Below are 57,671 nucleotides of genomic sequence, written 5' to 3' on the forward strand. Positions count from 1 at the left end.
TGAGCGCGACGAATATGGCTATCGACACGTCTATGACCTCGTGATCGGACCGGTATCGCCATCCGATGAAGCCGAGGCGCGGCTGTTGTTGGATCAGTTCGTCAAAAAACTGGCGCCGGCTCTGATGCTAGGCTTCGAACGTCACAAGGCGGCATTGTCGGAGCTCTTGGACAGCTATTTTACAAGCGATCAGCGCACGCTCGAAGACACCTGTGAAGAGTTGCAGGAGGTGCTTCATGATCGCCTGGCCGGCATCAAGACCGGGCCCGTAATGCGCGCGGCATTGAATGATTATCATCGCGACGCACCACGCGACCGGGACAAGGCGCGCAACGCACTTTGGGCAGCCGCGCAGTCGGACGACGGGGCGAGGGAGCTTCTCGAAGCCACCCGCCAGAAGATCGACGAGATGGGCTATGCTCCCCATCGCGTGGTTTTCGAACTGTACCAGAATGCTGTCGATGCCCAAGCGCAATGGCACGGTATCGGACGCTTCCGGGTAGAAGCGATCTACAATGACGATCAAGTGATCACTTGCTTGCGAGTGATCCATTGGGGGCGCCCCATCAATCAACCAGGGACTGATCCACGCAAGGCAGAGGATGAAGGGCACCGACGGGACCTTTCGAATATGCTCGCCATCAATCACTCTGCCAAAGATGGAGATCGGGTAACCGGTCGCTTCGGCCTTGGATTCAAGACCGTGCATATGCTCACCGACGAAGTTCGCCTCGCCAGCGGAGGCATAGCTATCCGGATCTTGGGAGGCATGATCCCTTCAGATTGGGCAGGGGGAAGCAGGACGGTCACCCCATTCCATGACAGGGGGCGCAAAGCGACTCTCATCGAACTTCCGGTTGCTCCGGGCCGATCAGAAGATGCGCTAGACGCATGGGAAGCGTTTCGGGATGCGGCTCCGTTTTTGGCGGCGCTCGGTCAGGAAGCATCCATCGAGGTGGTGGCTCCAGACGGTGAGACCGTGTTCCGACATGAGGAGCATCCTCTTGTCGATGGCGTCAGCTGGCTGACAATCGATGCTACTCGCCACGTATTGCGCTTCGATTTAGGGAGCGATTTCCGGCTCTTTCTGCCCTTCGGACGTAATGGGCCCTACTCGTTTCCGCATGATGTGCCGCAGTTTTGGCACCTTGTCCCGCTCGTTGGGGAACGTCGCCGGGGGGCCTGGCTTCTGGAAGGCCGCTTTCCGGTTGACCCGGGGCGTACCCAATTGTCTGGCACGGCCGATGAGAAGGATAGCCGATTTGCCCGGCTTGGCATTGCTCTTGGGCCACGGCTCATCGCTTTTTACGACCATTGTCTTGCTGACTGGTCAAGTTTCGCACGAGCGACAGGTCTCGATCCGGAAGGACGGGAGGATTTTTGGCGGAAGCTAGTGCAGCTTTTTGCACAAGATCTGGCAAGCCAGGGGTCCGAACAGTCACTACACAAGTCAGGCCAAGGGCTTGCGAGGCTATGGGCGGAGCGCCCCGTGGTGCCGCTGGCTTTCGGCGGTGCAACGCGCGCGGCTGATGTCAAATGGCGCTTGTCGGGAGCCCTTGCCGATCGCGATGCTCAAGCTGCGATCTCGAATTTGCTCGCCGAAGTGGAATTCAAGAATGCAGTTGTCACCGAGGAAACAGGACAGCTTCTGAAATCTGTTGGGCTGCCTTCGGGTCAGCGACTGGATGTCGTGACCTTGGCCGAAAACCTTGCTGGAGCCGAGGGCATAGATCCTGGGCTGGCGGGACGCATTTCCTGTCTTTGCGAGGAAGCAGTTTCGCAGGCGATGACCGGTGAGGAACAATCAGAATTCCGCAAGTTACTGCGTGAGCGGCTCTGGCTCGCCGAAGATGGAAGTTGGCAGCAGATCCGTCTTCTAGCGTTTCCGCTGGGCGACAACGATGAACAAGGCAGGGCTGCATTCGCTCCTCCTTCGGGCCGCCTTTCATCAGAGTACGTAGGCGCCGCCTTTGAGCTCGCCGCCTTCGCCCGTGAACAGGCAGGTCAGCTACCCGTCGCCAAATGGGCTGAGACTGCCGGTGACAGCGCCGCACGCCAGCAAGCCTTCATTCGTTATCTGGTCGGTGCGGATGATCGGACCGTCGCACTATTAGCGAGCGCGGCAAAGTGGCTACCCAATGTCGACGAACTCGCCAACTCCCCTCTGCTGGCCGGGCTGAGGCAAGACGAGAAGAACCGGTTGCTCGCCAAACTAGGGTATTCATTCGGCCTCCCTTCAACACCGGTCGATCCAATCAGTCCCTGGCAACCTGACGCTGCGGAGGCGCTCTCAAGGATCGCGCAGTGGTGGCGCGACAATCATGGGGATTTGCGGGCTGCCTATGATCGAACCGTGTATCCTGAAGATTTTTCGTCAGCAGCCCTCGCTGATGGAGATAAGCCCGCCTGGTTTACCATGCTTTCCCTCGCAACCTTCCAGACACTGGGGAGGATTAAGCCGGCTCAATCCCGGCAGTTTGTTACCAAGGCAATCCAAGATGGCTGGTGGCACGAACTCGCGACAATCGACCCTTGTGACGAGGAGCTGAGGCCTTTTGTCGAGCGCCTCCGAGCCTGGAGCGATCCAGATGCCGATGAAAACTACCTGATGTGGCGCAGATGCCTTCCTGATCTATGCATGATCGCGCGGCATCTCGAAAGCTACCAGAGACTGTTCCGCAAATTGCCTGCGGTGATCGCCCAAGAGGGTGACGTGAGCCTGCGCGGACATTTGCGACCGGCATTCTCTCACGTCGCCGCTCGTATGGGCATTGAAGCAGCCCCTCTAGCAAGATCGCTTGGCATTGGCGCCAACTGGCTTGTGCGCGAATTGGGCCGCAAAGGTATCTATTCTCAGGCGCAATTCGAGCAGATCATGCCTTATGGCTGGAGTGCGGCGGAACGCGTCCGCCGTCTCGCTTACACGCTCGGCATGGGCCAGTTTGAGCGTGGCATCGACGAGGGACGCGCCCTGTATGGAGCGGTAGAGCGTCGCATTGGTGATGCTGCTCATTTCGATGGCGATGGTGATTTGCCATTGCATGTGATCACACTTGCCAAGCACCGCGATGACCTCGTGTCGATCCTTCACGATGCAGACGTCGACGAATGGCCAGGCAACAATTGGGACGATGCAGAAGATGACGATGCCTGAAGCACTAGGCGCTGACGCAAGAGTCACTCACCCACGCCACGGCGTGGGCCAAGTTATTGCCGATGCAGGAGAATTCGTTGTTGCGCGTTTCGGCGCGACGATCCAGCAGGTTCTTCGCACAGAACTCACGCTTGCTCGGTCGCTAGATCAAGCGCTGTCGACCGGGACTTTTGACGACAGTGCCGAGACTTTGATGCGTGCCAGCGCCATGGCAATCCGGTCCGTTAACGATCAGTGGGGGGTGTTTTCTCGATCACGCGTCCAGCTGCTCCCGCATCAACTCTGGGTTTGTCACAAGGTTAATCGAACTTTCCCGTTCCGCTGGTTGGTAGCCGATGACGTGGGGTTGGGCAAAACGATCGAAGCCGGTCTGGTGCTCATGCCTCTGGTTGCTCGGGCGCAAATTCGCCGCCTGCTGGTATTGGCACCAGCAAAGCTAGTGCCCCAATGGCAGAAACGCCTGCGGCAGATGTTTGATATCCGCCTGCAGGTCTACGATCGCTCCGTAGATACACCTGCTGTGGATTTCTGGGATACGGCAAACATGGTGGTCGCGTCGGTCCACACGCTGCGCCGGGAAGTCGCCGACGGACGGGCTGAAGGCAGCCGGTTTCTTGCGGCCGATCCTTGGGACGCGGTCGTGGTCGATGAGGCGCATCATTTGCACGCGGATGAACGCACGGGAGAGACCCTTTCCTTTCAGCTCCTTCGCGCGCTGGAGGAACGGCACAGAATCCGTTCTCTTCTTCTGTTCACGGGCACGCCACATCGGGGCAAGGACTTCGGCTTTCTGTCATTGCTGAGCCTCCTCGATCCGGATCAGTTCGGACCTGAGCACGACATCGACGAGCAACTGGCCAAGCTGCCGGATGTGATGATCCGCAATAACAAGGCGACCGTCACCGATCTCAAAGGCAACCGCCTTTTCACGCCGGTCACAGTGCAAACAAGGGAGTACGCCTTTAGCGCTGCGGAAAGCGCATTCTATGAAACGCTGAGTGCCTTCATCATTGATGGGCGAGCATATGCATCGACCCTCGATGGTCGGGCACAGTCGGCAAGAATGCTCTTGCTAATTGCGCTGCAGAAGCTTGCGGCGAGTTCTATTGCTGCGATCCGAAGCGCCTTGACCAAACGCCGCGCCAAGCTCGCAGATGTTGCTGAACAGGCACGTACGCCTTCTGTGTCCATAACGGAGGGTGATGACGACGAGACATTGGACGATCGCGCGCGGGCTGACGAAGAGGCGTGGGGCAAGATGCTCGCCGAACTGATGGAGGGCGAGATCGCTCGCCTGGATGAGCTGCTTGCGTTGGCTGCACCCATTCAGCAAGAGCGGAAGATCGAGCGACTAGTTGATCTCATCGCGAGCGATTTGCCCACCGGCGAGCCAGTGCTGCTCTTCACCGAATACAAAGCAACCCAGGCTCTCGTCGTTGATGCCCTGCATGCTCGATTTGGTCACGGTTGCTGCGGATTCATCAACGGTGATGAACGCTTGGACGAAGTCACCAAGGCGGACGGTTCGCGGGGCCCGAAAAGTTGGTCGCGCGATGCGGCAGCGGAAGCTTTCAACCAAGGCACGATCCGCTTTCTGGTTTCAACCGAGGCAGCGGGCGAAGGGATCGATCTTCAGGATCGCTGCGCGACGCTTATCCATGTCGACATGCCATGGAATCCCATGCGGCTTCATCAGCGTGTCGGCCGCCTGTCGCGCTACGGTCAGACAAGGCCGGTTCAAGTATTCATTCTGAGGAACCCAGACACGGTGGAGGCGCGCATTTGGGACCTCCTGAACGCCAAGCTCGAGCGAATCCAGCGCACTTTGGACGAGGCAATGGATGAGCGAGAAGACATCAGCCAGCTCGTCATTGGCATGACTGGTCCAAGCGCTTTTGAGAAGATTTTTGCTGCAGGCCAGACCCAGCCGCGAGAAAGCCTCGATCGGTGGTTCGACCGGGAATCTGCTACGATTGGCGGAGAAGACCTAGTCGATAAGGTCAAGACCATGCTTGGCAATGTCACTCGCTTCGACTTTGCCCAAGTTGGAAGAAATCTTCCGCAGGTTGATCTCCCGGATCTCGAACGATTCTTCTCGATGGTGATGGAATCGAAGGGGCGGCGCGTTTTCCGGAGGGACGATGGTCTAGACGTTCTGACGCCGGAGAAATGGGCCGACGAAGACTACGCCATGCAGGATCGGTACAAGGGGCTGCTGTTCGATCGCAATGCTCGCTTAGGCAATGGCGAAGGCCCAGTCCGTCTTGTCGGTGTGGGGCACACGCTTTTCGATCGAGCGCTCAAGGAAGGGGAAAACCTCCAATCGGCCCTGGCGACCTGCACGCGATTGCCCGCTCCCTTGCTTATCGCCTCAGTTGAGGATCAGGTTACTGGCCAGGACCACTCGGTTACCCGAATTATCCTAGGTGCTTGGCGCGATAACGCAGCTCAGATCCATGTTCTCCGAGACTGGGAAGTCCTTCAGTTATTGAACACGTTAGGTCGCTCGGACAATCCGAATCCGCCTGAAATCGACATCCCACAGATGCGGGCGTTAGAGGCTGATCTCCTTGATGCAATGTCGCAAAGTTTGCCGACTGTCGCGGACATGATGACCCGTCCAGGCATCCGAAGCGAGTTGATGCTCTTGCCGGATGAAGACGCTGATACCTGACGGCCTACACCGAATTGGAGGAGAGGCTGCGCACTCTCCGCTGCGGGGCCTGTTATGCTGGTTACCGCCCTCGTTTCTGCTATGTTCCAAGGAGCGGCGAGAGGAATGTGTTCATGAGCAACTTTGACATCGATACTGGCAACCGACCTGTACCCCAGAATTGGGAAGGTCTGTCGGAGCTTGATCAGGCGCTCCGCGAGAACCGCCTGATCGAGTATCGTATCAAGAAGTCCTGGGCCGACCCTTGGGGGCGTAAGCTGACGATCATCGGGGTCTTCGTCATTGTTGCCGTTTTCGCATTTTTAGCTGGTGCGTCATTCGGACTGTGGTGATCTTTGCAGATCACCACTCTTTTACGTCATCCGCTGCCTCTGCACTGGCGCCTTGGGCTCCCCTTGTAACGGCGTCGAGGCGTCCGGTAGATTCGCTGATCCTTTGGCGACCAGCAGCCTGAGCCCTCTGAACCTCTTCGTGGAGATCGCCGGCGCCCACCTGGGGCACTGAACCGGACGCCCCTCCGCCAGTCTGTGCCCGCCCGCGCACCGACCCTGCGCCAGAGAATGCCGGACGGGATACGGACTGTCCGGGGGTCAGGACGAGGCGATCGTCGATGCCGTCGCGAAGCTGCTCGGCATAACTTTCAATGAACTTGGCCTGCAATGCCTGGCCGTCAGGGCTGAGCTGGAAGGTCACGTCATCGAACCGGGCATTTCCATAGAAGTCACGATTGCTTTCGATCTCGGCCAATCCCCATTCGCGGTAGGCTTGGGACAGATTGAGACTGCCTGCAGCGCTGTTTCCCTCGAAGAAGGATGCCTGGCTCTCGAGACGATTGGCAAGCTCCTCGGCCCGGCGGGCTTCGATTGTGAAGCTCTGCGCTTCCGTCAGAGAAGCATTCATCCCGCTCGCGGTGCTTGAGATCGACGAGCTTGATGAGGTGCTGACCGAGCGGACGAACCCATCGCGGGTGCTCGACCAATTGCGGCTGTCGGACATCTGGGACAGGCTCCCAAAGATCCGGGAACGGTCTTCGGATGCGATGCCGAGGTCGCTGTCGGTCCACGTGCGTGTCCCACCGCCCTTCGCTCCTACGCTCCCAGAGAGCACGCCATTTGAAATTCCGGCTTTTGCCCCGGCCTCGCCGCCGAGGAACCAGGCCGTTGAAATGTCATCGGCCGCTCTGCGGGAAAGCCCGAATTGCCGCTGCAGACTGGTCGATGCCTGTTCGACCTCGCTGAATGCCGTCTGGATGCTGTCGGAGTTCGAGGTGCCGGTCGCGCTCTCGAAGGATTCGCCTCGGCTGAACTGGTCCCTGAGTTCACGGAACTTCGTGACGGCGCTGGTCGTCGATTCCGTCGCGACATTGGCAAAAGTCTCGCTGTTGGCGCGGGCCTGCGATGCCATCGTCGAAAGCCGCGCTGTGAATTCCTGGCCCAGCGTCGGCGTGAAAGGATAGCTGGAGGTCGGGATCTGATCGTAGCTGCCATCCGGGAAGCTGGTGGTCATCGAGCCGGTGTCGCTGAAAGTCCGCATCTGCGGTGCGCCATAGGTGAAGCTCGGAGCAATCGTGCCTTGGGCGAACTGACGGGTGAGGACGCTCGAGTTTTCGAAGCTGGTGTTGCCGAGCGAGACATTGCCGGTGCTCGCCTCTCGGGCCGCTTCTTCCGCCGCATTCTGGCTCGGGTTGAGGTAGCTCGTCGCGTGGTGCGAGATCGCCATGGCGCCCTTGGCCACACCCCCTGCCAGGAACGGGACCGAGGCGATGAGGTAGCCTGCCAGCAGGCCAATATCGCTGTTCACGTCAACCATGCCGGTAAAGCTTGCAAGGCTGAGGCCGTTGCTGCCCGTGACCGCGCTCATGTCAGCCGCGCCCTTGTACATCAGCATCATGTGGAGGATCACGAACAGCGGTCCCCAGGCCGCGAGATAGAAGAAGCCCGTCACATAGCCCTTGAGTGCGACCGGCCCCGTCTTGGGAAGCAGGAACAGTGGGAACAGCACCGGGAATAGGGCGTAGAACAGCACGGTCAGAACGACGTTCAGGAGCGGGACCCACTTCATCGCGTTGCTTGCGATCGAACCATAGGTCCGCTCGGTTTGGATGTCGGCGCGGGTCTGGGCATAGACGTCGACATTGCCAGCGCCGCTGCTGCCGGACATCGAGTGCATGGCCTGGCTCATCGCATTGATCGTCAACGTCTGCTTGAAGATCTCGGTCGCATTCGCTGAGACCCCGGTCAGATACTGATAGGCCACCGGCAGATCGGCGAAGAGCTTGGCCTTGGCGAGCGCGGCTGTCTGGTTGGGGTAGAGCTGGCGGCCGAACACCGAGCCCATCGCATCGACCAGCCCGGCCCACTGGGCATTCAAGGTGTCATAGGCATCGCGGCAGGTGACAATGTTCGAACTCACCTGGCCAGTGGTCGCATCGCGGGTCAGGAATCGTTGGGCGCGTGCCTGGCTGCCCGGCGCGATCGTCGCCCAGATGTCACCGGTCTCCGCCAGCTCCTTCATCGAGTAGCGGCCGAGAAGGACGTCGTAGAACACGCATTGCCGGAAATGCTCGTCGAGATTGGCGGCGAACTCCGGATCGGAAATCCGCAGGGATCTGGTCGCATCGTAGAGCCGTGCGCCGTAGATCATGCCGTTCTTCGAATAGTTGAGATCGCCCGGCAGGCCGAACACCACCTCGGCCGATCCCGTCAGATAGTCGCCGACCTGGCTGGTAAAGCTCGCCATCAAGGCTAGGCCCAGTGGCACATTGCTGACATTGGCAGGCGCAAGGCTGGGGTTGAGCCGGTCGGTCACATGGACATCGAGCCGCGGCACCATCAGGCAGGAGTAGATGAGCGTGGCGCCGAGAAACCAGTTGATCCAGGCGCGCCAGTCCTGATTGAACGCCAGGGTCAGGGCGGACAGGCCAAGGCCCATCACCATGACTACCTGGAGTAGGCTTTTATAGCCGCCGTTGCCGGTCCAGGCAGCGACTGCCTGGAACACGTTGACCAGATAGTCGCCGCCGCCGACCGTGAAAATCTCGACCATATCTATTGTTCCGCCTGGATGTGGTTGGCCCGGTCAGTGGGTGAGGGCGCGGCTCTGGACGCCGCGCGACCAGTCCAACGATGCGGCCATTCCGGGTGACATCGAGGCAGCCAGCACGTTCTCGATGAACGCCGTCTTCTCGATGATCTGCAGCACCGCATTGACCTTGAGATGCGTGTTGGCCTGCCGGTCAGCGAGTGCCTGACGCACGACATTGACCTGGTTCTGCCACATCGCGATCTTCGCTTCGTCGGCCCCGATGAAGCTCGACATCGATCGGCCGGCCTCGCTGACGATGCGGTCGAGCACGGCAAACAGCAGGTCGACACTGGCGATCTCGGCCAGGGTCTCGCGGTCGTCGGTCGGCATGCCGCGGCCATAGGCCGCCTGGACGGTCAGGATCTTGTAGAGCGGGATGGAGGCGACCTGCAGCAGTTCCTTCTGCTCTTCGCTGATGGCTGTATCGTCGCGGATGGCTTGAACCATCCCGCCAATGAGCGCCGCCACGCGCGGCCGCAGCGCTTTCGATGCCGGCAGGCTCAGCGATTTGAAGCCTGGGTCGAGGCACTTCTCGGTCTCATCGCAGTCGAAGATCAAGACGTTGCCGTTCGTGGTACCGTCCAGCAGAGAGGTTACGAGCGTCGACGAGGCTTCGCCGACGATCGGCACGAACTTGCCCGGTTCATTGTCCTTGGGCGGCACGTAGATGATCGTGCCCAGCAGCGTCATCGCATATTCGGCGAGCTCCTCGTCGAACTGGCCGCTGGGCGAGAAGAACGCCGACTTCTTGAGGATCGTCCAGGTGTAGTTTCGGGGTACGCCAGGATTGACGTCATCGTACTTGCCCGAACCCTGTGCGGTCGTGCTCGAACGCTGCCCCTTGGTGCCGCAGCCGTGCTTGGCTGCGGCATAATCGGTGAAGATGCCTTCGGAGTTGCCGATGGCTTCGCAGATCGCCTTGTCGGCAAGGTCGCCCTTGGGCCAGATCCCGCCCACCAACCCTTGCGCCATCTCGCAGGAGTTGATGTTGAGGTTGTTCATGAGCTGAGCCTTCTGGCTGAACTCCTGCATGATCTTCGAGCATTCCGGACAGACCGTGTCGATCGCCAGGCTGAAGGCGAAGCCGACGGCATTGTTCGCGACGGCCTTCAGCATCGCGACGATCTCACTCGCGTTGATGAAGCTGAACGAGCCGGCGAAGATGTCGATGCCGCCGCACCCAGCACGGGCGCGCGGCAGCTGGAGGTTCGCGATGTTGGTGGTCTTCTGCGGGAAGCGCGTCCAGACATTGCCGAGGCTGTAATAGCCGGCTGACTGCCCCTGGAACGCGGTCGGCCCGTTGACGTTGGCTGCGCCTCCGACGTCGTTCAGAAACGAGTCCATCGAACTGCCAACGTCCGCCGATGCGCCGGATAGCGGGAGGGTGAGGGGAAGGGTGGCTGCAAGGATCGCAGCGACGACTCTTTTCATCCTAGTAGTCACGTCCAGCTTCCTTCGATGTGAGGAGGTAAATCCGGTCCTGAAGCTCGTCGGCGCTCATGACGCCGTAGCCGATCGGAATGGGGCGACCGGTCAGGGCGTCCCAAAGCACGACCGCTGGCGTGATCTTGGGCTCCAGGCCCATGCGGGTGCGCTGGTTGGTCTCGACCGTGTAGTTCGGAAAATGGCGCGATGGGCCGCCATCGGTCGAAATCGCCCGCACGGCGATGTGCCAGGTCGAGGCAACGCTCTGCACGATCGGCGACATGACCTCGCAGGCGCCGCAGCTCTGGGCGAAGAAGTAGAAGAGCCCGTAGCGCTCGGAGAGCTGGGCCATTGCCGCGTTCCGTTCCGCGCTGCGCGAATCCTGCCACTGGCGCTTGCCGAGCGTCGAGACCGGGCGCTGGAGCGTGTAGTCGAGCTCGGGATCCTGCCAGATGGCCCGTTGCCAGACGTCGCTGAAGAGCGACGCCCGGTCGAGCTGGGCCCGCTGGAACCGGATGTAGGCCGTCACATTCCCGGGCGTGGGCTCGAGGATCGCCTTGGCCTTGAGCTCCCGCAAGGTCGCCGTGATCGCGTCAAGCTGGCTCGTGGCGCTGGCCGCCGGCGCGGGTGCCTGCTGTTCCGGCGGTTTGGGCCGGTTGCAGTAGAACCAGTACCCAAGCCGGCGCTCCTCGCAGTAGAAGCTGTCCTGCCGCTCGCTCGTCTCGGCGCGTGGTGGCGCATCGGTCTGGGTGGTGGCCGTCTGCGCGTTTGCGGGCGGAAGGAATGAAGCGGCATTGGCAATCGCGCAGGCGGCAAGCAGCCGCCACGCGGCCTTACTGGCGTGCGCGGGCATAGTAGTCCTCGATCTTCTGTTGGATGTCCTGGGTGGCCTGCAGTTCGTCAGGCAGACGGGCGGCGTCGGTGAACTCGGCATAGACTTCGCTGAAGTCCATCCGACTGAGGTCGAGCCGGGCGAACTCGTCGATGGTGAAGCCCTGGCATTGCTCGGTCTTGGGCTTGCCCCAGGGCTTGTTCAGCTGCTGGCGGCCTTGCTCCTGAAGGATCCGGGAAAGCTTGGACTCGAAGCAGCAGTAGACCTTCTTCTTGGTCAGGCAGACGCCGAGGAAGCTGTCCGAGCAATAGGTGCCGACATAGGCGCACAGGCCCTGGGCATCGCGCTGGTGGAGCAGCATCTCCTCGCGGCTGCAGCCGAGCGCGACGAGCAGCTGGATACCGGGGATGAGCGGGAAGCCCTTGCCCTTGCAGCAGTTGAGCACACCGAAGACCTTGGACGAGCAGGTGTTGCGCGTGCCCTTGAACAAGGTGAGCGTGTCGGGATCGAACTCACGCTGGGCCTGCGCCATCGCATTGAGCGCGACAGCGGCATCCTTGAACTCGTCGTTGGCCTCGCGCTGGATGGTCTCGCACGAGCCATCGATGCAGTAGACGTCGCCGTCGCAGATGAATTGGTTGGTGCTCGCGGGCTGGTCCGGGACAGGGCAATCATAAACCCGCTCCCAGGTGCGACAGGGCTCGCCTGCGAGACAGTCTTCGCGCACCAGCTTGCAGCCCGGAGTGGCTTCAAGCGTCTGGCAGTCCTGAGCCTGCGTGAACTGTGCGCAGCTGTAGCTGCGGCTCCAGGCCCAGCAAGGCTGTGTCACGGCGATGCCATCGACAATGCGGGTCACCGGATCGCTGTCGGTGCAAGTCTCGGTGTCCTGCTGGCATGAGTTGTTGGCCACGAGGCCAGCACACTGGCTTTCATCGCGTGTGGTCGTGACGACGTTCTCGCCGGTCACCGTATAGGGCGTGGCGCCCTCCACCGGCGCGGTGCAACTGACGAGATCAACCCTCAGATCGCCGGAGTTGCAGCCCCAGTAGATCCCGAAATAGGGATCGCACAGGTTGATCGGATAGGACTGCGTGACCGTGCATTGCGGCGCGGGGTAGCGGTTGCAGTTGTAGACCGAAGCCGGGTCGACCCCGCTGCCGCCCACGCAGTAGTAGCCGTAGACCTGACGCTGCTCGACCCGCGCGGTCAATGTCACGGGGCAGGTCCGGGTTTCCTGTGCCGCGGTGTAACCGACATTGCAGGTCGCCATGTAGCGCGCCGCAGTTCCGCTGGCCGGCGGCAAGGGCACGCAGCGCCCCTGCGAGCCGCCAATGGCCATCCCGCTCGTATAGGCGAGCGGGTCATCGCTGATCACATTGCTGCGCGCGATCGTCGCATCGAGATCCTGAGGGGCAAACCGGGCCCGCTGGTCCATCGAGTCCCGCATGGCTTTGTAGCCGGTACTTGTGGTGGCCTGGCTAGCCGCTTCGCGGCTCATCCGGTCCGGATCGTCGAAATATCCCGACTGACTTGGTGTGCCGCCGAAATTGGGGATGCGACTTGCGTCAGGATTTGTCGTCGCCACGCTTTGCGCCGAGGCCGCCTTGTCTCGCCCGAAAGCCTTGCCGTCTGCCTTGGCAGCATCGGTGGTGGTCTGGGCGTGAAGCGGTCCGGTCAGGGTGAGCAGGAGCGCGCACACGCCAGTGAGAGAGAGGACTGGTCGTTTCATGGAACCTGCCTTTCAAGACGGGCAAGGTGCTGGGCTGCGAGCAAAGCGCCAGGGCCACCGCCACGCGCGAAGGTCTCGAGCGCGTAGGCTGCGCTGACATTGCCGCTCATCCGGTCGTGGGGCGGGACCTGCGTCCGGCAATCGAACCCGTCGCACAGATCGAAGTCGCTGTTGGTGACGACGTAGGTGGGCACGGTCTCGATCCCGAAAGCACGGAAAAGCCGCGGGTCGATACCGACGCCGTCCAGCTGCTCGCCGGGCTTTGCGACTTTTGCCAATGCGTCCGTCAGAGCCTTGGCGCTGTTGCCAGGCAGACCGCGCAGGGCGACGATGCCGCCCGCCTTGGCCACGTCGTCTATCATCGCGCGCAGCGCCGCTGGCGGCATCGAGAGCGAGGCAAAGGCGATGAACCTCGGCGCTTCGCCCATGCCTTCGCTTGCCATTGTGCCGGCATCGGCAACCATCCGGTCGAAATCGAAGGTGCTCGGCCCATCGGGCTTCGCACTTGCGACGGCCTGACGGGTGTAGCGGCGGCCATGCGCATCAGCCTCGTCGGCGCTTGTTCTGGCTTCCCGTGCGAGAGCCTCAGCCCTTGCGCGAGCATTGGCAGAGAGCGCGTCGGCATCGCTGGCGCCTGCGCTGGCGCGTGCCCGGATGGCCGCAACATCGAGGTCCGGTTCGGCTGTCTGCGCTGATGCGCCAGCCAGAGCGGCGAGGCTCGAAAGCGAAGCGACTACAAGAAGATGAGGAAGTGTTGTCATAGCGCGCAGCAGTTCCGCTTGCGCCAGACCAGATAGCCCATGTCCTCGCCAATGGCGGGATAGACCTGGCCTGCCGACATGAAGGTGGTGGAGGCACCAATGGGCGCGCAGGCATAGCGGCCCTTGGTCTGCGGATTGGGATTGGTGGCCTGGAAGCGGTACTGCTGCTTGCGCATCACCGGCATCAGGTACTTGCCGCAAAGCCCCTTGCTGCCCATCGTCCCCCAGGCGACGAGTTCGCGGTGGAGCTTGTAGGAGAAGCGGGCGAGCGCGAGCCGCGAGGCCTGGACATGGCCAATGGTCGCCGACACGTTGCCGTTGAGCGGATACATCGTGCCCTGGCAGCCCGCGCACCAGAACAGCTCATCGGTCGGCAGCTTGGCCGTTGCCGCCACGCAGTCGGCCGCGCAGGCTGCAAGCGCCAGCGGATTGGCGAACAGGACCGCCTCGGGGTTGATGATCGCAGTGAGTTCGCTGTCCTGCCAGAGTGGATCAATCTCGGTGATGTAGAGAATGTCGATCGAGCCGGACTCGAGGCACAGGAAGTCGGCAACGATCTCCATCCAGTAGATCAGCGGATAGGCATACCAGTGGACATGCCACTGCGAGTTGTACTGGGTGTTGCCGCCGACCGCCGATGGCCCGGCCATCGACTTGAAGCCGATGTCGAACCCCGGATCGAGCTTCATCCCGCCCAGATTGACGAAGCACCACGGCTTCATGCTGACATCGGCAAGCCGGACCGGCTCCCAGAACCCCATGGCAATCCCGGGCCGCAGCCCGCACAGGCACACCGGCAGAGCGGGGTTGTTGGTGTCGGGCCGACTTGACGGCCAGATCTTCAGGCCTCCGATCGAAATCGGGAAAAGGCACGACCAGCAGATGTCCGTGATGGGATTGACGAACTTGCCGGTGCAGCGGCCCGGACCGGCCGCAGCCTGGGCAGGCGCGCTGGAGATGACGCTCAGGCTGGTGAGCAGAAGTGCTCCGCAAAGCCATGACAAAAGACGATGTTTTCTGCTCATGATGGCGCCCGCTCTTTGGGGGTGACCGGCTGTTCGGTGATGAGAAGCGCGCGGCCCTGCTGCTCGACGGTTGCGGGCACCGCGCGAATGCCGAAGTGCTTCACCAGCGTGCCGCCCTGATCGAAGTAGAAGCGCCGCTGGCGGGCTTTCATGAGTTCGAGCGGCGCGCCCCGCACGAGGATGAGCTTGGCCTTTGTGCTGGCATAGCGACGGATCGCCCAGGCGAGCTGTGCCGGGTCGTCGCCATCGAGGAAGACGAGGGGAGCCCGGAGCGGCACGGTATCGAGCGGATTGACGCGCGTGCCTGCGGCGATGATGAGCCGGCCCTTATCGTCAGCAATGTCGCGCTCGACGGTGATCGTCGGATCGAAACGCCAGCTGCGCAGCGCCGAGGCGAGGGCGATACCCGCGACTGGCTCAGGCCGGTTGACCCGGGCGATCGTCCGCCGCTTCAGCTCCTCATTGAGACGGGCGGTCTCGCCGGTCTTCTCGAGCTGCGTAAGCCTGGCATGGATCTGCTGGAGCAGGTCCGGTTCGACCACTGGCCAGACCGTGCCGTGCTGGCCGTAGTCGCGAGCCATTGCCTGGGGTGCTATGGCGAGCGCAAGCGCGGTGGCGCAAACGGGCAAGGTGAGCAGCCTCACAGGATCGGCCTCCCGACCCCGAGAATGCGTGGGCCGCAAATCCAACCGATTGCGGCGTAGCGGCTGTCGAAACCGTCCTTGTGTTCGCTTGTGACGAAATAGCAGCCTTGCGGAACGCGGCCCGTCGGGCCGAGCGCGAGGGGTTCACCAAGGCGGCTCGTGAGCTTGGCCTTGGCGACAGCCTGCCCATTGACGAAGTAGGTGCGGTTTTGCTCGGTGACGATGTCGCCCGGCACGCCGCTCACCCGCTTACCGAACGGCTTCGGCTCCGCCCCGAAATGCTTCACCAGCAACGACGAAGCAGGCGGATCGAAAAGGATGATATCCCCGCGGTGCACGGCCGCTCCGCGCGTCACCCAGAGGGCCCAGTAGGGCAGGCTGGGGCTCATGTTGATCATGAGCGCGTGGCCCTGAGCGAAGGCGGCGAGCGAGGAGAGTGCCAGCGCCCCGGCGCCAAGCCCGCCCCAAAGCAACAGACGGCGCGCGGACGCAGAGCGGATCAGGCGATCAGCGGGCTGCATCGGGAATGGCTCCCATCCGGCGCACAACATCGGCGCGCACAGATTGCGTCAGGTCCGGCGTGCTCCCGGCGACCACGGCTTCGGCAACGAGGACCGTCCGGCCCTCGCGGCCAAGCTTCTGCACAGAGGCTTCCACGGCCTTGAGGTAGGCCTGAACGCGCAGCCTGGTCTCCTCTGGCGGCCGGCCGGCACGCGCTTCGGCTTCGATGAAGTCGCCCATGATCCGGCTCAGCTGGATCGTGACGACCTCGCGCTTCGCGACGGTGAGCAGCTTGTCGGTCACCCAGACGCCCCACAGGACCTGGCCGATCATGCCGACGCCGAGCACGACAGCGGTGAGATTGATCGATGCCAGCCGCCTGCGAAGGTTTGATGTTGCCAGAATGTTCTTCACAGCTTTTCTCCCGAGAGTTCGCGGTCGAGATCACGGATGAAGCGCGGCATGCGCCACACGACGACTAAGGTGGCGAGACCGATCAGCACCAACTTGCACTGGTCGAGGAAGGTCACGCGCCGTGCGAGATCGGCCGCCAGGAAGCGGTCACCGAGGTTCGCGACTTGGGCGAAGAAGGCATCGGGATTTCCGCCCGACAAGAGCAGGAAGAAGAGCAGCGGCAGGCCCAGCGCCATCAGGTAGGACGAGCCCAGAAACAGACTACCGCGCAGAGCAATGTAGCAGCCATCGGCCATGCGCGAGCGCCAGGTCGGCACCGGCGAGAAGAGGGGCTGTTCGTCTTCGGGCGCATCGGGCCGGTCGAAAGGGGTGACGAGATGGAGAGGCATGGAAATAGGGATCCTTTGATCTGGGGATGTCAGCGATTGGCGAAGGCGATGCGCTCGATGGCATCGGCGAGCTGGTGGCCGCGGGCGATCTCGGCATCGATGGCGGCGAAGGTCTGGGGCGAACTCGAGAAGAGCGTTGCCGAATAGTCATCGAGCACGAGCCGCCCGATCGCCTCGGTCTCCGGGCCCTTGATGAACACCTCGGAATAGTCGCTCCCGGAGCGCTTGAGGCTGCGGATCAGCGTCTCGGTCCGATCATCCATATCGAGGCGCTTGCTCGCCTTGAAATCGGCGATCGTCTCCGGCTTCTGCTGAAGGATCAGCATCCAGTCGCTGTTCTCCAGCGCTGCCGTCGCCCCGTCGGACTTGTAGTAGTCGTTGAGCGACTGTGTGGCGGTCGCGAGGGCGCCGCCATATTTCCGGCAGGTGCGGGCATAGGTTTCGACGAATTCACCCATCGAACCGCCCTTCAGCATCGACCAGGCTTCATCGATCAGCAGCAGCTTGCGCAGCGACCTTGGGCTGCGCGTCATCGCCTGGCTGGTCATGAACATGATCGCGGAGAGGACCACGCTGCGCAGGTCTTCCCGGCTCGCGAGGTCGGACATCTCGAACACAGTGAAATCCGCATCAAGGTCGAGACTGGCCTGGCCTTCGAAGAAGGCGCCGTAGGTTCCGCCAGCCATGTAGGGGGCAAGCGCAGTCGCAATGTCTGCGGCCGTGTCATGGCCAAGAGTGGCCAGCATCTCGCCGACGGTCGTGACCGTGGCCGCCGCGCCATGTTCCGTCCAGACCATGTTGACTGCCCGGTCGATCAGCCCGCGCTCGGTATCGGTCAGCTTCGCGCTGTGGCGGGCCATTTGCCCAACGATCGCCTTGATCATCCCGAAGCAGTCGAGGCGATAATCCTCGTCCTCGGCGGCGCGGGCTGCGTCGATCATCGAGAAGGGGTTGAGGCAGAAGCCCGCTTTCATCGTGAACTCGACAAAGCGGCCGCCCTGCAGCTTGACCGAGTGCTCGAAGCTGCGGCCGTCGTCGATCACGACCACTTGCGCGCCGGCGCCGCGCAGCGCGGCGCACATCTCCTGGAGCAGTACCGACTTGCCGGATCCCGACTTGCCGCAGATCGCGACATTGTGGTTGCCCGCCTCGTTCTCGAACGGCGACCAGAAGAAGGGCTGCCCGCGCCGACCGACGAACAGCAGGTGAGGGTGGGCGCTTCCGAGATACTCGCCCTGCATGGGCGCGATATTGGCTGCCGTGGTCGACAGGACGGTTTTGAACCGCTTCAGCCGCTCCATGTCGGCGCCGAGCCCGTCGGCAAGCGTCAGCGGCATGGCGGCGAGCAGTCCCTGGATCTGCAGGTAGCGCTCGTCGGTGAGGTCCCAGCCTGCTGCCTTGTAGATCGACTTGATCGCGCGTTCGTGGCGGTCGCCCTGGCCCAGCGGCGAATAGGTCGTCACGCCGTAGAACACCCGCACGAGGCGGCGACCTTCCTGGAGCTCGGCCTGAACATGTTGCCACTCGGCCGCCTGCTCGCCGATCCGCGGCAGGAACCTTGCGCTGCGGGTACCGGCGAGGCTGGTTGTCCGCATGAACTTGAAGCCGGCTTTGGCCGATGCTGCCTCCTGGTCCGGATAGACGAGACACAGCATGGTGGCGGCCGGGCAGGGGAAGCGCAGCTTGTCGGTGAACAGGTCGCCGATCAGCCGCGCGCATTCCCAAGGAGCCCAGCGCGACGGCATATTGCGCACAGCAAAATGCCGGACATCGAAAGCATCGGGATAGACGGTCCCGATCTCGGGCACCCCATCATTGACCTTGCCGGTGGGACGGAACCGCTCGGTCACCAGACGCATGCGATCCTCTGCCACGACCAGTTCGATGTCGTGGCGGATCGCCTGGGAGGCGATCGGATCGTTGGGGTTGTAGGGCACCGCGTCGTCCTGCGGCGCGGTGGTGGGCGAGGTCAGATCATCGATGACCGTGATCAGCGCTTCCGGCCCGACTTCTACCACGCCGAGGTTCAGCGACTTGAGCATCGCCATCAACCCCTCGCGGGTTTGCTTGAGATCTTCGTTGCTGACCGCCTTCGATGTCGGCACGCCGACTGATACGATGACCTGGTGATGCCGTGCATGGAACGGCGCGTCCGCAGAGCCGGATTCCCAGACGAGTGAATAGAGCCGCCGCGCCCGGTGGCGGGCAATCGCCTCGTACACCCCTCCCTGGATGTACCGTGGCGCGAACCACGGGGCGACAATCCGGCTGATGCGGGGGCTCGCGAGGTGCAGCACCTGCAGGCACGCGCCGGCTGGCAAGCCTTCCGAAAAGAACTGCCCGAGGATTTCCCCGGTGCGCTCGTCGGCTCCGATCAGCGGCGTGACCGACAGGATAAAGCCTTTCGAGCGTGCATTGAAGTACAGCCGGGTCGCTGGATCATAGACCCGGTAAGGCAGCCAGTCGGAGAGCATATCGACCATCAGCTGCGGGCGACCCTTCTCTGCGTGCTCGGCATCACCCAGCAATCCGCTGAGCAACCGATCAATGACGGACTTGAGTTGCTCGGCCATCACTTGGGTTCCTTCGACTGCGAGGTGCTGGCCATCGGCTGTTCGCCGGTTCTGGCTACGGGGCGGATTGCAGCCTTTGCGGCTTCAATGGCTGCTGCGCTCGGGAACACCGGAGTGCTCTGGCTGGCCGCAGGCCGAGGGGTCCGATCACGCGGGGGAGGCGACGTGTCGAACCCCTCGACCGCCGGTGCCTTGGCACCGGCAACGGCCTCGCGCGCCGTGGAGGGGAGGACCAGCGGCGAGGCATCTGAAACTGCATTTTCGGAACTGGGGGCATCAGTCCCCAGGGTGTCAAAGGCGCTGGTCCCGTCCGTGGGCGCGGACGAGAAGGGCGACGCAAGATCGACAGTAGCATCCGAGTGTCCGTCTGCGTCTTCGTGTGTCGACGCAGCTTGAGCGGCCTTCAACTGCCGGCGGACCTGGCGCATCACGGACCCGCTCTTGTCCTCCCCCGCCTTGCGGCGCAGCTCGGTTGCCCAGCGCGGGTTGTCGACGACCGTCCAGGCGACCGCTTCATCATGGAGCGTTCCTGCCTCATCGATATGCGCTGGGAAGACGACCCGCAGGGTCCGCTCCGCCGTACGCGTGGTATCTGCATCCACCACGCCCGACCGGGGGCGTGTCTCGGCATGAGGCGTCGTGCCCGGCGACAGATTGTTCGTCGCCTTGGCATCGATGACGTGGGCCGGCGCGCAGTCGCCTTTGGGCGCCCGGCAGGTGAAGTCACCTTCGACATTGGTGCCGAACGTGGCGCAGCCACTGGCGAAGCCGGCCAGACAGGCGCAGGCGAGGAGACGTGTCGGAAACCGCATGGGTTTATCCTTTCGGAGCTGGGGTGGGGGCAGCGCGCAGGAATTCCCGGAGCACTGCGGCAGGGCGGTAGCCTTCGAGAACGGCGCCATCGGCGGGGCGCACGATCACCGGCGTGCCGCCAAAGCCGTGAGCCCGCGCGAAGGCCTCGTTGGCATCGAGGCCGCTCGTGTCGCAGGGTTTGGGATTGGCGAGCGCGAGGCCCGAATAGGCCATGTGGAGGGCGACTTCGGGGCGCGGCGAGCACAGCACCCGTTCCGCATCGCGGCGGCTCTCAGCCCCGAAAATCGAGATCGGCCGTTCTTCGACCCGCGCCCCGATCGCCTTCAGTTCCGCCTCAAGCTTCTTGCAGTAGCCGCAGTGGAAGTCCGAGAAGACGACGACGCGTGGACCATTGGCAGGGCCCCAGGTGATCGCGCCGCTCGGGGGAAGTTTGCCGAGCGGAACATGGCGCGGTGCCGTACTTCGGGCAGACGCTGCGTCGGGGCTCGGGCCGCCTTCTGCTTGCGTCTCGGGATTGCTGCGCCGCGCAGCGCCTGCCGCCAGCAGATCCGGATTGAGGGCAAGCAGCCGCGCAGCCGTCAGATCCTGACGGGCTTCCATGTCGTAGACCCGGCCGATCACCAGGTATTTCGCAGCCCGGTCGACATAGAAGAGCGTCGATTTGGACGCGACTTCGCACAAGCCCCCAAGGCCTTTGCAGTTGATCGCGTCGATCGGCGTCTTGGGCAGGCGCAGCTTGAGTGCCTCACGCACCTTCGCCGTGTCCGGAGCGGCAGCAGGGGCTGCAAGGCTTGCTACACCCCATCCGGTCGCGGCCGACAAGACGATGATTGCTGCCAGCCCTGCGCTGGCACGCAACCAGCGGCGCCGACCATTGCCGTGCTCTAAAAGCGAGTTTTCGATCATTGGGAGTTCCTCACGTAGACGCCGTCGAGGAACACGATCTCGACATCGATGCCGGTCGGCATCTCGACGACGGGTTGGTACTGTTCGGCGCGCTCGATCAGGTATTTGCTGACCGTGTCGGCGGCATCGGCGGCGCCTTGGCCAAGCCCGCCACCGAGGATGTCACCAGCCGAGAGCTTGGAGCGACTGCCATCGGGGTTGGTCGTGACGCCGGAGAACACGCTGTTGGCGTTTGCGGAGAAGCCGCGCCCGAAACCGCCGACGATCCCGGCGAGCAATGCCTGGCTGACGAGGCTGCCTTCGCGGCTCACGACGCGACCCCGGACCCCGGACTTGCCAGCGAAGCTGATGAAGCCCTTGACCTCGCTCACTGCGACCCGGCCACCAGGCTGATCGCAGGTCATGCGGGCAAGCTTCACATAGACCTTCTCGCTGCTGAGATCCCCGCGAGCCGCGCCGTTGACAACGCAGCCCTGGATCCGAGTGGTCAGAACCTTCCCGTTCTGCATCACCGATCGGGCCGGGCCGGTGATCCTCAGCACCACGGGCAGCGGATCGGTCTGGCTGGCGACGCCCGCCGAAGCATCGACGCCAACGATAACCCTGGCCGGCGCATAGGAATTGGGCGGCAGGTAATCAGGCGAGTCCTCGACGACGACCGGCGGCGCATCAGGGCGGCCCACCCGGAGACCGCTGCTCCCTGCCTTGTCAGAGCTGAAGCTCATCAGCTTCACCTCGCCAGGCGACGGGATCATGCCGCCCTGCGGGTCGCCCCCAGTGGACACAGCACCGGGCTGGGACGAACGCCCCCGCGCGTCATAACCGCCCGCCTGCGGCCCATAGGCCGGTGGCGGTATAGCGGGTGCCGTCGTCGCCGGCTGTGCGGCTAGCCGTGTCTTGAGCTCGGCATTCTCTGCGGAGATGGCATCGATTGCAGCCTGCCCATCGACCCGCATGGCCTGGTTTTCGGCCTTGAGAGCGGCAAGCTGTGCCTCGATTTCCGTCCGCGGGATGCTTCCATCCTTCAGCGCCTTCTGCTCGCGCGTGACCGCATCGAGCCGGTTGCCATAGGTCGCGACGAACTCGCGCTGGGACAGATCGCGGTTGACCAGACCTGCCGTGTCGATCGTCTGCGCCGCATTGGGATCGCCGGTCTTGGCCTTGTCGTCACCGCCAAGGATGAACCAGCTCCCGCCGAGCAGCGCGAGCGCTCCCAGCGAGCCCAGCAGCAGCTTCTGACGGTGCGCAGTACGCGCGTTGAGTCCGGAAAGTTCGGACGGCGCCGCGCTCTCGGCCTGCAGAGGGGCCGGGCTTGGCGTATTGACTGCATCAGTCATGGCCGGTCTCCCCGTTTGCGCCGACAACAAAGGCGGTTGTGCTGGCCCCGGGTTCGAGCTTCGGCTCGGCAATCGAGACGGCGAGTGTGTCGCGGGGCGCGAGATCGCGCTCGGCCAGCGTGACGGGCTTCGACCCGCGATTGTGGACGCGGACCACCTTCCCGGTGAGGCTGGCACCGCGATAATCAGCGATGAGCTGAACCTCGAGATCGCCGACCCTTGCGGGCATGGCGGTCGACTGGCGGACCTCGTAGCCATCGACAGTGCGGTCGTTGGCCATGGCCTGGATGAGCCTTACGGCGCTTGTCTCGATCGGGGTTTGGCTCTCCCAGTCCGCCGCCCGGTTCTTCGCGATGGCGGGGTTGGTAATGAAGACCTGGGTCGCCGGAATTTGCTCAACCCGGCACGCGACCTTGTAGACGAAGCCCTTTTTCGTGGTGGCGAAGAAGCTGATTGCCCGGGCGGCGTAGGTTTCCGGAACCGACACATAAACGTCGCCGCGCACCGGCTCGTTGGTCACTGCAAAGTCGTTGTAGGGCGTGCCGGTCGAGATCTTCGAGACGCTGGCGAATTGGTCGTCGATCAATGCGAAGCGGGTCAGCTCGCGCGCTGAAACGCTGCACTCGATCCCGGCACCGTCAGCCGTTTGCTTGAACTGGTCGGCGGCATGAGCGGGGGATGCTGCTATGAGCAGAGCGGCCGCGCTCAGAAGTAGACCCCGTGTATGGGTCCCTTTTCGGTAAGCCATCACTGGGCCTCCTTCGATTTGTCCTGTGGGGGGAGCTGGGCGAACCCTGCCAGCGCCAGGCGCAGGCCGCGGTAAGTCCAGCTGAAGCGGAAGCGGCGCTCGTCACTCGCAATCACCTGCGCGCCGACGAAGGTCTTGAGGGTTCCGGTCACATCCGAGGTCAGCCCCTTCGGATCGACGCTCATCGACCGGATCACGAAAGCCTGGGTGACGTCTGAGCCCCGCTGCTCCTCGACAATCCGCACGAGCTCAGCTTTCAGCCGCCCATAGCTTGCGGGATCCGCTAGCTTCAGGATCTCGTTCATCCAGTAATCGAGGCCTTCGGGGCTGCGATTGAGGAGAACAAGTGCCGCATCGCGGGTGACGAGCTCGAGATAGTCGGCCTCGACCCCGGCGCTGCTCACCGTGAGTTGCTTGGGAACAGTTGGCACCAGCACGACCTCACGGTCGCGGGTGGCGGCAAGGCTCCCTGCGATGACCAGTGCGAGGCCGAGACCGGCACTGGTGAGCGCGAACAGGTTCCGCTGGCGCAGCAACGATTGCTGACGTTCGTGTGATATGTCGGAAAACATGGGCTTCCCCTCAACCGGCAAGCAGTCGGCAGTGAGAAGGCGGCGTTGCCTTGATGCCCAGAAATCCTGCAGGCAGATACCAGTATGCGGCATGGGCTACCCAGGAGCTGGCGCGTCCTGCTTTTGCCTTTCGCAATGCGAACCAGGCGCCGAAGGCGACTATGATGCCGATAAAGATATGCTGGGTGAGGATCCCCCAGGTGAAGGGGGCCAGCATTCCCGCGAACTCGTCGATGGTCCAGAAGCCGATCAGCTCCGGGTCATCAAGGCGCCGGGGAATGATGTAAGGGTCTGCCATGGCGCCGCCGCCTTCCCGTCCGACCGCTCAGATAACCGCGGTCACGACCGAGGTGACGATCGGAACACCCGTGCCGACGCCGATGCCGACGCCCACCGGAACGGCGACTTGGCCGAGCGAAAATCGCCCGGACGCCAGACCGATCAGGCCACCGGCGAGGCTGAGGACCGTGATGATCTTGCCGCCCGAACCTTCCAGGAAATCCGTGAATTTGGTGAGGGCAGGGGTGAAGGTCGTATCCGCGCCAGCGTAGGCGGCGCTCGCCGCAAGCGCCGCGACTGCGACCGGGATGGCAATGTTGAGGGTCTTGCCGAGACCCTTGACGCTGGCGCGCCGGGGGAGGGTGAGAGACTGCATGTGAAGCTCCGGTTGGAGGGGTGGTCACAGCGTTCTTGCGTTCGCTGTGTGTTCCACATGCATCTAGGAAGCGATCGTAGGAAAGGGTTGGCATCCGATCCGCTTTGGAGACGGATGGATGCGGACACATTTTTCAGCGCTCGTCGGTCTTCAACAGCAATAATGACTATAATATAGGGTTTTTATGTCGAAGATCGCCGCCGGATACGCCGTGATCCGCCGACGAGTCGGGCAGAGGAACTGATTCGCCTTTAAACGAGATGTTCCACCTATGTTCTTTTCATTTTCCTACATGGGATGCTTCGCGTTATGCCTGCGAGTCGCACCAGTGCAGAAGCTAGGAGACAACCATGTACCATCCAACTGCCGCCGCCAGACCGGCCAATGAAAGCCTGGCTCGGGTGCTCGCCCATGCGATCGATGCCGCAGGCAAGCCCCGCCACAGGATCGCCAATGAATGTGGGATGCATCGCGAGACCCTGCTTCGCGTTGCGCGTGGTGAGCGGCCCATCGGGCTCGACGAAGCAGCTCGTGTGCTTGCCGCCTGTGGAGCTCACCCGCGAGCCAGCATGATCCTCGCTCTCGCCGGGCAGGAAGATCTCGCTTGCGAGTGGATGCATGGCGAGATGGGCGAGTTTCTCGAAGAATTCTTCACCAGCCTGCCCGTCCATCTTCAGCGGACCCTCGGCCGCCGGATCGAGGACCTGCGGCCTAGGTGGGCCAACGGCACCTCACAGCTCGTGGCGCGAATGCTCGCCAAGCACATCGATGATTTTGTGGGCCGAGACATCGCGATGTCGCTGTCGCGGTAAGTTCTTGAGTTCGGAGGGGACCGAACCTTGCGAATGAGATCAGCAATGCCACATGCAACACAAGATGAAATGCGCACGCATCAACCGTCCGAAGCGGTGCCGCCGGCACGGCTTCTACGCCTGCCCGAAGTCATGGCGCGCGTGGGGTTGCGGCGTTCGGCAATATACCAGCGGATGAGTGAAGGACGTTTTCCCAGGTCCCGATCATTGGGCCCGAAATGCGCAGTCTGGGTTGAGACGGAAATCGACGCTTGGATCGCATCGATCGCTGAGACGCGGTAGGAGTGGAATTGTGCGTGATGGGTAACCTATCACGTTTCGCTTGACTCTTTGGTTGTGATACGTCACATATCACTTCCATAGGAGATCGGCATGGACATTCCCTCAATCGAAGCGCTTGAGCATAACTTGCGCGAGACGCTGGTACTTAAGGCGGAAGAGCTCGCTGTTCTCGCGGGCGGTGAGGTCGGCGCTCGGTTGGTCGCCGAGTTGACCGGGGTGAATGACGTAGGCGGCGTTCCGACGGATTGGTTTGCCAGCGAGGGCCAGTTGATCCGCATCGACTTGGATCGCCTCGCCATCACAACCAGCGTCCGAGATCTCCACGACCGACTTAATGCCCGAGCTCTAGGAATCCGTGTTGGTGACGGCTGGCTCTCCTCCGATGAAATCGAACAGGAAGCTCTCGACCCGATTGAGCAGTTTCTTTCGTCGCTGTCGCATATCGCGTTAGCCGCATATGACTGGACTTCGAGCCGCAATGGCGCGCTCAAACAGCTCCTGCACTTGGGGAAGGCTTGGCATCATCTCATCGAGGCTCTCGATGCCGGGTCGCAGGGAGACTTTAGCAGCGAACCATTGACCGTCACCGACGTTGCAAACCTTGCTGGGATAGAAGAGCGGACGCTGCGCAATCGGGTCGGAAAGAATGGCCCCCTACGGTCGGTCGAGCAGTATCGGCAGCGCAAAAGCGCAGTCTCTCATAGAGGCTTTGTTGCGATCAATCGCTTCGATGCGATCGACTGGCTGCTGTCGCGTCGTGGTTTCACGCTTGGAAACCTTCGCCCTGGCTTGTTGGCTTCTCGTCTCGAGCAAATCTCAGAACCCGCTACGCGTGCTCGCGCAGCGTTGATATCGGGCATGGCTCTTGGGCAGAGGCTTGAGCGGATCGCCAATGAAACGGGTTGCGCGACGACTGATGTAAAGCTGCTGGCGGACGGTCACGGACCGCTCGCCTTCATCGACCCGGTGGTCACCTACATCATAGACTTCGACAGAGCTCGATTGTCCAACACCGCCCCGGCTGAATAGCCGGAGGGACGATCGGGATGGCGCTATATGAGCGCCCGTGAGGCCGGCGACACGCTTCGCGCCGGATGAAATCAGGTCGGTTCACCTTTCCCGAACCCGGTTTCCCTGAACGCGGGGACACGCGTGACAGCCGGAGAGACGGCACCCCATTTCCTATTGGGGCGTGCGCATCAATGTAAGCGGAGCCGCGGCCCCACCTTGCGGGCTTGAAGCGCAGCGCCGAGTCTTCGCGCCCTGATTGGGTGGAGGACGCTGGTGCTATGACGATGCCATATGATGATGCTGGCACCAGCGAGGTTCGGCGGTTCGAGGTTTTCACCGGGGCGGGTCGACGGCGCGACTGGCCGGCGGATGTGAAGGTGTCGATTGTCGCCGAGAGTTTTTCGGGTCACGAGACGGTCTGTGCGGTGGCGCGACGGCATGGCTTGAGCCCGTCGCAACTGTTCACCTGGCGCCGGGAGCTTCGCAGGCAGTTGGAAGACCAAGGTCTGATGGTGCCGACGACAACGCCACCGCCGTCGTTCGTACCCGCCGTGATCGATCCATTATCACCGAGCGATCCGGCACCTGCAGTCAGGCGACCCCGGAAGCGCCGTCGCTCGCAGGTGAGCGCTGTCGAGTTGGAGATCGACGGGGTGGCAGTGAAGATCAGCCGTGGCGCCGATGCGGGCGTGATTGCCGCGGTGATCGAAGCGCTCAAGGCGACACGATGATCGGACCTGGCGCTGGCGCGCGGGTGATGGTCGCGACGCGCCCGGTGGATTTCCGCAAGGGGCCAGATGCCTTGGCTGCGCTGGTCGGCGCCGAGTACGGTGGCGATCCCTATTCCGGCGTGATCTATGTGTTCCGGGCGAAGCGCAGCGATCGGGTCAAGCTGGTCTGGTGGGACGGAACGGGTCTGTGCCTGATGGCCAAGAAGCTTGAGTCAGGAGGCTTCCGGTGGCCGGGCATCCAGGACGGTGTGATGCGGCTGACTGCGGCTCAGCTGGCTGCGCTTTTGGAGGGTCTGGACTGGCGGCGGGTGCATGGCGGGCGTCGTCCGATTGCCCCGCAGATTGCGGGTTGACGGGACTTTCGATGACTGATTCACTGCTTCCATGCTCATGGAAGCGGACCTTCCCGATGACGTTGAAGCGCTCCGTGCGCTGGTCCTCGAACAGGCTCGCGAGATCGACGCGCTGAAGGTTTTCAAGGCTGAGATTGAACGCCTGAAGGCGATCATCGACGCCTTGCAGCGCCACCGTTTTGGACGACGGTCGGAGCAGCTCGATACCGACCAGTTCGAGCTTGCCCTTGAAGAAGTCGAGACGGCCTTGGCCGAGGCCGAACATGCCAGGGACAAGGCAAGCCGGGCTCCTGCCGAGCGGCCGCGCAAGACCAACCGGGGATCGCTTCCGGCCCATCTCGAGCGGATCGAGCAGGTTGTCGATATCGACGACAAGGCTTGCCCCTGCTGTGGCGGCGCACTCCACAAGATCGGCGAGGACGTGGCTGAGCGTCTCGATGTCGTGCCGACCACCTTCCGCGTTCTTGTCACCCGCCGGCCACGCTACGGTTGCCGTTCCTGCGAGAGCGCAGTCGTTCAGGCTCCGGCACCGGCACGGATCGTCGAAGGCGGCATCCCCACAGAAGCGCTGATCGCGCAGGTGCTGGTTGCCAAGTATGCTGATCACCTGCCGTTATACCGACAGTCACAGATCTACGCCCGGCAACGTATCCAGCTCGATAGATCGACGCTGGCCGACTGGGTCGGCCGGGCAGCATGGTATCTGCGGCCCCTGCGTGATCACATCCTCGAGCGATTGCGACGATCGCAGCGGCTGTTCGCCGACGAGACCACGGCGCCGGTCCTCGATCCGGGCCGCGGGCGGACGAAGACCGGCCAGCTATGGGCCTATGCTCGCGATGACCGGCCTTGGGGCGGCGAGGATCCGCCGATGGTCGCCTATGTCTATGCCGCCGACCGCAAGGGCGAGCGCGCCGAGGCGCATCTTGGAGATTTCGCCGGAACACTGCAGGTCGATGGCTATGGCGGCTATGCCGCGCTCGCCAAGCGCCGCCAGCAAGTCCAACTTGCCTTCTGTTGGGCACACGTGAGGCGCAAGTTCTACGAGCTGGCTGACAGCTCACCGGTCGCCACCGAGGTGCTCCGCCGCATCGCCATGCTCTACGCCATTGAGGACGAGGTGCGAGGCACGTCTGCAGAGAAGCGCTGGTCAGTCCGCGCGGAACGCAGCCGCGTCATCCTCGATGATTTGCGCCAATATCTCGATGCGCGGAACCGCCAGGTCAGCGCCAAAGCCAAGCTCGGCGAGGCGATCCGCTACGCGCTCAATCGCTGGGAAGGCCTCTCGCGCTTCCTCGACGACGGCCGCATCGACCTCGACAGCAATACCGTCGAGCGTAGCATCAGGCCCCTGGCCCTCAACCGCAAGAATGCGCTGTTCGCCGGATCGGACGAAGGCGGCGACAACTGGGCGGTGATCGCCACGCTCATCGAGAACTGCAAGATCTCGGGCGTGACCCCACACACCTGGTTGACCGAGACCCTCGCCAAGCTGGCCAGCGGTCATCCCGCAAACGCCGTCGGCGAACTTATGCCCTGGACCGCCGTGGGCTGAAAACACCGGTTACGCATCAATCCTCAGCAAGAGGCTTCCATATGTACCGACAGCTTCTACCCAACGATGACAACAGCTCACTGGCTTTGAATCACAAGGCTGTCGCTGAAGCTCGCCAAGTCGCCGACTTCTTGGCCACAATGAGCACTGCGGAAGTCGCGCGCAGCGTCCAAAGCGGAGCACTCGTTTCCGACCCGCATTTTGGCCGCGGCCAACATGGGGAGCTAGGAGCATTCTATGCTCCATTTGACTGGTTGAATGCCGAAGCTGACATCGTGATTGTCGGCATAACGCCGGGTATGCGCCAGGCGGAGACTGCGCTTTTGAAGCTTCGTCAAAAGCTCTCAGCATCCCGACTAGACGATCAGGCGATGAGCAGGGCATTGAGCGACGCGAAAAAGGCGGCTTCGTTCGAGGGCTCAATGCGGGGGATTGCTGCGCAGCTCATGGATCATTTCGGCTTCCACAAGCTCTTCGGTCTGGAAACCACATCGGAGTTATTTGGAAAGGCGGCAAATCGCGCCCATTACACGTCAGTGTACCGCTACCCGGTCCTGAAAGAGAATGGGCACGGATGGCGTAACTACTCCGGCGGCGAAGACCCTAAATCGCGAGCAAACCCGCTACTGGTGCGCTTCGTCGAGGAATATCTCATTCCCGAGCTCAGTTGCTTCAAGAGCGCCTGGATCGTGCCGTTCGGGCCGACTCCCGCCGCAGTGCTACATGATCTTGGCCAGCGAGGCGTCGTCGACAAAGCCCGAATTCTCTCCGGCTTGAACCATCCCTCTGGCGAGCAATGGAATCGGCATAATTGTCAGCTCGATCGGGTTGATCATGCTCACTGCGCAAAGAACGTTGGCTGTGCGAAAGTCCAAGAGCGTTCACGCGCCCTTCGCAACCGGATTACAGAATTGATTGGGTGTTAAACGGCTAGCGGTGAATTTCGACGAGGGCCCATCTACCGCAAGTCAGAACTGCTCGCTAAGCTACACCAATGGCTTACCGTTATCATGTCGGCAATTCACTCCATCCTGAGGCATTGAAAGAGAAGCAGCGTTCGCTTCGGGACGGCTTCCAGACGCCGCTGGCACTTCGGGTTCATCGTGCCATCTCTTGGCTGCGCCGGGCGGAGGCCGAGGAAGCTGACCACGATGTCCGCTTCATACTCCTGTGGATCGGCTTCAACGCGGCCTATGCTGGCGACGTGGAAGCATCGGCCAGCAGCTCAGCGCCGGAGGGGGAGCGCGGCCTCTTCCAGGCATTTTTCTCGACCTTGGTGAAGTTCGACGCCCGCCACCGGGTCTACGATGCCGTCTGGCAACGGTTCAGCCAGGAAATCCGGCTGCTACTAGATAATCGGTATGTCTATCACCCGTTCTGGCAACACCAGAACGGGGTCCCGGGCTATGCGGATTGGGAGCAAAAGCTTGAGCGAAGCCAGACAGCCATCAAGCACGCCTTGCGTGAGCACGATACCGCCCGGATCCTCTCTATCCTGTTCGATCGGCTGTACGTTCTGAGGAACCAGCTGGTGCATGGCGGCGCAACCTGGAACAGCGACGTCAACCGTGACCAAGTCAGGGATGGCGCATCTCTTCTGGGTTGCCTGCTGCCCATCTTCGTCGATCTGATGATGGATAACCCGGAACACGATTGGCCGATGCCGAATTACCCAGTGGTCGACTAGCTCCGCCGCTCCGGGGTGGGTTCACGCTGCCTCGTCCAAGGCTTCTGCGCGTTGGCATGGCTCAGGGGGCGAGTGGACGTGAAACCCCATAGTACCCCGCACCTGGTCGCCACGGGCATCAATCTCGTCACGCAGCCACCTCACGAGGACAGCTGGATCCTTTTCCGCCAACAGATCCGCACGGTGCGCAACGACAGCAAAGTCACCTGGCGTTTGGCCATGGTGGACTGGCCACTCTGAAGGCCAGTCGAGGCCGAACCGGGCTTTGAAAAGCTTGCCTGCCTGAGCTGGCGTCATGGCATTGAATACAGCGCGGATCGTGAAGCGACGCTGGGTCGCTGGATCGAGATTGTCAGCCAGATTAGTCGTGGCGATGAAGGGAGTGTGGAGGTGTTCGAGCTGTACCAGCATCTCGTTGACCTGGCTGACCTCCCAGCTCCGTTGACCGGCTTCCCGGCGGTAAAGGAAGCTGTCGACCTCATCGATCAATAGCAGCGCGCCGCGTTCGGCGGCCTTGGCAAAGGCTTCAGCGATGTTCTGTTCAGTCTCGCCTACATAGGGACTCATCAGGTCCGAGCACCGCCGCTCTTCAATCTCCAATCCCATGGTCTCGGCGAGGTGCCGCGCAAAGGCGGATTTACCTGTACCTGAAGGGCCCGACAGCAACAGGCTCCAGCCCCGGTCTGGGGTCGCGGCCAGGCGCTGAGCGAGACGAGACAAATCAGTGTCCGCCCGCGACAGCTTCGGATCATAAATCGAACTGCCTGGTGCATCGGGGGCGCAGGACTGGCCGAGAGCACGCATCACGCTGTGGATGGCGGTCTTCGCAACGTCGGCCCCGCCGCTGGCGAGATGGGCGGCCTTCAGGCCGGCCGCAACGACTGCAGGCGGCGCCTTCAGACTCGCGATCTCACGCAGTTCAGTCGTGCTGAGGGAAACCGATGCTGTCTGAGCGGACCTCTGGGCAACCCGCTCTCGCACTGCAAAACGCGGCCTGTCGAAGCCAATTGCGAGGGTCATGCGCCGCAGGACGGCAGGGTCCAGTCGCGAACGCTGATTGACGATCCAGATCGTGGAAACCTGCGGAGCCTCAACGAGGCGGTTGATCCACTGCTTGGAACTGCCCTTGCGCTCGCTCATCATCAGAACATCGTCCGCTTCGTCGACGACGATAACCCTGTCCCGGTGATGGCGGCACATGGCGCGCAGGATCATGAGATGATCGAGGCGCTCGGAGCGATCAGGCTCGTTGCCGAAGTCGTCGCTCAAGCCGGCAAAGATCGCGCCGCTTCCGGCCTCGCTGGCGAGCGAGCGGGCAAACTCGGTCTTTCCCGTGCCGGGCTCGCCGAACAACAGAATGCTGACGGGTTCCTTGCTCACAAGGACCTTGAGTGCGACGCTCCGCAAAGGATCGAGGTGCTCGAAATCATCCCAAAGCAGTCCCCCTTGCTCCGGTTCAGGCATGAGCCAGCGCAACATGTCCTCCCGGGTTTCCGCATGAACCCGAATGAGGCGCCTGAGCAGCGGGCTCAGGCTGTATTCCCCATCGCGGTCATCATGAAGGAGACGGGACGCGAAGAGCGGGGCGCCGGGCATCAATTTCTGCTCGACGGTATTGTTGGCAAGGCCAGATAGCTGAGCAACGGCACTCGGGGTGAGGTTGCTGCATGACAGGGGCGCACGGCGTACGAGCTCCCGCCAGCACTCAAATTTTCCCCAACGAGCGAAAATTGTCAGGATGGTGATTTCAGCGGGATCCAGACCGAACAGTTCACCAACCCATGCAAAGACAGTGTCCAACTGGGCTTGGTCGGCACGCTTCGCTGCCAATTGCCGAGCCACCGCTCGGATTTCGACCAAGGAGGGCTTTTCCCGACTGGTGAGCTTTTGCAGCGCAGCAACCGGTACCTCCCGGTCAATGAGATCAATCAGATCCTCACCGCACCGCTTCACCTGGTTGACGCTCAACCCCTGCAATACGCGCGCAGCAGCATGCGCGAAATGCGCTGTTTCGCCCTGTTCGTTCTGGCCGAACTCCGCTTGTGCTGCCCTTTGACGTGCCATGTTGTGCGCAATCTCCCTGAGTTCCGGTTCCATGAGGAGCCTTCAAACATGCGAGTGCGACAAGAATGGTCGCATAATGTGGGGGTTGCGCGTGATCCGACTTGCGCTTGTAGGACAGGTAGTTAGCAAGGGTTTTAATGACAAAGCGCCTCAGTAATCTCGATCGCACGCTAAAACTCGTGCATGCGTTGACGCAAAGCATCGAAGGCTTGTCGCTCGATGAGATGGCTGCATTGCTTGAGGTGAACCGAAGAACTGTTGAGCGTCTGCGCAACGTCATACTCATTCATTTCGACTTGGAAGAAACGGTAGATGGCCGCATCAAGCGGTTCAGGATCAAGGATAGCCCCGGCAGGGCCTATGCAAGACCAAACGCGGCCGAAGTCGCCGCCCTCCAGGCCGTGGTTGAAGCCGGACGCATTGAGGGCACCGCCAACACCGAAGCACTTGAGAAGCTGCTGTCCAAGATCAAGATCGCCTTCGACAGCGCCGAGCGGCGTCGGCTCGACAATGATCTCGATCTGCTCACCCGGCTGCAGCGATCGCGAGTTGCCGCAGGGCCTGCGGTCATTGCTTCGCCTGAGGATCTGACAACGATCCAGTCAGCGATCCTGGCAGCCCACTGTGTCGATTTCGACTATCAGCCCGATTGGGCAGCCGAGCCTTCTTGGCGACGAGTCATCCCGTACGGCCTGATCCATGGGCCCATCACCTATCTTCTGGGCAAGATGCCCGACCGGGATGATCCGCCATTCACCTTTCGGCTCGACCGTATGAGCAACGTTCGAGACAGCGGGATCGTCGGCTGCCCGCCGGATGATTGGGATCTCGACGCCTGGATGGCCCGGAGTTTCGGCATCTGGCAAGAAGAAGACCATGACATTGTGCTGAGAGTCCTCCCACATGCCGTGGAGCGTGCGCGCGCATGGCGATTCCACCCGCTTCAGCAGTTCGAAGATGATGGCGAAGAGGTGCTGGTGCGATTCCGATCCGGCGGTTTGTTTGAACTCGCCAATCATCTGTTCGGATGGGCTGGCGACCTGGTGATCGAAGGACCTGCGGCACTCCAGGAAATGATGGAGAAGCGCCTGGCAGTGGCTCAGGCAATGCTACGACCGAATATGTCGTAGCTGATGCGCAGAAAAGGACAGGGCTTGGTGCGACGATTGTCGAGGGGATTCGTTTGAATGTTTGAGAATTGCCATCTTCGGATCGGCGACGCGCCATTTGCGAGCTGCATGCCGCTCAGCCCGCAGCTCCTGGCGAGCCTCTATGCCTTGCCTCACTGTACCGAGAAGCCCCTGCTCGAGGTCCTGGAAACGCTGGGCGACAATGTGCCCTGGGCGGAAAGCTTCGCGGTCGCCCCTGAACAGACAGCCTCGGCCATCGCGACCATGCTGTGCCATCTGATGATGGCCACGCGAGACGTGGAGCCGGGCTCCATAACGACCGATGCTTTGCCGTCGGATGGGCGGGCGCGCGTCCACATCGATGCGCTCCGGGATCTTTGGCTTGGTAATCCAGCCATTGTGCCGTCCGACCTGGCTACGCTGAAGGCATTTCTGGCCTGTGAAGCGGCCGAGGCACTGCAGTCGTTTCAAGTCATTTGGGATCGGAACTGCACCCAGCTGACGTCTCTCGAGCGTGCTGTGCTCGAGCACCTTGAAAGCCACCATGGCAAGCTCGACGAGGACGACATTGACCATGTGCGGTTGATTTCGGATCGCAAGATTTGCCGCGCGCCTGCCTCGGTCCTTGCCGGTCATGTTCAACGGCATCTTCTGGACCCGTCAGCGCCTATCGCGCCCATGGACGACAGCCTCGCGGTTCTCTCCGTCCGGGACGCATTGACTGAATGCGAAGCGTCCGCAGCCATCGTCCAGCGCTGGCTGGCCGAAGATCAAACTCTGGCCGCCAGTGAGATCGGCATCATTTTGCCATCTGGTCCGGAATACACTCATTACCTGTCCGAAGCATTCGGGCAGGCTGGGCTCACAACATCGTCCTTGCCTGGTGTGCCGGACCGCAGAAATGTTGGGGGTGAGACGCTCCTGCACTTCTTGCAATGCCGGCGGCGTCCAGCACCTGCCATGGCACTCGCCTCGCTCTATTGCTCCCCGATCCTTTGCTGGCCTCCAGACGTGGGAACGGCCCTGGCCAGTGCCGTCATGGCCGGCGATTTTCAGCCAATGCTGGTGCAGAGCCTTAGTGGGAAACAGGCGGCGCTCTTCTCGCTCATTCGGTCAGCATCACCCGCGACGAACGGTCAGCTCAAGGAGCAGATACGCTCCTTCCTGTCAATGGGCACCGAAGTTTCCGCAGATGTGGGCGGTTAAAATTCCCTATGTTGGTGGTTGCGATGTTTCGGTGATCAGCCGTGAGCTGGATCTTGATTTCCCTTCATTGGCGGGCGGCCTCGACGCTTCGGCGTGGGCGGATTGAACGAGGCGGCGCTGCGCAGGTTTTCGGGGATGAGCGCAGCGTGCTCCCGCATGCGGTAGCTTGAGCCCTCGATCTGGATGACGACGGCATGGTGGAGGAGCCTGTCGAGCAGCGCGGTCGCGACGACGGGATCTCCGAAGACCTCGCCCCATTCGGCGAAGCCGCGATTGGATGTCAGGATCATGGCACCCTTTTCGTAGCGGGCGTTGACGAGCTGGAAGAACAGGTTCGCGCCGCCCGGCGTGACGGGCAGGTATCCGATCTCGTCGACGACCAGCAGCGACGCCCTGGTGAGGAAGCGGATCTTCTCCCTGAGCGTGCCTTCACGTTCGGCCTTGGCAAGCTGGGCGATCAGATCGGCGAGCGGGATAAAATAGACCGCTTTGCCAGCACGGACAGCCTCGACCGCAAGCGCCGTGGCAATGTGGCTCTTTCCGGTGCCGGGCGGCCCCAGCAGATGGACGACCTCGGCGCGTTCGATGAAGTCGAGGCCGGCCAGCGCCAGGATGCGGTTCTTGTCGAGCGAGGGCTGGAACGAGAAGTCGTAGCCGGCGAGCGTCTTGACCACGGGCAGCCGGGCCATGCGCAGGGCAGCCTTGATCCGCCGGTTCTCGCGCAGCGACAGTTCTTCGCCCAAGAGCTCGTCGAGCGCCTCGATGCCGTCGATCTGGCCCTGCTCGATGCGCCGCAGGGTCGCGTCGAGGATCTCGAGCGCGCGCGGCATCTTGAGGTTCACCGGCTCCGGCGGATCGAGTCCACGCGCGAGGATGGAGCCGTCCCGTTCATGGCCGTCCCTCCATCGCAAGGCTCGCGCCGATGGCTTCGTACACCGCCAGCGATCGCAGCGGCACATGATCGCCGATCCGGCCGATCATCATGGTCGGCCGATCCGGCGTGCGCGGATGCGGCCGTCCGGTGCGATGGCGCCGGTCGATACGATATTGCCGGCGCCCTTCGAGCACAGGGTGCTCGGCAACAACGATGCCGCGATCGATGATGCGGACCAGGTCCGGCAGCTGTTCGACCTCCACGATCCGGCGGGTCCGGTCGGGCACGCTGTAAAAATTGCCGCCAACCGATACGAAGCCGTCATGGGTAACCCGCCGCTCAAGCTTCAGAACAGCGTTGAAGCGGTGATCGGGCAGGCGTTGCAGTTCCCCCTGCTCCTCGGCGAAGGCCTCCGCGACCACGCGCTGCGTCGTGCCGTGCACCCGAACGTTGGCGACGGTGTCGAGCCAGGCGATGAGCTGGGCGTTGAGGTCCTCCATATTGCGGAAGGATCGGCCCAGGAAGAAGTCCTCGCGGATATAGCGGAACGGCCGCTCGACTTTTCCTTTCGTTTTAGCACGATAGGGGCGGCACGCCCGGGCTGGAAGCGGTAGTGCTTCGCCAGCGCCAGCAGCGAGGGATTGTAGATGATATGGCCCTGATCGTCCTCGCCGGTCACCGCCGTCTTCATCCGGTCGTAGAGGATTTCGATCGGCACGCCGTCCAGCAACTCGAAGGCCTGCATATGGCAACGCAGCAGCGTCTGCAGATCCTGGTGCAGCACATAGCGGGCGAAGAGGAACCGCGAGTAGCCGAGAACCAGGCTGAACAGCCAGACGATGCGCACCGCTCCCGGCTCGTCGGTAAATTCGACAACGAACCGCGCGAAGTCGACCTGGCCCTGCACGCCCGCCTTCGTCTCGAAGCGGACCTCATAGGGCTTGGGATCATGCTCGGGACGGATCGCCGCCAGATAGCGCTTCACCGCCGTATAGGCACCAGCATAGCCCATCTCCCTGATCTCGCGGGTCAGCCGCGATGCCGTCAACTCGGGGAACGCCGTCACACGCTCACGCAGGAACTCCATATAGGGCGCGATCTTGCACGGCCGCCCCACCTTGCGCGGGCCATACGCCGGCACCTCCACGCCGCGCTCGATATATTTGCGAACGGTCTTGGGGTCGCGCCCCGTCCGGCGCGCAATCGCCGTTACCGACAGCCCCTGCCGGTGTAGCTCCAATATCATCATGGCTTCTCCAAGTCGGATCATCAGCGCCGCCTCCTCCGGGAGGTCATCGCGCCGATTTTGGCGTTCCCCAATGAGCCGGGGTTAACCCCGGCTCATTGGGGAACCTCGTCCAACAATCAGGGAATTTTCAAAGCCCACTTTTGCGGAGAATTACACGCCCTCTGACACTTCCAGAGGCTGCTCAGTGATGACGAACTCTTCGCGCCGGATGTAGCCGAGGCGAAGCAGCTGGCATCGCGCCTCCTGGCCGCTCTCGGCAACGCCAATGATGCCGCCGATGCAGAACTGGAGAAGGCCATTCAAATGGCCGCTGCTTATCAGGCGCCGCCTTGCCCACGGGGCGACTACTTCCTTGGCGGCATCTCGGTGATGCTGGCCCATGAAGCGCCCAAGCGGCAGTTCCGCAAGCTTCTCGTCATGGGCTTCAACGATGGTGCCTATCCGCCGTCTCCGTCGGGCAATCCGTTCTTCCTCGATAGCGAGGTTGTGGCGATTGGCGCGGCAACTGGCTTGCAGCTACCGTCGAAGGCTAAGCAGATTGATGCCGCGCTCGATCTGTTCGCACGTCAGATCGGAGCTGCCAGTGAACAGGTGATCTTCCTCCTTTCAGAGCGCGATCGCGGCGGCAGCTTTCTTTCCGTCTCGTCGAGCTTGCCTCTTATCTCGCGTCTCGTCGCAGGCTTGGAAGACCCAGAATCACTGGTCGTGCCGCTGACGCATAGCGAGGGGACTATCTGGGACAGGCTGGTGGCCTGGAAGCCACGTCCTGTGATGGAACCGCTCCAGCCGCTTGAGGTGCCGAGCCATTACGAGTTCGATCTCGATCTCCTTGGTCTGCGCAAGAAGGATGATGGCAGCCCGAGGGCGCAGAGCCCGAGCCGTCTCGAGAAGCTGCTCATCAGCCCATTGGCCTGGGTTTTGGCCGAACTCGGCGCCGAGCATGTTTCGTGGCAGCCGGAGGCGCTTGACGTCATGCTGCGTGGCTCGCTCGCGCACGAGGTGTTTGAGCGCTTGTTCCCACCAGGCAAGGATCATCCTTCGAACGAAGTCATCGAAGAGAAGGTGCCTGAGCTGCTGCTGGAACGCATTCGTTCGATTGCGCCGTTTCTGCAGACGTCGGTCTGGGCTGTCGAACGCAATACGCTCGAGGCGGAGATTACCAAGGCGGCCAAGCACTGGTCGATGGTCCTTAGATCGCTCGATGCCGAGATCGTCGGCAACGAATTCTGGCTCTCAGGCACCCTGTTCGGCCATCCTGTGCACGGCAAAGCTGACTGCCTGCTTCGCCTGCCCGATGGGCAGCCGATTGTCGTCGATTACAAGAAGAGCAGCTCGGGAACACGGCGTCAGCGCCTTCAAAAAGGCTGGGACCTGCAGGTCGACCTCTATCGACGCATGAGCGTGCGGATCGATGAGCGCAGCCATGAAGGCGTTGTCCGCATCGGCGAGACTCTGAGCGGTTGGTCCAAGCTCCCGGCAGTTGCCTATCATACGCTGAACGACGGGAACGTCCTCCTCAACGGGGTTGAGGTCTTCGATAGCACGGAGGTCGAACTCGTTGCCGGCGACATCGCTGCGAATGCACTTGCCCTGATTTCGGCTCGGTTCGACGCTCTCAAGGCTGGCCGACTGGAAACAAACACCACGGCCGATGCCAAGTTCTTCCAGAAGGCAGCATCCCTGGGCACCTACGCCTTGGAGGACAGTCCGTTGATCACCGCCTTCATGCGCGACGACACCGCTCCCTCTGTAACCCTTCCGGACGATCAAGATGACTGAACTTTCGATTGTACCCGCAGGGGCAGGGGCGGGCAAAACCCACCATATCCAGGAAACCCTCACCCAATGGGTCAGGGACGGCAAGGTGCGGCCCGAGAAGATCCTGGCGGTTACCTTTACCGAAGCCGCCGCCGGGGAACTGCGGCAGCGGATCAGGGGCGCGCTGATTGCGGACAGCAATCTTGCAGCAGCGCTGGCTGTTGAGCGAGCCTATGTCTCTACCATCCACGGGCTGGGCCGCCGTTTGCTGATCGAGCATGCCTTCGCATCGGGGGCATCCCCGCAGCAGCGCCTGATCGCCGAAGACGAGCAAGACTTGCTGATCCGCCGCTCGATCGAAGAAAATCCAGGACTGAGCGAGCTCACCCGGAACCTGGCCGCTCTTGGCTATCAAGGAAGTTTTTCCTCGGACGAAACAGCAGAGGACAGCTTCCGCAAGAGGTTGCTCGGTGTCATCGCCTTGTTGCGAACGCTAGGACCGCGGGGCAGCGATCCGGCCATGGCGGACTTTGTCGAGGCGTCGATCCGAGCCGGGTACGGAGCGCCGATCGGCAAATCCGCTACCCTGGCAGCAGGGCTGAAGAAGGCTGTCGATGCCTTGCTTACCGCCTTTCCGCGCTCGCTCGCTGACGAGGCAGGTAGTGCCGCCGCCAAGACTGCATTCCGCGAGAATTTTCGCGCTCTGAAGCAAGCGCAGCAGCTCCTCGCCGCCAATGGTAAGGACTGGCGGCTGTGGCAAAGGCTGCGCGACCTCCGTCTGTCGAAGCGCGGCAGTCCGACCCCTGATGGCTACGATGATCTTGCGACTGCGGTCATGCTGGCGGCCGACAGCCTGATTTCTCATCCCGGACCGCTTGAGGATGCGGTCTCGCATGCGCGCGCTTTGGTGGAAGGCGCACAGTCGGCGATGACGGACTACGAGACCCGCAAGCGTGAGCTCGGCGTCATCGACTTTAGTGACATGGTTACGAACGCCGCGCGGATCCTCGAGGAAAAGCCAGCCGTGCTTGGCGCCATCATGGACGAGGTCGACTGCGTCATCGTCGATGAGTTCCAGGACACCAACCCGATCCAGTTCACCTTTCTGTGGGCACTCGCGCGCAGGGCCAAGCGAGCACTGATCGTTGGGGACACCAAGCAAGCGATCATGGGCTTCCAGGGCGCGGATCCACGGCTAACCGTTGCGCTCACACAGCAATTTGAAACCAGCCCACTCGACCGGAACTGGCGCTCCGATCCGCGCATCATGGATTTCGTGAACGCGCTGGGCCCGTGCCTATTCGGGGAGGATTATACCGCGCTTGCCGCGCAGAACGCCGCCGGGCACGACACCGCCCTGGAGGTCATTGAGCTGGCCAACAAACGCGGTGCCCGCTCTGGCGGAAAACCCCAGCATTTCATCGCTGATCGGCTCCTGTCTCTGCTGATGGATGATCAGGTCACTATCGTCGACAGGCATTTCAAGGTGCTGCGCGACCTGGAACCGCGGGACATCGCAATCCTGTGTCCGACGCACAACCACTGTGCGAGCTACGCGGCTGCGCTGCGTGCATTGGGTTTGCCAGTGCGCGTCGCGGAAGGTGGCTGGTGGCAAAGCAAGATCGTCCAGGCAGCGTGCTTTGCTCTCCGCTTCGCCGTCGATCCTGCAGACAATCACGCAGCTATCTGCACCGCCACGCTCGGGCCTGGGGCGACACCTCTCACAGAAGCCCTCGGCGCGCTGGCCCGTAATGGCCGGATCGATACACCCGAGCTAGCGGCGTTGCAGGGGCTATGGCCGGACTCCCTTGCGACGCCCGTGGACAGACTGGTTCACCAGGTGATCCAGATCGCCGGACTGCGGGACTGGTGCGACCGGCTTGACGACCCAGCCCAGATGAGAGCGGATCTCCTTCGCTTCGAGGCTGAAGCGGCAGCTTTCATGGAGGCACACCGCGATATGCGGGAAGCCTCCGGTTTCTATGGTCAAAGCGCCAACGTTTTCCTTGGCTGGCTCGAGAACAAGGTGGGATTGAAGGGCGAGGATTTGCGCCCCAATCCTGCCGGCGCAGAGGCCGACGGCATCGAGATCGTGACCTGGCACGCATCGAAAGGGCGGGAGTGGCCGGTCGTGGTTGTATGCGGTCTGGACCATAAGCTTGATCCTCGTGCTGGAACATTCAGCACAAAGTTTCCCGGCTTCGACGACCTCGATCATGTGATCGAAGAGGCGACACTTGCCTATGCTCCTGATTTTGCTGCTCCAGAGGCGACGGCGCGCTTTCTCCACGAGCTCTATCCCGAGAGTGAAGAAACAGCGCGCCGATTGCTTTACGTCGCTCTGACCCGTGCGCGTGATCGCTTGATCATCGAATGGCCGCAGGATGACGACAAGGTTGAGCCGCCCTTGCCGATCACGGCGCGTCGTCTTTTGAACGACGTCTGTGGCATCAAATTGCAGGGCAATCAGATCACTGTCGGTTCGGCGAACTTCCCGTCGCGCATGACGATCTGTGACAAGGAGATCCCGGCATCGTTCGATACGGAAGGCAGCGTCTGCTTGGCGAGCAGCAACCGCGAACCCAGATTTGCCATTGAAAAGCGAGCGGTCGGCCCGCTGGTTTTGGTGGTCAGTCCCTCGCAGGCCGTCGCCACCGCGCGGCCGCTGCCTCGTAAAATCGAGACCCGGTCGATTTCCGCAGGTGTCCGGCTCACTGGATCGGATCTCGCCCAGGCAACCGATAAGGGAACTGCAGTCCACGAGGCATTGCGGATTTTGCTGTGCAGGCCAGATCTGCGGGGCAGGGTGGGCCAGCATTGCCGGGTCTCCGACGCTGAGGTCGAGCTTTTCGCGCAACAGGCGCAAGCACTTCGTCAGACCCTCGCGAAGCTAGGCTATCCGCGCCTGCATATCGAACAGCCAATCGAGATCGCACTGACCGATGGAGGACGTCAAAGCATCATCGTCGATCTGATCGCCGAGGGGGCGGAAGGCTTCATAATCATCGACCATAAGAGTGGCCCGATTGCTGACCACGCAGCCCGCTTCGAGAGCTATTGGCCGCAGCTAGCAGCCTACATCGACGCCGTCGGCGATCGAGGAGGCACACCCGTTAATGGAGCGGCTGTATTTTGGACGGAAACCGGCGAACTGACGCTCGGACTTGGGATTTGAGGGGCAGCCACTTGGCGCAAGGCATGAATTCAGCGATTGGCTGGATCGATTTTGATGAGGCAGAACGTGACCGTGCGCAACGGTTGATGGACCTGTTTCGTGAGCAGGACAGCCGCGATGAGCTGGGCCTTGGCGCCATTAGAGATTCCATCGCTGATCATCTCTTTCCTGGAACGAGTACGATCCAGACGCGGCTGCGGTACATGCTCTTCATTCCATGGGTACTGAGGTCATTGCCTTCGCACCTTGGGGTCCGGGAAATGGCCGCCAAAGCGAGACAAAAGGAAATTGAACTCGTTAGAGCCTTGATCGCGGGAGCACCGAAAGACGTCGGAATCATTGGACGGGACGCGGGCGACAAGCTCAAGCGCTTGCCCAGCAGCGTCTACTGGTCGGGCTTGGAAAGCTGGGGCATTCGCTACTTTCCCGGTTCGATTGATGCCTACTTTGCGGCGCTCCCGCATTGGCCCAAGGATGCTGCGAAAGATCACGCAGAAGATGATCTTGGAGGTGCTCCGCGCGGTCGCTCGTTGTGGCACGAGCGTTTGCCTGATCCACCGGCAGGGTGGCCGGAAAACGTCGACTTTGAGCTGAAGCCAGACGAAGCGAGTTTTCTGCTTGATCGCCTAGTCGAACGTCATCCTAACAGCCTTCTGACTTATCTAGCGTGCAGACACGATCGAGCCACGGCGGACGCGATCTGGCTGCACCCCCATCTGGCCGATTTTCCTGAGCAAGCGAGGAGGCTGGTTGACCACGCCAGGGTATTCTCGGGCGTGATGCATGGCGCTGCATTGCTCTATAATCTGCTGCTTAGTGAGCAACGAGCCCGACAGGACTGGATCGAAAGATACCAGGTCGCGCTTGCTCATTGGAGTGACGAGTTTGATGCCAAGGCGCTAGCGTCCTGGTCGTTGGACGACTTCTGGCATGAGACGCGACACCTAGGGCACCAGGTGCTTGAGCCGGCCAAGCGATTTGTCACCGAGTGGGTGTCTCTGATCCGCAAGGAAGGAGGTATTGGCCGCAATCGCGAAGCCGCCAATGCCCTTATCATCACGCGTGAGCGAAGGCTCAAAAAAGGCCAGTCACGGTTCGCAAACACGAGTGCCAGGGATCGTTGGCAAGGAGCCTCCGGTATTGAACGGTTCCAGTTTCGCTGGCCCATCGCCCGCAGCTACTTGAAGGATCTCAAACCTTGACCCGGAACACGCTCGATCCGGAGACTCGGCTACTCTACGGCGACAGCCTTCAGGCACCACCAGGATATCGGTTCGATGCTGGGGTGGCGACGACATTCTCGCTCGATTTTGAAACGGCGCTAGCAGTGCCCGTAAGCCTTGCTCTGTTTGCTGCAGACAATCGAGAGGAAATTCTACAGCACCCCATTGCTTTGCTGGAAGGTGCAGAGCGGATTGCCGGGCGCTTGGCCGTCTTTGCCGAGGCCGGTCAGATCCACGCGGCACACGACCAGCAATCTCGCCTCTGTTCGTTGCTCGAAAAGGTTATCGTCGAGGTCCAAGCCCCCAAAGAGGGTAGCTTCCATCCGAAGATCTGGGCTCTGCGCTTCAAGCCGTTGGACGACGAAGGCGATGATCTTCTTCGTGTCCTCGTGTTGTCGCGCAACCTCACGCGAGACCGATCCTGGGACATCGCCGTTCGTTTGGACGGACGCCGTACGCGTCAGCCGAAAGCGCAGAATCGTCCACTTCACGCGCTGATTTCAAAGCTTCCGAGTCTCGCTGTTGGCAACATCTCCCCGGAGCAGCGCGCTCTTACAACGGAGCTCGCTGAGGACATGCGCTTCGGGGAGTGGGTTTTGCCTGACGGGTGTGAAACTCTGGAGTTTGCAGTCAACGGCTTGGGGGGGCGACCTTGGCAGCCGCAAGAATGTACCCGTATCGGCGTAGTCTCGCCATTTTGTGACGACGAAGCGCTGGCGACCTTAGCGAGCAAAGCACGCCGATCCGCTGAAGTCTTGATCAGCAGGCCTGACCAGCTGGCGTGCATCTCCGCAGAAACATTGAACGATTTTGGGCGTGTTGCCGTTCTCGACGAAATGGCTGAGCGCGAAGATGGTGAAGAAGCTGAGTCGACGGCTTTCGAGGGGCTTCATGCCAAGATCATCGTTGCCGAGCACAGCTGGGACACTCGCCTGACGCTGGGCTCGGGAAACGCAACCACGCCCGCGTTCATTTCAGGGCGCAATGTCGAGTTTTTCGTAACCTTCACCGGCAAAACATCGAAGCTCGGGTCAATCGACACAATCCTCGGAGAAAGCGGGTTCGGGCGATTAACGCGTACCTATGTTCCGGGAGAGCTGGCCGCTGCTGAAGCATCCGAGCGCGCAGCTGAACGTGTTTTGCTGTTTGCTCGGCGGGCACTTGCGCGAGGTGGTCTCACCATCCGCTGCGAAGCAGTGGCAACCGAAGGTCCCGGGAACTGGCGCTTGTGGCTGGTACCGCCGGAAGAGGGAATTGCGCTTGCGGGAATCCAGCAAGTGCGGGTTTGGCCAATAACGCGTGGGGAAGGGCACGCCCGTGATGCCAAGGATTCGCTTGCTTCCGGTCAGCCGCTCGATCTTGGGGTTGTTCCGCTGGCCGATGTGACCCGCTTCTTGGCGATCGAGTTGAAAGAGCAGGCGACTGGTCGAACGATCCTCTTTAGCACGGGTTTGCCAATTGAGGGGCTGCCGGCTGAACGCGATGCGGCGATCATGCGGTCTGTGATCAACAATCGAAAGACATTCCTTCGCTACCTAAGGCTCTTGCTCACGGCCCTTGGTGATCCGTTTTCGGCCGCTCTGGCGGCTACAGGAAATGGTAGCGGAGCAGGTTGGGCGATGTCAGTCGCGGACGACGAACCGATGCTTGAAGAACTGGTCCGGGCCCTGTGCGCCAAGGATGGTCGGCTGGACGCGGTTGATCGACTGATGACCCGGCTCGACGAAACGACCTCTGCGGACACCGATCCGATACCAGAAGAATTCCGTACGCTTTGGCAGGTCTTCCGCTCCGCACTTGAGGAGGCTGGCCATGGACGATGAGCGGTTCGACGCTGGACCTGCCCTAGCTCAGCTCAAGCGGTTTCAGCGTCGCACGGTGGACTATGTCTTCGACCGTCTGCACGGCGCAGATCCTGTGCGCCAATTCCTCGTCGCGGACGAGGTGGGCTTGGGCAAGACGATGGTTGCCCGTGGGGTCATTGCCAAGACTATTGAAGCGTTATGGGATCGATCCGAACGGATCGACATTCTCTATATCTGCTCCAATCAGGCCATCGCCGCGCAAAACCTGAAGCGCTTGAATGTGCTGGGGGATCGCGTTGTCACAGCAGAGTCATCAACCCGTATCACACTGATGCCCTTGGAGCTGCGGGAGAAACCAGATCTGTCCGCGAGCAAAGTCAATTTTATCAGTTTTACACCTAGAACCACTTTCAACCTTCGATCGACTACGGGCGTCTTCGAAGAGCGGGCATTCTTGCATCGTCTGCTCGAAGCCATGGGGTATCCGTTCACGCCGCTCAGGAACGCGCTGCAAGTGGACGTTGGGAATGGTCGGTGGGATGCCTACCTCGACAACATGTCACTTGAAGGTATCGATTCGGCCATCGTTGCGAACTTTCAGGAGGCCGTCCGCGCTGATCTGGCTCTGACATCTGCGATCGAGGAAATGATCGCGCTGTTTCCGCGCCGACAGCCGACTTACCCTGATGAAAAGCGATGGAAGCGCAACGACGTGGTCGGGGCGCTGAGGGGCAAACTGTCGCACGCCTGTGTCAGCGCGCTCAAGCCCGACCTCATCATCCTCGACGAATTCCAGCGCTTTCGGGAATTGCTGAGCGGTGAAGGGGAGCCAGCTGAGCTCGCACGGGCTCTGTTCGAATATTCCGACGATACAGCCAGCGCGCGTACCCTTCTTCTCTCTGCGACGCCTTACAAGATGCTGACGCTGACGGGCGATGAGCCGGAGGATGGCGATCATTACGAGGACTTCCTCGAAACGATCGAGTTTCTCTATGGCCGTGACAGAGGTGCTGACATCAAGGTCGAACTCGACCGGGAAATGCGCCGCTTCCGCAACCTGCTCCAGCAACTGCCGACGAGTACGAACGATGCCAAACGGGCGCGTAACACGGTTCAGCGCACACTGAAGCGCGTTATGGCCCGCACCGAGCGTGTAGGCAGCACTGCTGAGCGAGATTCGATGTTGGCAGAGCCCACGATCGATGTGCCCCTCGCACCTGTCGATCTCCATCAGGCGGAAGCTTTTGCGCGCGTTGCGCGCGCTGTAGATGCTCGCGAAATCATCGAATATTGGAAGTCCGCGCCTTACCTCCTGAATTTCATGCGTGACTACACGCTGAAGCATCGCATCAAGGACAAAGCTGCAAACGCGGACCCGGCCTTGCTGTCCGCATTGAGCGCCGCGCAGGCGTTGGGGATCAGTCGCGAACAAATCGAAGCCTATCAGCCGATTGATCCGGCGAACGGGCGTCTTCGTGCATTGATGTCAGACTTGTTCGACCCCGGGCTCCATCAACATCTTTGGCTCCCTCCGGCGCTTACATACTATGGACCCGTCTCGGATGGTGCGCCGGCGACGAAGGCGCTCGTCTTCTCGGCATGGCAAATGGTGCCCGATGCACTTGCTGCCCTGCTATCTTACGAAGCCGAGCGGCGCATGGGTGCTGGGTCTGTCGTCCGATCTTACTCCGAAGCTACGCGCCGTCGTCCATTGCAGTTCAAGCTGGTTGATGGCCGCCCGGCAGCGATGCGTGCGCTGCACCTGATATATCCATCGCCAACGTTGGCTCGAGTTGGTGATCCGCTCGAGGTGTTTGCCGGCTCGCCGACGCAGTTATCAGTAGAGGAAATGCGCACAGCGATTGCGGAGCGCATTAGAACAGAGCTTGGATACCTGTTCGCCGGAGAATCTGTAGCCGACGCAGCTGGTCGGGATACCGTATGGTCCACCCCAGCGACGATCGACGGACTTCTAGGTACCAAAGCGTCGGGCTGGCTTAAGTACCTCGGTTACCGATGGACAGCCCAGGAAGACGGCTTCCGGGAGCATATCTCAGAATTGCAGAGGACGTCGGCCGACGGGTCAGTAGGGACGCTTGACGACGAAACGTTGAGTTTGCTGGTAGACGTTGCCCTGGGAAGCCCCGCCGTTTGCGCGTTGCGAGCTCTGCGTCGTATTGCGCCAGGATTGGCCTGGGATGATCATGATCTGCTCGAAGCTGCGGCCTCAATTGCTTGGGGCTTCCGCGCACTCTTCAACCAGCACGACGCTGTCGCTTTGCTTCGGCAGGAGCGAGATGAGCATTATTGGCGCAGTGCTTTGGCGCACGGGGTCCAGCACAACCTACAGGCTGTGCTGGACGAGTATGCGCATTATCTCGTCGAGGGCGAAGGCCTAGCCGATAGCTCAGAGCGTGATCGCATCGCCGGGGTGGCCAAAGCCATGACGCACGCGTTGGCGGTGCGCCCCTCACAGATCGAGGTCGATGATGTGGTTGTCGAGGACAACAAGGTCATCTTCCATCCGCCGATCAGGATGCGCGGGCGGTTTGCCATGCGTCTGGCTGAGTACAAGGATGATGAAGGCGGAACGGTCCGGCTGGGAAGCGTGCGGGACGCCTTCAATTCTCCTTTCCGACCGTTCGTTCTGGCCACGACTTCGATAGGTCAGGAAGGGCTGGATTTTCACCCCTATTGCTATCGGGTCTATCACTGGAACCTTCCTGGGAATCCAGTCGATCTTGAGCAGAGGGAAGGGCGGGTTCACCGGTTCAAAGGACATGCCGTTCGGCACAATGTCGCGAAGGCACATGCAGATACAATCCGCATTGCTGCGAAGACTCCGAAGGATCCTTGGAGGGCGATGTTCGACGCTGCGCGGCGTGCAACGAAGAGCTCGTCGGAACTTGTGCCCTATTGGGTTTATGACGGTCCGGTGAAGGTCGAACGGCGCGTGCCCATGCTGCCTATGAGCCGCGAAAACACGCGACTGCGTTGGCTTAAGCGCAGTTTGACACTCTACAGGCTGGCGTTTGGGCAGCCGAGGCAGGATGATTTGTTGGCCTACCTTGATCGTCTCGTCGACGAAGGCGTCGACATAGCCACATTGGAGGAATTGCAGATCAAGCTCGAGCCGTGACCCACGGGGCGGGCGATTTCCCCGTCATTCAGACGGGACCAGTCTGCACAGGAGGAATCTCAAGCAGCATATATGGAAGTGCCGAACTGCATTCAGACCAGCGGAATGCGTAGCTCCCGGCGAGGGTGATGGGCGGACCATACGCTCCGGTCTTATAAGTGAGTGTTGTTCCCGCCCCGTACTGGCGTTCGTGCCGGAAATCGAAATCACTCGTATCGCTCGAATAGCCGCCTTGATCGACGTAGTGGCGATGGTCGGTCGCTACCAGCATAAAGCCGATATCGGCCACATCGGCGCACTGTTCCAAGCGGGCGATGTCCTTGAAAACATCGTACCGGTTGTTCGGCTCGCGGTGGTTCTCTCGTTTGAAGAATTTGAGCTCGATCGCACAGCGCCATTCGCGGGCTTCATCGTCGGTGAGCCGGAACCAGACATCAATCCGACCTCGCTTGCCGCCATTGCTGCGAAGCGGTTTTTCCAGTTCTATCGAGAAGGTCTCGCGTTCGCTGATGATCTCGAGATCGGCAGCAGTCGAGATGATGCGACCAAGGTGTAACTGAAGTGTTGCCTCGCTTTCGCACCGGACACGCCCACCACTTATCTGTCGGAAAAGCGTCGGCACGGCGAGGTTCACGATATTGCGAAGACGGCCTAGCGACATTTTACCCCGAATATCCTGATATGTTAGCTGCGCGAGCAATGATGCCTTGGATCCCTTAAGCGAGAGCGATCAGTCCCACCGGAATGGGCGTCATGCTCGTGAAATCAGAATGTTTGCCGGAATATTCATATACTCCGAAGCCATGGTTTCGAAGGCCTCTCCGGATTGTTCGAGGAACGCCTCAACGCATTCGGCTTGTGGCTCCTCAACAGCACCGTACACAAGGGGTGCTAAGGAGCCGGCTCTCCCCGGCCGTGGAAGCTTCCGATTCCGACCTGCGAGCTCATTTATCAGTTTGGCATAATGCCACAGGGCTACTGTTGCATCCTGCCGCTTCTCCCTTGGGGCACCCTCGCAGACACCAAGCCAGATTTCGTGATCGAGCTGGTCCCGATACTCTACAAGGTGCGCGCCCAGCCAGTCCGGATTTTCGAACACCAAAGCCTGATAGTCTGCCCCCGCTTTAGTACCAAGTCGACGCGCAGCCCGCCGCGGGACCGAGATGATTGGACCTTCGTCTAGACCCACTTCGAGCGCCTGGAGAATGAGTTCGAAATCATCGCCTGTGTGCACTGAGTCCACCCAGCGGATCCGGAACTTATCCATATTGCTTGAACCCTTCCTTCTGCGTCGCCGGAGGATGAATAATTGTCACGATAAATTCGGTCGCAGGATCCAACTACTCATTCCATAGCGGGGAGCCGCCAAGCTTGCGTCCGGCTTCGTACCTTTTGATTGGTCAAATCTCAACAGGTCGAAGCTGCGCCGGCAGTAGCCATACGACCGTTTTTGTCGTGGGTGGTCGCTTTTAAGAATTTGGCTTACGGCTGACCGAGAACGAGGGACAAGAATGGGCCTATTTAATCGCATTTTTCTCGGGCACCGGATCGATGATTGGGCGTCGGAATACTCGCTTGTTGCGGCCAGAACGCTCAATCAGGTTGCGGCCGACTTGATAGCGAGCGCTGAGCAGGACGTTTCCAATGCAAGTCTGAAGGACGGCCTGTTGGCGCAGTCCTCCTTCTTGCAAAACAGCATCGCTCCGAAGGTTCGGGAGGTCGCGGAGCCTGTAGCGATTGAGATTCTCAACGAAGCAAACGCCGCCCTTGCGGCGATTGTAGAGGAACAAGCCGTCTGGGTGAGAGGTCCGGACTATGCTGAGCAACCAGAGGCTGCATTCGATGGCGCCAAGGATATCGCTGCAGCAGCAGTGCCACTCGCTGCGGGGGTTGCGACCGCCGCATCGCTTCCTTTCGCAGCGGTGACAACGACGACCGCGTGGCTTGGACTGGTCACCACGACAACAATCAGCTGGCCGATTGTACTCGGCGGCGGCGCGCTCGCCGGACTGGGCATTGCAACAGGGCTGCTCAACACCGCGAAGATCCGCGACCGGACCCAAGCCAGACTGCGTGACCGCGTCCGTTCCTTTGTCGTTGCCTCGCTAATTGGTGGAGATGAAAACTCACCGTCAATCCTGCAGCAGTTGACCGCGGAGTTTGACCACGCCGCTAAACGTGCAAAAGCGTTATGATCGGGGCACTTTCTCACGTGGTCCTGCGAGAAGTGCCTGCCGAACTGCTGGCTGGCGTGTCATCAGGCGAGTACCGCGTTGCTGGTTCGATAATTCAGTCCGTTTCTTCGGGACGGGTTGTCGGTCATCTGCAAGAGACGTCAGCAATATCCTCTTTGCTGAACTTGAGCCCGCTCGGCCTGCCGCAAATGGCGATGGATGCAGTCACTGTCGTTCAGAACGAGCAGATCAAGGCTGCGATATCTGTCGTTCAGTCGCTGCAAATCGCAAACCTTGCGGTCAGTGGGATCGGTATTGGTGTTTCCGTAGCTGGCGCCGCGATCTTGGCGAAGCGTATCGCGAGGGTCGAGGAGAAGGTTGACGCGATCCTTCCAAACCTAGATGCCATCGTGCGGGGACTGGAGGCCATGCGAGTCGAGAGGATCGCAGAGGATTTCACGCGACTTCGTACATTGGTTGATCAGGTTGAAGAGGCCTGGTTACCATCCGCATCCCAACGAGAATGGATTGCAATTGCACGGGATGCGCATTTTCTAGCGGACAGCTTCGAGCGCCGCGCGCGCGAGCTAGGTGCCGCGAGCAATGTGCTCAACACGGACCCCATGGTCGAAGCCTTCGCTCTCGCATCAGGGCTTCGCGTGACTGCACGGATGGCATCCTCCCAAGACGATATGGCTAGGGAAGCTGCGAGTTCTCGGGCACTCACGCTGGTACAGTTGGGGGAGGCAATCCAGCTTGCCCCTCTCGTTCTTGCTCACGCGCCAATGGAAAATGCTGGCACGTCGACATGGTTAGAGGTTTTGGAGCAGAAGGCAGGCGACTTGCGCGCAACCGTTGCTCGAGTGCGCGATCGCGAGATCGCCGCTGCCGGTACTGTTGAGACTCTTCATGAGTTGGCGCGCCGAGGCGTCTCCGGTCGAGAATGGCTCGATGCCGCAAAATCTGAGGGGCATAATCCCCTGCTGTTTCTTCCCGTCTGTGATGTCAATTTGCAGCAGAAAGCGCGGTGATACGGGGAGCGGGCGATCAAACCTGGAAATTCGTTCGCATTTTCGGTGAAATCGAGAGCGGCCTGGTTCGCGGCAATTTCGTCCCGGCTCGTTGATTGGGAAAAGGAAGATTGGATGGCTGGCCCAAGCGAATTGATCACGGCTGTAGAAATGGCCGCCGCCAGTGGCATAGACCCCAAGCGCCTACGAGCAGCGCTTCGATCTGCAAGTCTCGATTGGCATTCGCACAACGGTCGTTGGGAGGTCGTGCGAGGGAGCGATCAGCACCGAGACATCGAACGGGTTATGGCGCAGCTAACAGGAGGGAGTGTCAGGCTCCGATCGACGTCAAAGGCTGCACAAGGCGCTTGCAAGGCCGCAATTCGTGACGAGCATTACGTGCTCGATCTCTGCGACGCGGTTGTCGGGCTGAAGGCCGTCCGACAGCATTGCTTCCCGTTTCTGACCGGAGATCCAGATCGGCGTGGTCACCGGAAGCCATTACCTGTCGATGGCTTTTATCCTGCTCTTGGCCTCGTCGTGGAATATCATGAGCGCCAACACCGCGAACGTGTCGGATTCTTCGACGATAAGCCAACGGTTTCCGGCGTTCCTCGGGGTGAACAGCGCCGACGATATGATGAGCGCCGCGCCGATTTGCTGCCGAGGCATGGCTACAGTTTAGTCGTTCTCGAGGTGGACGAATTCGCACATGATAGGGCCAAGCGCCTGCTCAGGACCCCTGAAGATCAGGCCGTTGTCAGCCGGCGCCTTCAAAGTTTTATCGGCTGATTAATGGATATCAGGGCAATGGTGCAAAATGGCCAATGAACCTCGCACTCCACGTCTTGCTGTCTTGATTGACGCAGACAATGCATCTTCCCGGATCGCACCGCGCCTTTTTGAAGAGATTGCAAAGATCGGTGAAGCAAGTGTCCGCCGCATTTATGGCGATTTCTCCGGAACCAGGCTTAAATCCTGGGCCGACGTTCTCGCCACTCATGCGATCAAGGCGCACCAGAACTTTGCATATACCAGCGGCAAGAATGCCTCGGATATTGCGTTGGTCATCGACGCGATGGACCTTTTGCATACCGGTCGGTTCGACGGGTTTTGCCTTGTCTCTTCCGATAGTGATTTTACCGGCTTGGCCTCGCGCATCCGTGAGCAGGGCATAGATGTCTACGGCTTCGGAGAGCAGAAAACACCCGAGAGCTTCCGCCAAGCGTGTCGCCGCTTCATCTACACTGAGAACCTGCTGCCAGAGGCGCCAACGTCAGATGAGCCAGGCCGACAGGATGCCCGTCCGGCTAGCGTAAAGAAATCGCCCACTGCTGCGGCACCTTTGATCCGAACTGCCATCTCACAGCTCGATGATGAAGGGGGCTGGGTACCTCTTGGGCGGGTGGGTCAACGCCTTGCAGCACTCGCCTCCGACTTTGATCCCCGAACCTATGGTCACGGCAAGCTGAGCGACTTGGTCGAAAGAGCAGGGGGTTTCGAATCACGCAGAACTGAAACCGGTCATTTGCAGATTCGCGTCGTTCCCTCTGGAAAGGCGAGCCAGGCGAAGGCCAAACAGGCAAAGCCCGCATGACAGTCCCGGTTCACCCCTGCGCGAGCTTGAACTCGCCGTGCGCGGCAGGGATTTGAAAAGGGAGCACCGCAGTTGGCTCGCCTCACCAAGGCGCATTTGCGCTACTTGAAGCACCACGGGATCGAACCTGAGGAAGCGTTCGATGCCTCGGGCCTCAAGCGAGCTGAATATCGACCCAGAATGAAGGCGGAGGGGAAGTTCGTCGCCTACGGTGTCACCCCGTGTCATAATGGCCACGCTTTGCGCAATCGATACGGAAACTGCATCCAGTGTTTTCCCGCTTCGATCGCCTTCGCGCGTCGAAGTGAATTGTCAGGCTACCTTTACCTCGCCCGGTCATCGGGCTTGGGCCTGATCAAGGTCGGCTTCTCCAGCGACGATCCGGATAATCGAATCTACATCGCGAATCTCGACGGATACGGCGGAGCATGGGACTGGCAGATTTGCGCGACGGTTTGGGCAGATCATGCAGGGGCGAAGGAGATTGCCGTTCATCAATCGCTTTCCGACTTTCGCGCTGAAAGGGCCTGGATACGGAATGGGACGGCTATCGTTTCTAAGGAGCTGTTTGACTGTGATCTGGCCGCAGCCATCGGTGCCTTGTCGGCACACCTCACAGCCAAAGAACTGCAGATGATTGAGTACAGGTAAGCAGTCGTGGCACTACGATGCATAGATGCGCTGACTGGACAGAGCCTGCACGCGTTCGAATTTGATCCCATGGAATGGGACAATCTGGCGTTGAGGAACAAGCGGGAAGGGCATCTGCGAGCACCCTGCTGTCAGGCTGACGTGATCCTCAGGCGATCCAAGTTGGGGACGCAGCATTTCGTGCACAGAGTTCGCGGCACCTGCAACAGCGCGCCCGAAACGGAAGAGCACAGGCAGGTGAAGCGCGTTATCGTAGAAGTGGGAAGAGCGAACGGTTGGCTGGCTGTTGCGGAAGTGGATGGCCTGAGCCCGGAAGGCGAAGCCTGGCGCGCCGATGTCCTGTTAAGCAAGGGCGCGGCTCGCATCGCCATTGAAGTCCAGTGGTCAAAGCAAAGCGACGATGAGACAGCGCGCCGTCAGGCCCGTTATGCCACGTCGGGGGTCCGGGGGCTTTGGGTATTCCGGCAGCAGCGTTTTGCGGCATCCAAAGACATTCCTGCCGTTCGGATCTGCGGGACGCTTGCCGATGGCTTTGAAGTATACGTACCAACCGGAACAGGCGAGCAGGTTCTGCCGCTGGCATCGTTCGTTTCAGCCGTTCTGAACCGGCAGTATCGCTTCGGACTACCGTTGGGGGCACCAGCGGCAGTTGCCGTGCGCTGTGGGACCATAGACTGCTACAGGTGTGGTGCGGAAACGCCGATCATCACCGGGCTCGACATCAACGTTGGCCCACACGAGCTCTCCGCCACCATCAAGGAACTCGACCGTTGTCCTGATCTGATAGCGCGCGCGCTGCAGGTGTTGCCACAGCACATTTCACCCGGCCGGATCATGCGCCGTCACAGCCAAGAAGCGAACTCCCGCTATCTGAGCAATGGCTGCGCCCATTGTGGCACCCTGATAGGCGCCCATTACGAGTATCTGGCGTGGGAAAATCAGGCCGTGGTTGGGAAGTTCCAGGCGGTTGTTGATAATGGCCTACGCCAACTGGCCATGGAACTTGGTGAAGCGCCAGAATGGGGCGTCCACCCGGAAATTTCTCCGATCTAGGCTCTCCAGTTCAATTCTTTGCAAAGGCAATCTTTGGAAAGGCAAACAGCCAGGACGACTGCGACCACTTTTGACGGGCACGGGAAATAGGAGAAGATGATGAGCGAACTTTTTCTCCCCGGCGTTCCTGAGCATCTCGTCCGCCAAGCATTAGATAGAGCTGGGGGCAAGGAATTGGCCTCGGGCAAATTTGCAAATCCAGAAAGCAGCGCAGCTTTGGCGGCGAACGGTTTCGGTTGGTTTATTGAACGACCCGCTTTGCTTCCGGCTTTCCCGGGCCTCGACGACATCGATTGGCCCGCAGTATCGGTCGAGATCGAACGGCAGATGCGTTTTCCCTGGTCTGGCGGTCGTCACCCATGGCTCGATGCCGCGGTTGTTACCGAGACCCATCTCATTGGCGTTGAGTCCAAACGGTTTGAGCCATTTCGTGATAGAAAGCAGGCCGTTCTGGCCGAAGCCTATGATCGCGATGTTTGGGGCGAAGCGATGGAGCCCTGGCTTACCATGCGCGACGCCTTGAGAAGCGATCCGTCCGCTTATCGCTTCCTTGATGCGGCACAGCTTGTGAAGCACGCTTTCGGGTTGGTGACCGAAGCTGGGCGGGTCAACCGATCGCCGGTCCTGTTGTACCTCTACGCCGAGCCATCACGAGTGGCTGCATCTGCGTGTTCGGCGCACCGCGCGGAAATCCAAGTCTTCTCTGCCGCAGTGCGTGGCGCACGTGTTCGTTTTGCGGCGGTTAGTTGGTCGGACTGGCTGAAACGCTTCGATACGACAGCAGCGTCATCGGGAGTTAGGGCCCATGCTGAGGCATTACGCCGCAAGTTTGAGCCATAAGTGGGACGAACCAACGCTTTCACACGATTTCCATCGGGAATGCCCCATTTCTGCACCGGTGGTTGAGAGGCGCGGGCGATGCAAGATCGCCAACGAGGAGTATGTGCGACCAAATTTGTCGCAATGAGGATGTACCCAGCCGTAATGAACAGAAATGTCCGCACGAGCTTTACCGACCCGATCCAAATTGCGACGCTGTCAGCTCGCAATGGCCGCATTGGAGTGTCCTTTTGCCCAGGCAAGCATAGTAGATCCGTTGGTGGATTTGACTGGCGGCGTGACCTGGCTGTGGACCTCGATGCGGTGTCCGAGTGGGGGGCGGCTGCGGTCATCTCACTCATTGAAGACCATGAGATCAGGACGCTAGGCGTCTCGAATCTGGGCTCGGAGGTGGCTGCCCGAAGGATGGAGTGGATCCATCTGCCAATTCCTGATGTGACGGCTCCGGGCGAGGAGTTCGAACAAGGATGGCTTTCGGCTGGGGCTCGCGTCCGCGGCTTGCTCACCAGTGGACAGAGCGTTTTCATTCATTGCAAGGGTGGGCTCGGTCGTGCGGGAACCGTAGCGGCGAGACTCCTCATTGAGCTTGGAGAAGCCGACTCGAAAAGCGCAATTGCGCGAGTGCGCGAAGTCCGTCGCGGCGCAATCGAGACTGTGCCCCAAGAGGACCACCTACACTCGATTTGGAAGCTCTTCGACCGCGCTCGCGGATGCCTGCTTGGACTGGCAGTCGGAGATGCCTTGGGGACGACTCTCGAGTTCAGGAGACGTGATTCCTACGACCACATTACCGACATGATTGGGGGAGGGCCGTTCGGTCTGGACGCGGGCACGTGGACCGATGACACTTCGATGGCCTTGGCGCTCGGCGAGGCCCTACTCGCGAGTGCGGCCAAGGGCTCGATCTTCGAGCCAGCGGAGGCGCAAAAGCGTTTCGTAGAATGGTGGAGGAATGGATCGTACAGCCCAACCGGCGACTGTTTCGACATCGGGATAACCACCCGCCAAGCGCTGTCTCGGTTTGAACAGACCGGCGATCCTATCTCCGGCTCAGCTGATCCTTTTTCAGCCGGGAACGGTTCGCTCATGAGACTGGCGCCCGTCGCAATCTGGGGGACCCGCGCGGATCCTTCGGTAATGACCAGAGTAGCCCGTCGGCAGAGCATGACTACCCATGCGGCAGAGGCATGTCTGGAAGCCTGCGATGCTTACTCACTCATACTGCGAGCGGCGATTCTCGGTGCTGATTTCGATGGGGCACTGACCCACGCTCGCGGAGAGTATGGACCCGAGATCGGGCCCATTATCGCCGGTAGCTGGCGCGGGAAGCAGCGCGATCAGATTTCGAGCAGCGGCTTCGTGGCGCATAGTCTCGAGGCGGCCCTCTGGTGCCTGGATAACACGGACAACTTCGATGATGCCGTGCTTTTGGCGGCAAACTTGGGTGAGGATGCCGACACCACTGCTGCCATCACAGGCCAGTTAGCTGGAGCCATCTATGGATCCTCGTCCATTCGGCCGTCTTGGTTGGAAAAGCTGGCATGGCGCGAGGAAATTGAGGGTCTTGCTCGCAACCTGGCTTTCCCGGCAACCACGCCGCCGAGCCGGCACTGATCGATCTCAGTGATCGATGCTCAGCACAGTTCACCAGTATGCGTTCGGGTAAAATCCGCGATCATCGTCGCTACCAAACACGTTTTGCTCCCGAAACAGTTCGTCCAAACCGATCGCACTCAACTTGCGATCTGCGGAAGCAAGCTTCTTTCTGGTCCAGGCCACGAACTCGGAAACCCGGAGGCCCTGATCGTCCGGAAGTTCTTCCTCCAGCCTTGCGACAAAGTTCCTCAAGCGATCCCTGTGTTCAAGGCGAGCGAGCACATCCTCGAGAACCTTGCTTCGGCGGTCGTCTATGTGGGCCAGCCGCTTGGCTTCGATACGCCGTTGTTTGGCTTCCTCTTCCCGAAGACGAGCTTCCTCGGCCTTCTTGTCATCCTCGACCTTGGCTGCTGCCAGGACGGCGAGCCCTACAGCAATGTCTGGCGCCAGATTCTCAAGT

At 61.1% G+C, this 57,671-nt stretch carries 49 protein-coding genes and 2 pseudogenes (2 of these 51 only partly in view); 26 read left to right on the top strand and 25 right to left on the bottom strand.

The window, feature by feature from the left end; all coding sequences use genetic code 11:
• From AC2S9W_RS10450 to AC2S9W_RS10460, 3 genes are all read left to right on the top strand, one after another.
• Positions 1–3,154, top strand: the 3' end of a protein-coding gene (locus AC2S9W_RS10450) for a sacsin N-terminal ATP-binding-like domain-containing protein (RefSeq protein ID WP_486570745.1). It extends 4,013 nt beyond the left edge of the window; 3,154 of the gene's 7,167 nt are visible here — the last part of the coding sequence; its start codon lies beyond the left edge, outside the window; it ends in the stop codon at positions 3,152–3,154.
• Positions 3,132–5,828 (top strand): DEAD/DEAH box helicase, encoded by a 2,697-nt coding sequence (locus AC2S9W_RS10455; protein ID WP_486570746.1) that lies wholly within the window; start codon positions 3,132–3,134, stop codon positions 5,826–5,828. Before AC2S9W_RS10450 ends, AC2S9W_RS10455 begins: the two co-directional genes overlap by 23 nt.
• 113 nt (positions 5,829–5,941) lie before the next feature.
• Positions 5,942–6,160, top strand: a complete 219-nt coding sequence (locus tag AC2S9W_RS10460) for a hypothetical protein (RefSeq protein ID WP_486570747.1) — start codon at positions 5,942–5,944, stop codon at positions 6,158–6,160.
• Between the two features lie 10 nt (positions 6,161–6,170).
• On the opposite strand, the gene AC2S9W_RS10465 is transcribed toward AC2S9W_RS10460, so the two are convergent.
• From AC2S9W_RS10465 to AC2S9W_RS10550, 18 genes are read right to left on the bottom strand one after another with little or no spacing between them, the layout of a single operon-like run.
• On the bottom strand, positions 6,171–8,873 hold the full coding sequence (locus AC2S9W_RS10465; protein ID WP_486570748.1) for a conjugal transfer protein TraG N-terminal domain-containing protein: 2,703 nt from the start codon (positions 8,871–8,873) through the stop codon (positions 6,171–6,173).
• Between the two features lie 33 nt (positions 8,874–8,906).
• Positions 8,907–10,343 (bottom strand): conjugal transfer protein TraH, encoded by a 1,437-nt coding sequence (locus AC2S9W_RS10470; RefSeq protein ID WP_486570749.1) that lies wholly within the window; start codon positions 10,341–10,343, stop codon positions 8,907–8,909.
• Between the two features lies 1 nt (position 10,344).
• The gene (locus AC2S9W_RS10475) at positions 10,345–11,190 is read right to left on the bottom strand and encodes a conjugal transfer protein TraF (protein WP_486570750.1); all 846 of its coding nucleotides are present in this window, start codon (positions 11,188–11,190) and stop codon (positions 10,345–10,347) included.
• Positions 11,171–12,898, bottom strand: a complete 1,728-nt coding sequence (locus AC2S9W_RS10480; RefSeq protein ID WP_486570751.1) for a conjugal transfer protein TraN — start codon at positions 12,896–12,898, stop codon at positions 11,171–11,173. Before AC2S9W_RS10480 ends, AC2S9W_RS10475 begins: the two co-directional genes overlap by 20 nt.
• The gene (trbC, locus tag AC2S9W_RS10485) at positions 12,895–13,659 is read right to left on the bottom strand and encodes a type-F conjugative transfer system pilin assembly protein TrbC (protein WP_486570752.1); all 765 of its coding nucleotides are present in this window, start codon (positions 13,657–13,659) and stop codon (positions 12,895–12,897) included. The genes AC2S9W_RS10480 and trbC overlap by 4 nt, the downstream gene beginning before the upstream one ends.
• Positions 13,656–14,684 carry a conjugal transfer pilus assembly protein TraU gene (traU, locus tag AC2S9W_RS10490; protein ID WP_066653680.1) on the bottom strand — a complete coding sequence of 343 codons (1,029 nt, stop codon included), beginning with the start codon at positions 14,682–14,684 and terminating at the stop codon, positions 13,656–13,658. The genes trbC and traU overlap by 4 nt, the downstream gene beginning before the upstream one ends.
• Positions 14,681–15,328, bottom strand: coding sequence for a type-F conjugative transfer system protein TraW (gene traW, locus AC2S9W_RS10495; RefSeq protein WP_486570753.1), 648 nt, complete (start codon positions 15,326–15,328; stop codon positions 14,681–14,683). The genes traU and traW overlap by 4 nt, the downstream gene beginning before the upstream one ends.
• On the bottom strand, positions 15,325–15,849 hold the full coding sequence (locus AC2S9W_RS10500; protein ID WP_486570754.1) for a S26 family signal peptidase: 525 nt from the start codon (positions 15,847–15,849) through the stop codon (positions 15,325–15,327). Before AC2S9W_RS10500 ends, traW begins: the two co-directional genes overlap by 4 nt.
• A complete protein-coding gene (locus AC2S9W_RS10505; protein WP_486570755.1) occupies positions 15,836–16,243 on the bottom strand; it encodes a type-F conjugative transfer system protein TrbI in 408 nt (135 codons plus the stop codon). The genes AC2S9W_RS10500 and AC2S9W_RS10505 overlap by 14 nt, the downstream gene beginning before the upstream one ends.
• Entirely contained in the window at positions 16,240–16,632 is a 393-nt protein-coding gene (locus tag AC2S9W_RS10510) for a hypothetical protein (protein ID WP_486570756.1), read from the bottom strand. Before AC2S9W_RS10510 ends, AC2S9W_RS10505 begins: the two co-directional genes overlap by 4 nt.
• A 29-nt stretch (positions 16,633–16,661) precedes the next feature.
• On the bottom strand, positions 16,662–19,205 hold the full coding sequence (gene traC, locus AC2S9W_RS10515) for a type IV secretion system protein TraC (protein ID WP_486570757.1): 2,544 nt from the start codon (positions 19,203–19,205) through the stop codon (positions 16,662–16,664).
• Entirely contained in the window at positions 19,205–20,017 is an 813-nt protein-coding gene (locus tag AC2S9W_RS10520) for a conjugal transfer protein TraV (protein WP_486570758.1), read from the bottom strand. The genes traC and AC2S9W_RS10520 overlap by 1 nt, the downstream gene beginning before the upstream one ends.
• Positions 20,018–20,021: 4 nt before the next feature.
• Positions 20,022–20,924 (bottom strand): DsbC family protein, encoded by a 903-nt coding sequence (locus tag AC2S9W_RS10525; RefSeq protein ID WP_486570759.1) that lies wholly within the window; start codon positions 20,922–20,924, stop codon positions 20,022–20,024.
• Positions 20,921–22,261, bottom strand: coding sequence for a TraB/VirB10 family protein (locus tag AC2S9W_RS10530; protein WP_486570760.1), 1,341 nt, complete (start codon positions 22,259–22,261; stop codon positions 20,921–20,923). The genes AC2S9W_RS10525 and AC2S9W_RS10530 overlap by 4 nt, the downstream gene beginning before the upstream one ends.
• Positions 22,254–23,009, bottom strand: coding sequence for a type-F conjugative transfer system secretin TraK (locus AC2S9W_RS10535; RefSeq protein ID WP_486570761.1), 756 nt, complete (start codon positions 23,007–23,009; stop codon positions 22,254–22,256). Before AC2S9W_RS10535 ends, AC2S9W_RS10530 begins: the two co-directional genes overlap by 8 nt.
• The gene (locus AC2S9W_RS10540; protein ID WP_486570762.1) at positions 23,009–23,581 is read right to left on the bottom strand and encodes a type IV conjugative transfer system protein TraE; all 573 of its coding nucleotides are present in this window, start codon (positions 23,579–23,581) and stop codon (positions 23,009–23,011) included. The genes AC2S9W_RS10535 and AC2S9W_RS10540 overlap by 1 nt, the downstream gene beginning before the upstream one ends.
• Before the next feature lie 10 nt (positions 23,582–23,591).
• Positions 23,592–23,879: a type IV conjugative transfer system protein TraL gene (gene traL / locus AC2S9W_RS10545; protein WP_184048558.1), complete on the bottom strand. Its 288-nt coding sequence runs from the start codon at positions 23,877–23,879 to the stop codon at positions 23,592–23,594.
• 27 nt (positions 23,880–23,906) lie between these two features.
• Complete coding sequence (locus AC2S9W_RS10550) at positions 23,907–24,236, bottom strand: hypothetical protein (RefSeq protein ID WP_054725555.1); 330 nt, start codon at positions 24,234–24,236, stop codon at positions 23,907–23,909.
• Between the two features lie 350 nt (positions 24,237–24,586).
• Here AC2S9W_RS10550 and AC2S9W_RS10555 point away from each other — a divergent pair, with 350 nt between their 5' ends.
• The 8 genes from AC2S9W_RS10555 to AC2S9W_RS10590 all read left to right on the top strand — a co-directional run bounded on the left by AC2S9W_RS10555 (position 24,587) and on the right by AC2S9W_RS10590 (position 30,667).
• Positions 24,587–25,048 (top strand): transcriptional regulator, encoded by a 462-nt coding sequence (locus AC2S9W_RS10555; RefSeq protein WP_486570763.1) that lies wholly within the window; start codon positions 24,587–24,589, stop codon positions 25,046–25,048.
• 45 nt (positions 25,049–25,093) lie between these two features.
• Positions 25,094–25,330, top strand: a complete 237-nt coding sequence (locus AC2S9W_RS10560; protein WP_486570764.1) for an AlpA family transcriptional regulator — start codon at positions 25,094–25,096, stop codon at positions 25,328–25,330.
• Positions 25,331–25,420: 90 nt separating this feature from the next.
• Positions 25,421–26,359: a hypothetical protein gene (locus AC2S9W_RS10565; RefSeq protein WP_486570765.1), complete on the top strand. Its 939-nt coding sequence runs from the start codon at positions 25,421–25,423 to the stop codon at positions 26,357–26,359.
• Positions 26,360–26,619: 260 nt separating this feature from the next.
• Positions 26,620–27,072: an IS66-like element accessory protein TnpA gene (gene tnpA, locus AC2S9W_RS10570; RefSeq protein ID WP_486570766.1), complete on the top strand. Its 453-nt coding sequence runs from the start codon at positions 26,620–26,622 to the stop codon at positions 27,070–27,072.
• Positions 27,069–27,425, top strand: coding sequence for an IS66 family insertion sequence element accessory protein TnpB (gene tnpB / locus AC2S9W_RS10575; protein WP_486570767.1), 357 nt, complete (start codon positions 27,069–27,071; stop codon positions 27,423–27,425). The genes tnpA and tnpB overlap by 4 nt, the downstream gene beginning before the upstream one ends.
• A gap of 31 nt (positions 27,426–27,456) precedes the next feature.
• The gene (gene tnpC / locus AC2S9W_RS10580; RefSeq protein ID WP_486570768.1) at positions 27,457–28,980 is read left to right on the top strand and encodes an IS66 family transposase; all 1,524 of its coding nucleotides are present in this window, start codon (positions 27,457–27,459) and stop codon (positions 28,978–28,980) included.
• A gap of 41 nt (positions 28,981–29,021) precedes the next feature.
• On the top strand, positions 29,022–29,906 hold the full coding sequence (locus tag AC2S9W_RS10585) for a hypothetical protein (RefSeq protein WP_486570769.1): 885 nt from the start codon (positions 29,022–29,024) through the stop codon (positions 29,904–29,906).
• Positions 29,907–29,974: 68 nt separating this feature from the next.
• Positions 29,975–30,667: a hypothetical protein gene (locus AC2S9W_RS10590; protein WP_486570770.1), complete on the top strand. Its 693-nt coding sequence runs from the start codon at positions 29,975–29,977 to the stop codon at positions 30,665–30,667.
• 21 nt (positions 30,668–30,688) lie between these two features.
• Here the strand turns inward: AC2S9W_RS10590 and AC2S9W_RS10595 are convergent, their stop codons facing one another.
• Positions 30,689–32,764: an AAA family ATPase gene (locus AC2S9W_RS10595; protein ID WP_486570771.1), complete on the bottom strand. Its 2,076-nt coding sequence runs from the start codon at positions 32,762–32,764 to the stop codon at positions 30,689–30,691.
• 104 nt (positions 32,765–32,868) lie between these two features.
• Here AC2S9W_RS10595 and AC2S9W_RS10600 point away from each other — a divergent pair, with 104 nt between their 5' ends.
• Complete coding sequence (locus tag AC2S9W_RS10600; protein ID WP_486570772.1) at positions 32,869–33,861, top strand: helix-turn-helix transcriptional regulator; 993 nt, start codon at positions 32,869–32,871, stop codon at positions 33,859–33,861.
• 108 nt (positions 33,862–33,969) lie between these two features.
• A complete protein-coding gene (locus tag AC2S9W_RS10605) occupies positions 33,970–35,067 on the top strand; it encodes a hypothetical protein (protein WP_486570773.1) in 1,098 nt (365 codons plus the stop codon).
• Between the two features lie 35 nt (positions 35,068–35,102).
• Here the strand turns inward: AC2S9W_RS10605 and istB are convergent.
• From istB to AC2S9W_RS10620, 3 genes and pseudogenes are all read right to left on the bottom strand, one after another.
• Positions 35,103–35,959: pseudogene (gene istB / locus AC2S9W_RS10610) on the bottom strand (IS21-like element helper ATPase IstB).
• Positions 35,956–37,211 (bottom strand): annotated as a pseudogene (gene istA, locus AC2S9W_RS10615) (IS21 family transposase). The pseudogenes istB and istA overlap by 4 nt, the downstream one beginning before the upstream one ends.
• Before the next feature lie 129 nt (positions 37,212–37,340).
• Positions 37,341–37,493 carry a hypothetical protein gene (locus AC2S9W_RS10620; RefSeq protein ID WP_486570774.1) on the bottom strand — a complete coding sequence of 51 codons (153 nt, stop codon included), beginning with the start codon at positions 37,491–37,493 and terminating at the stop codon, positions 37,341–37,343.
• On the opposite strand from AC2S9W_RS10620, the gene AC2S9W_RS10625 reads away from it, so the two are divergent.
• Genes AC2S9W_RS10625 through AC2S9W_RS10645 form a run of 5 tightly spaced genes read left to right on the top strand, consistent with a single transcriptional unit; the run spans position 37,494 to position 48,290 of the window.
• Positions 37,494–38,969 (top strand): PD-(D/E)XK nuclease family protein, encoded by a 1,476-nt coding sequence (locus AC2S9W_RS10625; RefSeq protein WP_486570775.1) that lies wholly within the window; start codon positions 37,494–37,496, stop codon positions 38,967–38,969.
• Entirely contained in the window at positions 38,962–42,123 is a 3,162-nt protein-coding gene (locus AC2S9W_RS10630; protein WP_486570776.1) for a UvrD-helicase domain-containing protein, read from the top strand. The genes AC2S9W_RS10625 and AC2S9W_RS10630 overlap by 8 nt, the downstream gene beginning before the upstream one ends.
• 23 nt (positions 42,124–42,146) lie before the next feature.
• A complete protein-coding gene (locus AC2S9W_RS10635; protein ID WP_486570777.1) occupies positions 42,147–43,325 on the top strand; it encodes a DUF6361 family protein in 1,179 nt (392 codons plus the stop codon).
• A complete protein-coding gene (locus AC2S9W_RS10640) occupies positions 43,322–45,169 on the top strand; it encodes a phospholipase D family protein (protein ID WP_486570778.1) in 1,848 nt (615 codons plus the stop codon). The genes AC2S9W_RS10635 and AC2S9W_RS10640 overlap by 4 nt, the downstream gene beginning before the upstream one ends.
• Positions 45,159–48,290 (top strand): helicase-related protein, encoded by a 3,132-nt coding sequence (locus AC2S9W_RS10645; RefSeq protein WP_486570779.1) that lies wholly within the window; start codon positions 45,159–45,161, stop codon positions 48,288–48,290. Before AC2S9W_RS10640 ends, AC2S9W_RS10645 begins: the two co-directional genes overlap by 11 nt.
• A 28-nt stretch (positions 48,291–48,318) precedes the next feature.
• Here the strand turns inward: AC2S9W_RS10645 and AC2S9W_RS10650 are convergent, their stop codons facing one another.
• Both AC2S9W_RS10650 and AC2S9W_RS10655 read right to left on the bottom strand, forming a co-directional pair.
• A complete protein-coding gene (locus tag AC2S9W_RS10650) occupies positions 48,319–48,924 on the bottom strand; it encodes a hypothetical protein (RefSeq protein ID WP_486570780.1) in 606 nt (201 codons plus the stop codon).
• Between the two features lie 117 nt (positions 48,925–49,041).
• On the bottom strand, positions 49,042–49,557 hold the full coding sequence (locus AC2S9W_RS10655; RefSeq protein WP_486570781.1) for a hypothetical protein: 516 nt from the start codon (positions 49,555–49,557) through the stop codon (positions 49,042–49,044).
• Positions 49,558–49,801: 244 nt separating this feature from the next.
• Here AC2S9W_RS10655 and AC2S9W_RS10660 point away from each other — a divergent pair, with 244 nt between their 5' ends.
• From AC2S9W_RS10660 to AC2S9W_RS10695, 8 genes are all read left to right on the top strand, one after another.
• Positions 49,802–50,485 (top strand): hypothetical protein, encoded by a 684-nt coding sequence (locus AC2S9W_RS10660; protein ID WP_486570782.1) that lies wholly within the window; start codon positions 49,802–49,804, stop codon positions 50,483–50,485.
• On the top strand, positions 50,482–51,495 hold the full coding sequence (locus AC2S9W_RS10665; protein ID WP_486570783.1) for a hypothetical protein: 1,014 nt from the start codon (positions 50,482–50,484) through the stop codon (positions 51,493–51,495). The genes AC2S9W_RS10660 and AC2S9W_RS10665 overlap by 4 nt, the downstream gene beginning before the upstream one ends.
• Before the next feature lie 114 nt (positions 51,496–51,609).
• On the top strand, positions 51,610–52,266 hold the full coding sequence (locus tag AC2S9W_RS10670; RefSeq protein WP_486570784.1) for a hypothetical protein: 657 nt from the start codon (positions 51,610–51,612) through the stop codon (positions 52,264–52,266).
• Between the two features lie 28 nt (positions 52,267–52,294).
• The gene (locus AC2S9W_RS10675; protein ID WP_147161409.1) at positions 52,295–53,071 is read left to right on the top strand and encodes an NYN domain-containing protein; all 777 of its coding nucleotides are present in this window, start codon (positions 52,295–52,297) and stop codon (positions 53,069–53,071) included.
• Between the two features lie 72 nt (positions 53,072–53,143).
• On the top strand, positions 53,144–53,722 hold the full coding sequence (locus AC2S9W_RS10680) for a GIY-YIG nuclease family protein (protein ID WP_486570785.1): 579 nt from the start codon (positions 53,144–53,146) through the stop codon (positions 53,720–53,722).
• Positions 53,723–53,791: 69 nt separating this feature from the next.
• The gene (locus tag AC2S9W_RS10685; protein ID WP_486570786.1) at positions 53,792–54,775 is read left to right on the top strand and encodes a competence protein CoiA; all 984 of its coding nucleotides are present in this window, start codon (positions 53,792–53,794) and stop codon (positions 54,773–54,775) included.
• 99 nt (positions 54,776–54,874) lie between these two features.
• Positions 54,875–55,615, top strand: coding sequence for a PGN_0703 family putative restriction endonuclease (locus tag AC2S9W_RS10690; RefSeq protein WP_486570787.1), 741 nt, complete (start codon positions 54,875–54,877; stop codon positions 55,613–55,615).
• A 144-nt stretch (positions 55,616–55,759) separates the two neighbouring features.
• On the top strand, positions 55,760–57,229 hold the full coding sequence (locus tag AC2S9W_RS10695; protein ID WP_486570788.1) for an ADP-ribosylglycohydrolase family protein: 1,470 nt from the start codon (positions 55,760–55,762) through the stop codon (positions 57,227–57,229).
• Positions 57,230–57,259: 30 nt separating this feature from the next.
• Here AC2S9W_RS10695 and AC2S9W_RS10700 read toward each other — a convergent pair whose 3' ends face one another.
• Positions 57,260–57,671 carry the 3' portion of a hypothetical protein gene (locus tag AC2S9W_RS10700; RefSeq protein ID WP_486570789.1) on the bottom strand. 812 nt of this gene lie beyond the right edge of the window, so 412 of the gene's 1,224 nt are visible here — the last part of the coding sequence; its start codon lies off the right edge, out of view — the gene reads right to left on this strand; it ends in the stop codon at positions 57,260–57,262.

This window comes from Sphingopyxis sp. 550B, assembly GCF_057401805.1.

Coding starts and splice junctions, on each gene's coding strand:
- AC2S9W_RS10560 (WP_486570764.1), top strand. CDS start 25,094: ATGCCACATGCAACACAAGATGAAATGCGCACGCATCAACCGTCCGAA.
- AC2S9W_RS10645 (WP_486570779.1), top strand. CDS start 45,159: ATGGACGATGAGCGGTTCGACGCTGGACCTGCCCTAGCTCAGCTCAAG.
- traC (WP_486570757.1), bottom strand. CDS start 19,205: ATGGCCGAGCAACTCAAGTCCGTCATTGATCGGTTGCTCAGCGGATTG.
- AC2S9W_RS10520 (WP_486570758.1), bottom strand. CDS start 20,017: ATGCGGTTTCCGACACGTCTCCTCGCCTGCGCCTGTCTGGCCGGCTTC.
- AC2S9W_RS10585 (WP_486570769.1), top strand. CDS start 29,022: ATGTACCGACAGCTTCTACCCAACGATGACAACAGCTCACTGGCTTTG.
- tnpA (WP_486570766.1), top strand. CDS start 26,620: ATGACGATGCCATATGATGATGCTGGCACCAGCGAGGTTCGGCGGTTC.
- AC2S9W_RS10605 (WP_486570773.1), top strand. CDS start 33,970: ATGCCGCTCAGCCCGCAGCTCCTGGCGAGCCTCTATGCCTTGCCTCAC.
- AC2S9W_RS10625 (WP_486570775.1), top strand. CDS start 37,494: ATGGCCGCTGCTTATCAGGCGCCGCCTTGCCCACGGGGCGACTACTTC.
- AC2S9W_RS10475 (WP_486570750.1), bottom strand. CDS start 11,190: ATGCCCGCGCACGCCAGTAAGGCCGCGTGGCGGCTGCTTGCCGCCTGC.
- AC2S9W_RS10465 (WP_486570748.1), bottom strand. CDS start 8,873: ATGGTCGAGATTTTCACGGTCGGCGGCGGCGACTATCTGGTCAACGTG.
- AC2S9W_RS10685 (WP_486570786.1), top strand. CDS start 53,792: ATGGAATGGGACAATCTGGCGTTGAGGAACAAGCGGGAAGGGCATCTG.
- AC2S9W_RS10590 (WP_486570770.1), top strand. CDS start 29,975: ATGGCTTACCGTTATCATGTCGGCAATTCACTCCATCCTGAGGCATTG.
- AC2S9W_RS10595 (WP_486570771.1), bottom strand. CDS start 32,764: ATGGAACCGGAACTCAGGGAGATTGCGCACAACATGGCACGTCAAAGG.
- AC2S9W_RS10510 (WP_486570756.1), bottom strand. CDS start 16,632: ATGCCTCTCCATCTCGTCACCCCTTTCGACCGGCCCGATGCGCCCGAA.
- AC2S9W_RS10660 (WP_486570782.1), top strand. CDS start 49,802: ATGGGCCTATTTAATCGCATTTTTCTCGGGCACCGGATCGATGATTGG.
- AC2S9W_RS10695 (WP_486570788.1), top strand. CDS start 55,760: ATGAACAGAAATGTCCGCACGAGCTTTACCGACCCGATCCAAATTGCG.
- AC2S9W_RS10455 (WP_486570746.1), top strand. CDS start 3,132: ATGCAGAAGATGACGATGCCTGAAGCACTAGGCGCTGACGCAAGAGTC.
- AC2S9W_RS10500 (WP_486570754.1), bottom strand. CDS start 15,849: ATGCAGCCCGCTGATCGCCTGATCCGCTCTGCGTCCGCGCGCCGTCTG.
- trbC (WP_486570752.1), bottom strand. CDS start 13,659: ATGACAACACTTCCTCATCTTCTTGTAGTCGCTTCGCTTTCGAGCCTC.
- AC2S9W_RS10675 (WP_147161409.1), top strand. CDS start 52,295: ATGGCCAATGAACCTCGCACTCCACGTCTTGCTGTCTTGATTGACGCA.
- tnpB (WP_486570767.1), top strand. CDS start 27,069: ATGATCGGACCTGGCGCTGGCGCGCGGGTGATGGTCGCGACGCGCCCG.
- tnpC (WP_486570768.1), top strand. CDS start 27,457: ATGCTCATGGAAGCGGACCTTCCCGATGACGTTGAAGCGCTCCGTGCG.
- AC2S9W_RS10635 (WP_486570777.1), top strand. CDS start 42,147: ATGAATTCAGCGATTGGCTGGATCGATTTTGATGAGGCAGAACGTGAC.
- AC2S9W_RS10535 (WP_486570761.1), bottom strand. CDS start 23,009: ATGGCTTACCGAAAAGGGACCCATACACGGGGTCTACTTCTGAGCGCG.
- AC2S9W_RS10480 (WP_486570751.1), bottom strand. CDS start 12,898: ATGAAACGACCAGTCCTCTCTCTCACTGGCGTGTGCGCGCTCCTGCTC.
- AC2S9W_RS10525 (WP_486570759.1), bottom strand. CDS start 20,924: ATGATCGAAAACTCGCTTTTAGAGCACGGCAATGGTCGGCGCCGCTGG.
- AC2S9W_RS10600 (WP_486570772.1), top strand. CDS start 32,869: ATGACAAAGCGCCTCAGTAATCTCGATCGCACGCTAAAACTCGTGCAT.
- traU (WP_066653680.1), bottom strand. CDS start 14,684: ATGAGCAGAAAACATCGTCTTTTGTCATGGCTTTGCGGAGCACTTCTG.
- AC2S9W_RS10470 (WP_486570749.1), bottom strand. CDS start 10,343: ATGAAAAGAGTCGTCGCTGCGATCCTTGCAGCCACCCTTCCCCTCACC.
- AC2S9W_RS10550 (WP_054725555.1), bottom strand. CDS start 24,236: ATGCAGTCTCTCACCCTCCCCCGGCGCGCCAGCGTCAAGGGTCTCGGC.
- AC2S9W_RS10665 (WP_486570783.1), top strand. CDS start 50,482: ATGATCGGGGCACTTTCTCACGTGGTCCTGCGAGAAGTGCCTGCCGAA.
- AC2S9W_RS10530 (WP_486570760.1), bottom strand. CDS start 22,261: ATGACTGATGCAGTCAATACGCCAAGCCCGGCCCCTCTGCAGGCCGAG.
- AC2S9W_RS10540 (WP_486570762.1), bottom strand. CDS start 23,581: ATGTTTTCCGACATATCACACGAACGTCAGCAATCGTTGCTGCGCCAG.
- AC2S9W_RS10690 (WP_486570787.1), top strand. CDS start 54,875: ATGAGCGAACTTTTTCTCCCCGGCGTTCCTGAGCATCTCGTCCGCCAA.
- AC2S9W_RS10565 (WP_486570765.1), top strand. CDS start 25,421: ATGGACATTCCCTCAATCGAAGCGCTTGAGCATAACTTGCGCGAGACG.
- AC2S9W_RS10460 (WP_486570747.1), top strand. CDS start 5,942: ATGAGCAACTTTGACATCGATACTGGCAACCGACCTGTACCCCAGAAT.
- AC2S9W_RS10555 (WP_486570763.1), top strand. CDS start 24,587: ATGTACCATCCAACTGCCGCCGCCAGACCGGCCAATGAAAGCCTGGCT.
- traL (WP_184048558.1), bottom strand. CDS start 23,879: ATGGCAGACCCTTACATCATTCCCCGGCGCCTTGATGACCCGGAGCTG.
- AC2S9W_RS10630 (WP_486570776.1), top strand. CDS start 38,962: ATGACTGAACTTTCGATTGTACCCGCAGGGGCAGGGGCGGGCAAAACC.
- AC2S9W_RS10655 (WP_486570781.1), bottom strand. CDS start 49,557: ATGGATAAGTTCCGGATCCGCTGGGTGGACTCAGTGCACACAGGCGAT.
- AC2S9W_RS10670 (WP_486570784.1), top strand. CDS start 51,610: ATGGCTGGCCCAAGCGAATTGATCACGGCTGTAGAAATGGCCGCCGCC.